Source organism: Rhodococcus sp. G6(2025), from assembly GCF_058628105.1.
This window is the reverse complement of sequence record NZ_CP179750.1, coordinates 5,072,652-5,129,766: the sequence shown is the minus strand read 5'-3', so window position 1 is coordinate 5,129,766 and position 57,115 is coordinate 5,072,652. Positions and strand designations below refer to the sequence as shown.

Below are 57,115 nucleotides of genomic sequence, written 5' to 3'. Positions count from 1 at the left end.
GTCGAGGAGTCGGCGGCGTCCACCGCGGAGGCCGCGTCGAAGCTGACCGCCGCCCGCGTCAAGGCGGCGGTCAAGCTCGCCAAGGCCGTCAGTTCCGAACTCGCTGGTCTGGCGATGGGCCGGGCCGCTCTCGAGGTGTCCGTCCGGCCCCGGATCGCCGGACCTCAGGACACGGCACCGCTCACCGTCGACGGGACGGAACTGCACGCGGGTTCGTCCGGCGTCGACGAAGTGGAATTCCGGCTGTCGGCGCACAGCGGCGCACAGTCGCTGCCCATCAGCAAGAGCGCGTCCGGCGGTGAACTCTCGCGCGTGATGCTGGCACTCGAGGTGGTGCTCGCCGGTTCCGACTCGGGCGCGACGATGGTGTTCGACGAGGTCGACGCCGGCGTCGGCGGTCGGGCCGCAGTCGAGATCGGCCGGCGACTGGCCCGGCTCGCCCGGACACACCAGGTCATCGTCGTGACGCACCTGCCGCAGGTCGCGGCGTTCGCGGACACCCACCTGGTGGTCGACAAGGTCGACGACGCGGACGGCGTCGTCAGCAGTGGTGTGCACACGCTCACCGACGACGAACGGGTTGTCGAACTGGCGCGCATGCTCGCCGGACTCGACGACACCGAGACCGGTCGCGCCCACGCGGAGGAGCTCTTGGCCACCGCCAACGCCGAGCGTTCCGCCTGACCGGTCCTGCGGACCGCCCGCACCCGTGGTAATGGTGTGACTGATGTGGTAAACGGTTCGGCGCGCCTCCACAGGTCGGTCCGGCTTCCGGTCCATCATCGAACTCATGAAGATGCCGGCACTGCTGTCACGTAACACCGAAACTTTGCCTGGGGTCAGCGGCATCGCCAGGGTGGATCGCAACACGGCCAAGTTGCTGCGACGCGTCGGACCCGGTGACATCGTCGTTCTCGACGAGCTCGACCTCGATCGCGGGACCGCGGACGCCCTGGTGAAGGCCGGCGTTCTCGCAGTGATCAACGCGTCGCCCTCCATCTCGGGGCGCTATCCCAACCTCGGACCGGAGGTGATCGTCGCCAACGGGATCCTCCTGGTGGATTCGGCAGGCACCGAGATCTTCAAGAGCATCAAGGACGGCAGCAAGGTCCGGGTGAACGGGGGAGGTGTCTACTCCGGGGAACGGCGCATCGCGAAGGGCGACGAACAGACCGAGGCGGAGATCTCCGACCGGATGATCGAGGCGAAGACCGGTCTGGTCGACCACCTCGAGGCGTTCTCCGGCAACACCATCGAGTTCATCCGCACCGAAAGTCCGCTGCTGATCGACGGAGTCGGCGTCCCCGACGTCGACGTCGACATGAAGGAACGGCACGTCGTGATCGTGTCCGACGGCCCGGACCACGCGTCCGACCTGAAGAACCTCAAGCCGTTCATCAAGGAGTACTCGCCGATCCTCATCGGCGTCGGGGCAGGCGCCGACGTCCTGAAGTCGGCGGGCTATCGCCCCGACCTCATCGTCGGCGACCCCGAGGACATCACCAGCGCCACGTTGAAGTCGGGCGCCGAGGTGGTGCTCCCCGCCGACCAGGACGGTCACGCCCCCGGTCTGTCACGAATCCAGGACCTCGGCATCGGAGCGATGACGTTCCCCGCCTCCGGGTCCCCGTCCGACCTGGCGCTGCTGCTGGCCGATCATCACGGCGCGTCGCTGATCGTCACGGTCGGGAGCACCGTCTCCCTCGACGAATTCTTCGACCGCGGCCGCCGCGACAGCAACCCGTCCGCGTTCATGACCCGGCTGAAGGTCGGGCCGAAACTGGTGGACGCGAAGGCCGTGGCGACCCTGTACCGGAGCCGCGTGTCGGGCGGCGCGATCGCGCTGCTCGTACTGGCCGCACTGGTTGCGGTGATCGTGGCCCTGGTGGTGTCGAACATCGGTGGTGAGGCACTGGACTGGGCCGTCGCGACATGGAACAGCTTCGCGTTGTGGGTCCAGGGGTTCTTCAAGTGATTTCTCTGCGTCACCATGCCATTTCCATTGCGGCGATCTTCCTCGCTCTGGCAATAGGCGTGGTGATGGGTTCCGGCCTGTTGTCGAGCGGTCTCGTCTCGGGGCTGCGCGACGACAAGGCCGACCTGCAGACCGACGTGGAGAAGGCGAACGAACGCAACAACCAGCTGACCGAGCAGCTGAACTCGGCGGACGGCTTCGATTCCGCCGTGGGCGGCCGCGTGGTGGCCGACACTCTGGCGCAACGCACCGTGATGGTCGTGACGACCCCGGATGCCGACCCCGCCGACCTCGACGGGGTCAACCGCATGATCGCTCAGGCAGGTGGGTCGGTGACCGGCCGGGTGTCGTTGACCGATTCGTTCGTGGACGCGACGGGCGGTGACCGGCTCCGGACGGTCGTCAACAATGTGATCCCTGCGGGTGTCACGTTGAAGACCGGGGCCGTCGACCAGGGCAGCCTCGCAGGCGACCTGCTCGGTTCGGTCCTCATGCTGGGTAAGGAGACGGGCCAGCCGCAGAGTTCCGCACAGGAGATGGCGCTCGCTCTCGAGACCCTCCGCGGTGCGGGATTTGTCAGCTACGACGACGGTGCGGTCCAACCGGCACAGGTCGCGGTGGTGCTGACCGGCGACCGCGACGTGGAGGACGGTGTCAGCGGCAACCGCGGTGCGGTGGTGGCCCGGTTCGCGGGCGCGCTGGATTCGCGCGGTGCCGGGGCGGTTCTCGCCGGGCGTCCGGCGTCGGCGCAGGGCAACGGTGCGGTCGCCGTCGCGCGGGCCGACGCGGCCCTCTCCGCGGCGCTCACGACGATCGACAACATCGACCGGGAAGCGGGCAAGATCACCGTTCCGCTCGCGCTGCAGGAGCAACTGAACGGCGGCGCCGGCCGGTACGGCACCGGGCCCGGCACGACCGGAGTCACCGTCGGGGCCACCCCGGCGTAGCGCGCGTCACATCGGGGCGGGCAATCGCGGCGCGTTGTTTCCGGGACGTACGACAAGGTGTTACCGTGAAGTCCCGTGGGTCGGCAGGCCCCAGCATTGCTCGAACAGACCAAGCCCTGCACAGTCGTCACGGGAGCCCCTTTGCCACAGTCACGCACTCATTCGCGTACCGCTACCAAGCACATCTTCGTGAGCGGCGGCGTCGCCTCCTCACTCGGCAAGGGCCTCACAGCCTCGAGCCTCGGGCAACTGCTCACCGCGCGGGGAATGCGCGTGACCATGCAGAAACTGGATCCGTATCTCAACGTCGATCCGGGCACGATGAACCCGTTCCAGCACGGTGAGGTCTTCGTCACCGAAGACGGCGCCGAGACCGACCTCGACGTCGGCCACTACGAGCGCTTCCTCGACCGCGACCTGTCCGGTCAGGCGAATGTCACCACCGGCCAGGTGTATTCGACGGTCATCGCCAAGGAGCGGCGCGGTGAATACCTCGGCGACACCGTCCAGGTCATCCCGCACATCACGGACGAGATCAAGAGCCGGATCCTCGCCATGAGCGGACCGGACCTCCAGGGACACCAGCCCGACGTCGTCATCACCGAGATCGGTGGCACCGTCGGTGACATCGAGTCGCAGCCGTTCCTCGAGGCCGCCCGTCAGGTGCGCCACGACGTCGGTCGCGACAACGTCTTCTTCCTCCACGTCTCCCTGGTTCCGTACCTGGCGCCGTCGGGTGAGCTCAAGACGAAGCCCACCCAGCACTCGGTCGCGGCCCTGCGGAACATCGGTATCCAGCCCGACGCGCTGATCCTGCGCTGCGACCGCGAGGTACCCCCCGCGCTGAAGAACAAGATCGCGCTCATGTGTGACGTCGACGTCGACGGCTGCATCTCGACCCCCGACGCGCCCTCGATCTACGACATCCCGAAGGTGCTGCACAGCGAGGGCCTCGACGCCTACGTGGTGCGTCAGCTGGGTCTGCCGTTCCGCGACGTGGACTGGACCGTGTGGGGCAACCTGCTCGAGCGCGTCCACCAGCCGCGCGAGACCGTGCGGATCGCCCTGGTCGGAAAATACGTCGACCTGCCGGACGCCTACCTGTCCGTCACCGAGGCGCTGCGCGCCGGCGGGTTCGCGAACCGCTCGAAGGTGGAAATTTCCTGGGTGCCGTCCGACGCGTGTGAGACGGAGGCGGGCGCTCAGGCCGCCCTCGGCGACGTCGACGGCGTGCTGATTCCCGGCGGCTTCGGAATCCGCGGTATCGAGGGCAAGCTCGGCGCGATCCGGTACGCCCGTCACCGGAAGATCCCGCTGCTCGGACTGTGCCTCGGCCTGCAGTGCGTCGTGATCGAGGCTGCGCGCAGCGTGGGCCTCGACGACGCCAACTCCGCCGAGTTCGAGCCCGAGACCACGCACCCCGTGATCTCCACGATGGCCGACCAGGAAGACGTCATCGCCGGCGAGGCGGATCTCGGCGGCACGATGCGCCTCGGCGCGTACCCCGCCGTCCTCACGAAGGGGTCCGTGGTGGCCCGCGCGTACGGCAGCGAAGAGGTGTCGGAACGTCACCGTCACCGCTACGAGGTCAACAACGCGTACCGCGACCGGATCGCGAAGAGCGGACTCCGGTTCAGCGGAACCTCGCCCGACGGTCACCTCGTCGAGTTCGTCGAGTACCCGGCCGACCAGCACCCGTTCTTCGTCGCGACGCAGGCGCACCCCGAGCTGAAGAGCCGTCCGACGCGTCCGCACCCGCTGTTCGCGGCGTTCGTCGACGCGGCGCTCAAGCACAAGCTCGAAGAGCGGCTTCCCGTCGACGTGCACGGTGAGGAGCGGGCCGCCGCCGTCGCTACCGATGACGAACTCGCCGACTCCGCCGACCGCGACGAGGTCGCGTCCGTCGACAGCGCGGGATAGGGCGAGACCGACCATGACCGACACCGGCCGGCACGAATTCGAGACTCTCGACTCGCGCGCCGTCTACAGCGGCGCGATCCTCGCCCTGCGCGTGGATCACGTCGCGATGCCGGACGGCCGGACCGCCGAACGTGAGGTCGTCGAGCACCACGGCGCCGTCGCCGTCGTGGTGCTCGACGACGAGGACCGGGTGGTCCTGATCCACCAGTACCGGCACCCGGTGGGGCGCCGGTTGTGGGAGATCCCGGCGGGCCTGCTGGACGAGCCGGGGGAGGACCCGGTCGACGCGGCCGGGCGCGAGCTGGCGGAGGAGACCGGACTCGGGGCCCGTCGCTGGTCCGTTCTCGTGGATGTCGTTCTCTCACCCGGGTTCACGGACGAGTCGGTGCGTGTGTTCCTCGCCGAGGACCTGTACGAGGTGGACCGGCCCGACCCGGAGGACGAGGAAGCCGACCTCGAGATCGAGCGGATTCCGCTCGACGAGGTCGTGTCGATGGTGCTGAACGGGACCATCGTCAACGCCACGGCCGTGGCCGGAGTGATGGCACTCGCCGCTGCCCGGTCCCGCCCGGGCGGTGTCGGCGAACTCCGCGACGTGACCGTGCCCTGGGTCGATCGCCCCGACAGGTTCAGCGAGAGGAAACGCTCGCGCGCCGGCGGGGACGAGGCCGCGCGGGCATGACATGGTGATTGCGCGGCAGGTGGATTCGTACCTCGACCACATGGCTGTCGAGCGCGGAGCCGCCCGCAACACCCTCGGCTCGTATCGCCGCGACCTCGAGCGGTACACGCAGTTCCTCGCCGACCGGGAGGTCACCGACATCGGCCGGATCCGCGAACAGGATGTCAGCGACTTCGTGATCGCGCTGCGCACCGGCGATCCGAATCGTGAACTGCCGCCGCTGGCCGCGAGCTCGGCGGCCCGCGCCCTGATCGCGGTGCGCGGATTCCACCGGTTCGCCGCGGCCGAGGGGATGACCGCAGTGGACGTCGCCCGGGACGTGCGGCCACCGTCGCCGGCGAAACGGCTCCCCAAATCGCTGCCGGTCAACGAGGTGCTGGCGCTGCTGGAGGCGGTCGGCGGCAGCGGACCCGCCGACGGTCCGCGGGCGGTCCGCGACCGCGCGCTCCTCGAACTGCTGTATTCGACGGGCGCCCGCATCTCCGAAGCCGTGGGCCTGGACGTCGACGACGTCGACACCGAGACCCGGTCGGTGCTGCTGCGGGGCAAGGGCGGCAAGCAGCGGGTGGTGCCGGTGGGCCGGCCCGCCGTCGAATCCCTCGACGCCTACCTGATCCGGGGCCGGCCGGCGCTGGCATCACGCGGAACACCCGCGCTGTTCCTCAATGTCCGCGGCGGACGCCTGTCCCGCCAGAGCGCATGGAAGGTGCTGCAGACCGCGGCGGACGCGGCGGGCATCTCGTCGGCGGTGTCACCGCACACGCTCCGTCACTCGTTCGCGACGCATCTGCTCGACGGCGGCGCCGACGTCCGCGTCGTCCAGGAGCTGCTGGGGCATGCCTCGGTGACGACCACCCAGATATATACGCTGGTGACAGTGGGTGCGCTGCGCGAGGTGTGGGCCGGAGCGCACCCCCGGGCGAGGTGACGGAAAGCGTGTCGAGGGGAAATTTCACGGTACGAGGCGGTAGCGTTCGTATAACGATGTGGGATCGGCAGCGATCATCGAGAGAACAGGGGATCATCGGACCGTGGTGACACCGCAGCCGCCAGCGGCGGAGTCAGAGCACTCGCAACAGGAGGGCGACATGTTCGACGTGCGGCAATCCGAACCCGCAGCCTTGTTCGAGGACGCTGCCGTGGTCGTGGAGGAGGAGCTCGGGCCCACGGGACGGCCGACACGTGCGGTGCCGGAACCCGCCCCGCTGCCCTCGCACGGCCCGGCCAAGATCATCGCGATGTGCAACCAGAAGGGTGGCGTCGGCAAGACGACGTCGACGATCAACCTGGGGGCGTCGCTCGCCGAATTCGGCCGACGTGTCCTGCTCGTCGACCTCGATCCCCAGGGGGCGCTGTCCGCGGGGCTCGGCGTCGCGCATCACGACCTCGAACTGACCGTCCACAACCTGCTCGTCGAACCCCGCGTCGCGATCGACGACGTCCTGATGCGGACACGCGTCGAGGGCCTCGACCTCCTGCCGAGCAACATCGACCTGTCGGCGGCGGAGATCCAGCTCGTCACCGAGGTCGGGCGGGAACAGACGCTCGGACGGGTGCTGCATCCGGTGCTCGACCGGTACGACTACGTCCTGATCGACTGCCAGCCGTCCCTCGGTCTGCTCACCGTCAACGCGTTGGCCTGCGCGGACTCGGTGATCATTCCGATGGAGTGCGAGTACTTCAGCCTGCGCGGCCTGGCGCTGCTCAACGACACGGTCGAGAAGGTCCACGACCGGCTCAACCCGCGGCTCGAACTCGCCGGCATCGTCGTGACGATGTTCGACTCGCGGACCCTGCACGCGCGTGAAGTGATGGCCCGTGTGGTGGAGGTGTTCGGGGACCTCGTGTACGACACCGTGATCAACCGCACCGTGCGCTTCCCCGAGACCTCGGTCGCCGGGGAACCGATCACCACCTGGGCGCCGAAATCGACCGGCGCCGAGGCGTACCGTGCTCTGGCTCGCGAGGTCATTCACCGGTCCGGCCGGTAAGTGGTGAATACGCAAGACATTTCGGCTCCACCGCAGACCGAGGACCCGCCGGCCCAGGTAACGCAGGCCGAGGATCAGCAGGCGCCCGCGGTCAAGCCCGGCTTCCGGGTGACGCTGCGGAATTTCGAGGGACCGTTCGACCTGCTCCTGACCCTGATCAACCAGCGACAGCTGGATGTGACGGAGGTCGCGCTGCACCAGGTGACGGACGACTTCATCGCCTACACCCGCTCGCTGGGCACGGAGATGGGTCTCGATCAGACCACGGAATTCCTGGTGGTCGCGGCGACGCTGCTCGACCTGAAGGCGGCGCGTCTACTCCCGGCGGGGCAGGTGGAGGACGCCGAGGACCTCGCGCTCCTCGAGGCGCGCGACCTGCTGTTCGCCCGGCTGCTGCAGTACCGCGCGTACAAGCAGGTGGCGCAACTCTTCGGTGAGCTCGAGGCGGCCGCGTTGCGCCGGTACCCGCGTTCGGCGGCACTGGAGGACCAGTTCACGAAATTGCTGCCGGAAGTGTTGCTCGGGGTCGACCCGCAGCGGTTCGCGGAGATCGCCGCGACCGTGTTCACACCCCGCCCGAAGCCCACCGTGGGACTCGACCATCTGCACGACATGCACGCGGTGTCGGTGCCCGAACAGGCGGCGCGGATGCTGGAACTGCTCCGCGAACGGGGAGCCGGGGAGTGGGCGACGTTCGGCGACCTGGTCGCGGAGTGCGAGGTGACCACCCTGATCGTGGCAAGATTCCTCGCGCTGCTCGAGCTGTATCGCGAGCAGTCGGTGTTGTTCGAACAGCCCGAGCCGCTCGGGGAATTGCTGGTGAGCTGGACCGGGGAAGGCGCACACGCCCCGGTGACCGAGGAGGATTACGGATGAGTTCGGCCCCGTTCGACGAGTCGGACGACCTGGGCGCCGTCGACGCAGAACTCGAGCTGTCGGACACCGAACTCGAAGCTGTTCTCGAGTCGCTGCTGCTGATCGTCGACTCTCCCGCCGGAGCCGAACAGCTCGCCTCCGCGACCGGCGCTTCTGTGAATCGCATCACGGACGTGCTGAACCGCATGTCCGCCGAGCTCACCGCCCGTGGCAGTGGGATGGACCTCCGATATGCCGGTGACGGTTGGCGTCTCTATACGCGCACCGCGTACGCGCCCTACGTGGAACGACTCCTACTCGACGGTGCGCGGTCCAAACTGACCAGGGCGGCGTTGGAAACTCTGGCCGTGGTGGCATACCGTCAACCGTTGACCCGCGCACGGATCAGTGCGGTGCGCGGCGTCAACGTGGATGGTGTGGTGCGCACACTTCTCGCTCGCGGATTGATTGCCGAAGCCGGCGTCGATCCCGATACCAACGCCACGCAGTATTCGACGACGGAGCTCTTCCTGGAACGGCTCGGCTTGGCGTCTCTCGCCGATCTTCCCGCCTTGGCTCCGCTGTTGCCGGACGTGGATCTGATAGATGACATCAGTGACAGTCTGGAATCTGATCCACGATTTGCGAGAATGAATAAAGCTACGGCTTCCACAGCAGAGTTGGACACCGGGCTGGACACCGAAGACTGACAGGGATAGTACAAAAGTGAAGAAACCCGCTCGCCGAGATGGCACACCGGATCGCAACAACAAGAAGCAGCGCCCCACCAGGTCGGAGGCCGGGGGTCGCTCGGACAGGTCGGAAGCCGGAGGGCGACCGAGCCGCTCCGAGACCGATCGGCGTCCGTCCAGGTCGGACGCCGTCAAGGGGAAGTCGGGCAGGCCCGACGCCGCGGCCGCGAAGAACAAACGCGGCAAGCCCAAGTCGGCCAAGCCGCAGCGCGCCCAGGCCCACGCGCCCAAGATCAGCAATGCCAAGCCGGCCCGGCACCAGTACGCCGACGCCGCCGATCGGCCCGTCGGCCCGCCGCAGGGCGACGGCATGCGACTGCAGAAGGTCCTCGCCCAGGCCGGCGTCGCGTCGCGCCGTGCAGCCGAGGAACTGATCTCACAGGGTCGCGTCGAGGTAGACGGCCGCATCGTCATCGAACAGGGCCTGCGCATCGACCCCGAGAACGCGGTGGTGCGCGTGGACGGCGTCCGGGTCGTCGTGCAGAAGGACCTGGTCCACCTCGCGCTGAACAAGCCCCGCGGCTGGCAGTCGACGATGTCGGACGACCTGGGTCGCCCGTGCGTCGGCGACATCGTCTCCGAGCGGGTCGCCGCAGGTCAGCGGTTGTTCCACGTCGGTCGCCTGGACGCGGACACCGAGGGGCTGCTGCTCCTCACCAACGACGGTGACCTGGCGCATCGGCTCATGCACCCGTCCTTCGAGGTATCGAAGACATACCTGGCGACCGTGTCGGGTGCCCTCGAACGCGGCGTCGGAAAGAAGCTCAAGGAGGGTGTCGAACTCGACGACGGACCGGCGAAGGTCGACACGTTCACGCTCCTCGACATCAACGAGGGCAAGTCGCTCGTCCGTGTCACCCTGCACGAAGGCCGCAAGCACATCGTGCGGCGCCTGTTCGACGCCGTGGGACACCCCGTCATCCGGCTCGTCCGGACGGACATCGGCGCCGTCGCTCTCGGCGACCAGCGTCCCGGCACACTCCGCGTACTCGGTCGAGGCGAGGTCGGCGGTCTCTACGGGGCGGTGGGCCTGTGAGTACCTCGAAGCTGGTCGTCGCGATGGACGGCCCCTCCGGAACCGGGAAGTCGAGCGTCTCGCGGATGCTGGCGCAGCGCCTCGACGCCCGCTACCTCGACACCGGCGCCATGTACCGCATCGCGACGCTGCATGCGCTGCGCAAGGGCGTGGACCTCACCGATCCCGCCGCGATCGCCGACGCGACCGCCGGTCTGCCGTGGTCGATCGGCACCGACCCGGCGGGTGAGCAGGTCCTGCTCGACGGGGAGGACGTGGGGGAGGAGATCCGCGGCGACGCGGTGACCAAGGCCGTCTCGGCTGTCTCCGCCGTACCGGCCGTGCGTGAACTGCTCGTCGCGGCGCAGCGTCGTCTCGCGGGCGAGGCAGAACGGATCGTCGTCGAGGGCCGGGACATCGGCACCGTCGTGATCCCGGACGCCGACGTGAAGATCTACCTCACCGCCTCGGCGGAAGCCCGGGCACAGCGCAGGAATGCGCAGAATCTCGCGGAGGGGCGAGGCGACGACTACGCGGCCGTGCTGGCCGACGTGCAGCGTCGTGACCACCTCGACTCCACGCGCGCCGTGTCGCCACTGCGGCCGGCCGACGATTCCGTGCTTGTCGACACCAGCGAACTCGGAATCGACGACGTGATCGGCAGGTTGCTGCTGGTGGTAAGCGAAAGAACTGGAGCAGGGCAGTGACCGAACAATTCACCACCGAGTTCGCAGGCGACGGCACCTGGAGTGAGGAATCCGACTGGGAGGTCCTCGACCTCGAAGACGGCGGCGACGGAGAGTCCCACGTCCCGGTTCCCACCCTCGCAGTGGTCGGGCGCCCGAACGTCGGCAAGTCGACGCTCGTCAACCGGATCATCGGCCGACGCGAAGCCGTGGTCGAGGACATTCCCGGTGTCACCCGGGACCGCGTCTCCTACGAGGCGAACTGGAGTGGCCGCCGCTTCATGGTGCAGGACACCGGCGGCTGGGAACCCGACGCCAAGGGTCTGCAGCAGTCGGTGGCCCGCCAGGCGGAACTGGCGATGCAGACCGCGGACGCGATCCTCCTCGTCGTGGACGCCGTGGTCGGCGCCACCGCAACGGACGAGGCCGTGGCCAAGGTGCTGCGCCGGTCCAAGACCCCGGTTCTGCTGGTTGCCAACAAGGTGGACGACGGCCGCACCGAATCCGAGGTGGCCGCACTGTGGTCGCTCGGTCTCGGACAGCCGCACTCGGTGAGCGCGACCCACGGCCGCGGCACCGGCGATCTCCTCGACGAGGTGCTCGCCGCGCTCCCGGAGACCCCGCGTGAAGGCATCCCCGGCGGCGGGCCGCGACGCGTGGCTCTGGTCGGGAAGCCGAACGTCGGAAAGTCGAGCCTGCTGAACAAGCTGTCGGGCGACGAGCGTTCGGTGGTCCACAACGTCGCGGGCACCACCGTCGATCCGGTCGACTCGATCGTGGAGCTCGGCGGCAGGCCGTGGCGTTTCGTCGACACCGCCGGTCTGCGCAAGCGGGTCAGCCACGCCAGCGGCGCCGAGTTCTACGCGTCGCTGCGGACGAAGAGCGCCATCGAGGCCGCCGAGGTCGCGATTCTGCTGATCGACGCATCCGAGCCGATCTCGGAGCAGGACCTGCGCGTGCTGAGCATGGTGGCGGACGCCGGCCGGGCCCTCGTCATCGCGTTCAACAAGTGGGATCTCGTCGACGAGGACCGGCGCCTCCAGCTCGACCGAGAGGTCGACCGGGACCTGGTGCGGGTGCCGTGGGCGCAGCGCGTCAACATCTCGGCGCAGACGGGGCGCGCGGTGCAGAAGCTCGTCCCCGCCCTGGACACCGCACTGGAGTCCTGGGACAAGCGCATTCCCACGGGCCGGCTCAACACCTGGCTCAAGGAAGTCATTGCCGCCACTCCGCCGCCGATGCGTGGTGGCCGGCTGCCTCGCGTAATGTTCGCCACGCAGGCCGGAACACGCCCGCCGACGTTCGTGCTGTTCACGACCGGGTTCCTCGAGGCGGGCTACCGCCGGTTCCTGGAGCGGCGTCTGCGCGAGGAGTTCAATTTCGACGGCAGCCCCGTCCGCATCTCGGTGCGGGTGCGGGAAAAGCGTGAGCGGCGAAACCGCTGATCCGACAGAATGCGCTCTGACCAGGCGATTAGCGTTACGGACTGCCCCTGATGTAATCTCATCGAGCACCTGAACGAGGGTGTGGACGGGCTGTGGCGCAGCTTGGTAGCGCACTTGACTGGGGGTCAAGTGGTCGCAGGTTCAAATCCTGTCAGCCCGACCAGATGATCAGAAAAGGCGGTTTCCCGGAAACGGGAAGCCGCCTTTTCTGTGTCTCCGGCCCGCTACTCAATCGGTGACGATGACCGGGTCGCCGATCTTCGCGTTGTCGTAGAACCACCGGGCGTTCTCGGTGCTGAGATTGATGCAGCCGTGGCTGACGTTCTCGAAGCCCTGAGAGTTCACCGACCACGGTGCGGCGTGCACGAAGATCCCACCCCACGTGATGCGGGTGGCGTACTCGACGTAGAGGCGGTAGCCCTCCTCGTCATCGATCGGGACGCCGTACGTCGACGAATCCATGATCATGTCGCGGAATTGTTCGATGACGGGGAACGTCCCGAGCGGTGTCTCGTATCCGGGTTTGCCCATGGACGCCGGCATGGTCTGCACGACCTGATCGTTGATGCTGACCGTGAACTGGTGGGTCGTCGTGTTTGCGACCGCGACGAGTGCGTCACCCACCTGGAACTGCGACCTCGCGCCCGCGGTCTCGACGGTCACCCGGGTGTGGGCCGGCCAGAAGTGCGCCGGCGTCCACTGCACGGTGCGGTCGTCGATCCAGGAGAACTGCCCGGGCACCGCTGTCGACGGGGTGATCCGGACACCACGCTCGGCGAGCGCGCGATCGGGCACCGGCGACGTGAACCGGACGACGACAGGATGCGCGATGCCGACGACCTGCCCGCTCGCGGGGGAGAGTGTCGGCGCGACGACCTTCCCGGTGACTGCCGGGGCGTGCGCCGACGCGGTGGCGCTCACCCCGCACACGGCCAGTGCCGCGAGTACCGAGACGAGAAACAGACGTCCGACCTGCTGCGCTTTCCACATGCCGTCCAGCCCTTCAGAGACTGTGAGCGTCATTTCAGTTAACCACGGCGATATCGGACAGCGGAACCAGGGAAGCTGGATGCATTGCGCGCATCAGAGGGACACGGACGACGCGCCGTCGTCACATCGGCCGCGTTTCGCCGGTCACACAGTTGACGGACCGAGACCGAGGGTATGTGACCGATGAACGAGAACGACGTGCTGGCGCAGCAGTTCGAGGCCCATCGCACGCACCTGCGTGCAGTGGCCTACCGGATGCTCGGCTCGATCGGCGAAGCCGAGGACGCCGTGCAGGAATCCTGGCTGCGACTGAGCCGCACCGACGCCGACACCGTCGAGAACCTGGGCGGCTGGCTGACCACGGTGGTGGCGCGGGTGTGTCTGAACATGCTGCAGTCACGCAGGACACGGCGGGAAGATCCCCTGGACGCGGCGGTGCCCGACCCGATCGTGACCCGGGCGGACGGCGGCGACCCCGAACACGAGGCAGTGCTGGCCGATTCGGTGGGTCTTGCACTGCTCGTCGTTCTCGGCACGCTCGCCCCCGCGGAGCGACTGGCGTTCGTGCTGCACGACATGTTCGCGGTGCCCTTCGAGGACATCGCCCCGATCGTGGAGCGAACCCCCGCGGCCGCCCGGCAACTGGCCAGTCGCGCACGCCGGCGTCTGCAGGGAGCCCCGGTTCCCGACACCGATCCGGTCCGTCAGCGTGCGGTCGTCGACGCGTTCCTGGCGGCCGCGAGGAGCGGCGACTTCGACGCGCTCGTGGCGGTGCTCGACCCGGATGTCGTGCTCCGCGCCGATACCGGAGCATTGCCTGCAGGCGCCTCCACGATGGTGCGCGGCTCGGAGACCGTCGCGGGCCGGGTCCTGGGGTTCGCCCGGTTGGCTCGGTTCGCGCATCCGGCGCTCGTCAACGGTGCCGCCGGAGTGGTCGCGATCGCCGACGGGCAGCTGCTGTCGGTCATGGGCGTCACGATCCGGCGCGGGAAGATCGTCGAGATCGACATCCTCGCCGACCGTGAGCGCCTCGCCGGGCTCGTCGTCGAGAACCTCGACTGACGAGCCCGCCGGGGTCAGTTCGTGCGGTGTTCGCCGTCTCCGTGTGCGTTGCCGGTGCGCAGGCCGATCACGGCCGCGGCGACGAGGAAAATGCTGCCGGTCAGCAGTGCTCGCTGGAAGCCGAGGGTGAGTGCCTCGGGCACAGGCGAATTCGCCTCGAGCAGATGCTGGGAATGCGAGGTGGCGATCGCGGCGAAGATCGCGAGACCGAGTGCGCTGCCGACCTGCTGGGAGGCGTTCAGCAACGCTGCCGCGAGCCCTGCCTCGCCGGCAGGCACACCGGCGTTGGCTGCGGTCGTGACGCCGACGAAGACGGCGCCGAGACCGAACGACACGATCATCAGTCCGGGCAGCAGATCGCTGAGATAGGAGCCGTCGACGGGGATCCGGGACAGCAGGTACAGGCCGGCCGAGGCCACCAGCGCTCCCACGACGACGACGGGACGGGTTCCGGTCCGGGTCAGCAACTGGGAGCACACCCCGGCGGCGACCCCGACCCCCAGGCAGAGCGGGAGGTAGGCCGCACCGGTCTGGATGGGGGAGTAGCCGAGAACGTTCTGCATGTAGAGGGTGAGGAAGAAGAACATCGCGATGAGACCCGCAAAGGCGATCAGTCCTGTGACATTCGCGGCGGCAAGGCCCCTGACGCGGAAGATCGACAGCGGCAGTAGGGGGTGCGGGCTGCGCTGCTCGTTGATCACGAACGCCACGATCAGCACGAACGCACCGGCGAACCCGGCGATCGTGCGAGCGCTGCCCCATCCCTGGTCGGGTGCCTCCACCAGGGCGTAGACGAGCAACAGCATCCCGCCGGTGCCGAGCACACTGCCGGCGACGTCGAAGTTCGCGAACCGGGCGCGGCGCCGGTCGCCGGGAATGAGCGCGAAGACCGCCGGAAGCACGAGCGCGCACGCGACAGGGTTGACGAACAGCACCCATCGCCAGCCCGGTCCCTCGGTGAGCACGCCGCCGAGAAAGACACCGACGGCGGAAGCGAGACCGCCCACCCCGGCCCAGACGCCGAGTGCGGTGTGCCGTTCGGGGCCCTCCTCGAATGTCGTCGTCAGAATCGACAGCGCGGCCGGAAGCATCAGTGCCGCACCGACACCCTGCGCGAGTCGTGCGCCGATCAGGACCTCCGCGCTTCCGGCGAAACCGCCGATCAGCGATGACAGCCCGATCACGACGGTGCCGGTGACGAGCACGCGACGGCGACCGAGCAGGTCGGCCAGGCGGCCGCCGAGCAGCATGAAACCGCCGTAGGTGAGGAGGTAGGCGCTCGGGACCCATTGCAGTTCCTGAACCGAGATGTCCAGGTCGCTGCGCATGTCGGGCAGGGCGATGTTGACGATGGATGCGTCGACGAAGTCGAGAAATGCCACGGCGCACAACAGCGTCAGCGTGAGTGTGCCGCGGGCGGTGGAGAGAAACGGGCGTGCCGGGGTCGATCGCCCGACCCGGGAGGTGTCGCTGACCGAGATGTCCATGTCGAAGTCTTCCTGTGCGCAGGGTCCTTGCGGGGAGACGCCGCGTTGCGCGCCGTCACTTCTATGACCGTCGGCCCGGTGGCGATGTGACCGCGCCGCGGCTACGTCGCGAGTAACGTCGGAACCCGGCAGGTCACGGAAACGGGAGGCTGGCATGGCTGGACGGTTCGAAGGCACTGTTGTGATCGATCGCCCCATCGAGGAAGTGTTCGAGTACCTCGCCGCCGGGGTCAACGACCGGGACTTCAGTCCCCGGGTGCAGGAGATCGTGAAGAAGACGGACGGTCCGCCCGGTGTCGGCACCCTCTTCGTCAGCACCGTCAAGGACGCCGGGATGACCACGAAGCGGGAGTTCGAGATCACCGAATTCGAGGCGCCACAGAAGATTCGCTGGGCGGAGCGTTCGAAGAATACCGTCACCGCGAAAGAGGGTGGTTACGACCTCGAACCCTCGGGGGCAGGCACCAAGGTGACGATCTTCAACGTGCTGGAGGGCCACGGAATCGGAAAGCTGATCGCACCTCTCGCGCTTCGGGCGGCCCGGAAGGACGCACCCGATTTCGCGCAGCGAATCAAGGCCGCAGCCGAGAAGTGACCGGCCCTACCGTGCCGGAATGACGAGCGCCAGTACCTGATCGACGTTGTCCGCGAGGCTGTCCGCCGCCGTGTCGTCCCCCGACAGATACTTCGCGAGGCTCTGCTGGAACAGTCCGTCGAAGACCGCATACATGGTGGCCGGGGCGACGGTGATCGTGCGCCCCGCCAACTCCGCGTACCGGGACACGATGCGCCAGATCATGTTTTCGAGGCTCTTGTCGATCGCGGCGACGTCTGCGCGGAACGATTCCTCGAACAGCGACTGCGAGCGGAGGTCGTACCAGAGGCGATGCATGGTGGCCTCGTCGCGGAGCGAAGCCACCAGCACCCGGCCGAATCCCGCCTTCAACTCCTCGGGAGTCTGCGCCGTGGCGACCACCCCGTCGTATCGCGTGACGCACCGGGCCTTGTAGTGCCGCACGCAGTGCGTGATCAGATCGACCTTGTCGCTGAAGTAGTAGTGCAGGACGCCGTGGGAGAACTCGGAGTTCTGGGCGATCTCCCGGAGACTGGTGCGGGCGTAGCCGAGTTCAGAGAGGGTCTGCAACGCGGCCTCGGCGAGCTGATCCCGGCGCTCGGCGAACTTGTCGACCTGGCGGCGCGAGACCCGATCGGCGTTCTTCTCGGCGACGGGTGTCACGGCATTCTTCCTGTTCGGCTCGCACGGTCCGGCACGGTGAGCATCAGTCTAGCCCGCGTTCCTTGACGACTGTGTAACAAAAACTTGACAGTTGTCAAGAGAATTCTTGACAGTCGTCCAAAGTCGAATACTCTGTGATCCACACCACATCGCGGACTCGATCTCGTGACGTGGTTTCCGCGAATCGTCCCGTACGAAGGCAGGTCGGAATGAGCGTCAGTGATCTTGCAGGACGGAAAGCGCTGGTCACCGGTGGTGCGAAGGGGTTGGGCGCCGGTATGGCTGCCGCCCTCGCCGACGCCGGTGCGGCGGTCGTGATCGGCGACGTCCTCGAGGAGGAAGGGTGCGCGACTGCCGATTCCGTCGCGAAGTCCGGCGTCGACACCGGATTCGTGAAACTCGACGTCACCGACGACGGCAATTGGGAGCGCGCCGTCGCTGCCACCGTGGAGCAACTCGGCGGACTCGACCTCCTCGTCAACAACGCGGGCATCGAGATCTCGTCACTCGTGGTCGACATCGACCCCGCCGACATCCGCCGGATGTGCGAGGTCAACATTCTCGGTGTCGCGCTCGGTCTGAAGCACGGTCTGCGCGCGATGCGCCCCGGAGGCGCAGCGGGATCGGGCGGGGCGATCGTCAACGTCTCCTCGGTCGCCGCGACCATCCCGTTCCCGGGCATCGCCGGCTACTCCGCCACCAAGTCGGCCGTCGACCGGCTGACCCGGGTCGCGGCCCAGGAGGCAGGCAAACTCGGGTACGGCGTCCGCGTGAACTGCGTGTACCCCGGGCTGGTCGCCACGGAGATGGGACTCGGGCTGGCCGCCGACATGGAGCGGCTCGGACTGTGGCCCAGCGCCGACGCCGCGGTCGCCGACGTGATCGGCCTGACGCCTCTCGGGCGTCTCGGCGAGGTCGCGGACATCGCCGACACCGTCGTCTTCCTGGCCTCCGACGCCGCTCGCTTCGTCACCGGAATCGGCCTGCCGGTCGACGGTGGCATGGGCATGTAACCGATCTTCCGAACTTTTCTCACATACCGAAAGGCATCTCATGACCGACAAGAAGCCCGTCATCGTCTACGGAGTCTCCGGATACACCGGGCGCCTCGTGTGTGAATACCTGCGCGAGTTCAACATTCCGTTCGTCGCCGCGGGCCGGGACAAGAAGCGGATCCAGGAAGTGCTCGACCGGATTCCCGGCCTGGACACCGTCGACCACGAGGTGGTCGAGGTCGAGCACACCGTCCCGGCCCTGACGGAATTGTTCAGTGGCGCACGGGTTGTCAGCAACATGGTCGGCCCGTTCATCAAGCACGGTGCCGTCGTCGTCGAGGCGGCTCTCGCCGCGGGCTGTCACTACACCGACACGACCGGTGAGCAGGACTGGGTTCTGGACGTGCAGGCGAAGTTCGGCGACAAGTTCGCGGAGAAGGGTCTGCTGCTGTCACCCGGTGTCGCGCAGATGTACACCACCGGTGAGATCGCCGCGAACATCGCGCTGGAGACGCCGGGATTGGACACCCTCGACATCCTGGTGTTGTGGAAGGGCTTTCCCACCTATGCGTCCACGCAGACGATCTTCACGATCCTCAAAGCCGACTGGTACTACCTGGAACAGAACCGGTACGCGAAGTGGGACCCAGGTACCACGTTCGAGGTCGTGGTGCCGGGGCAGCACCAGATGGCCCTCGCGCTGCCGTGGGGCGGCACCTGCCATCCCGTGTGGTTCAAGGACGATCCACGGGTGGCGAACGTGAAGGCGGCAGGCGGCGTGTTCGACCGTTCCGTGATGGAGGGTGTCGTCGCGACGCAGAAGATGGTCGAGGAGCAGATCAAGACCCTTCCCGCGGACGAGCAGGACGCGGCGCTCGCGGAGATCGCCGGCTCCGTGCAGGCGGGAATGCCGCCGCGGGAGAACCCACGGGTCAACACGTCGCTCGACTCCGTGTACGCGTCGGGGCCGCTGGGGCGGGCGCACTGTGTCATCCACGGCAACTGCAACTACAAGCAGACGGGTCTCCTGCAGGCGTACGCCGCGTACTCCCTGTTGCAGCAGCCTCCGAAGCGGACGGGTCTCGCGTCGGCGTGCCAGGCGTTCGGGCATCGCGAACTCCTGGGAGTCCTGCGGAGCTTCGGCCTCGTGATGGAGCCGGTTCTCACCGTGCAGAGCTGATCGTCCCGGCCGCGACCTCGAGGAGAACCGCACCATGCGTTTGACCGACTACCTCGACAAGGGTGCTTCGCTCGGTCCGTCGTCGCCGTGCCTGACGATGGGTGACCGGACGCTGTCGTACGCCGATGTACAGGACCTGAGCCGGCGCGTCGCGGCCGCGCTGGCCCGGTCGGGGATCGCCGCCGGTGACAAGGTGGCCGTCCTGTCCGGCAACGATCCGACCGCGTTCTCGTGCGTCTTCGGGATCAGCCGGGCGGGGGCGGTGTGGTGCCCGATCAACCCGCGGAACGAGGCGGCGGAGAATCGGGACCTGCTCGCCCTCTTCGACTGTCGCTGCTTGATCTTCCAGAAGGCGTTCGCGCCCTTGGTCGATCGGATCCGTCGGCAGTTGCCGCTGCTGACGACGCTCGTGTGTCTCGACGGCGACGAGGAGTACGCCCACCCGTTCGACGACTGGCTGGGTACCGAACGTCTCGACGTCGAGCCGGTCGACGATCTCGCACTGATCGTCGGCACCGGCGGGACGACGGGGAGGCCGAAGGGGGTGATGCTCACCGGCCGGAACATCGAGACAATGTCTGCGCTGACCCTGATGAGCTACCCGTTCGACGGCAGACCGGTCTACCTCGCCCTCGCGCCTTTGACGCACGCGGCCGGTGTCCTGTGTTTTCCAATTCTCGCCCTCGGCGGACAGGTGGTCATCATGCCCACGCCCGACCTGGGGCAGTTCCTCGCGCACATCGACCGGGACCGCGTCACCCACACCTTCCTTCCGCCGACCCTGATCTACATGCTGCTGGACCACGCCGACCTGGAGGCGACGGACCTGAGTTCGCTGCAATGCTTCTGGTATGGCGCGGCACCGATCTCGCCGACCCGGCTCGAAGAAGCGCTGACCCGGATCGGGCCCGTGATGGCCCAGCTGTTCGGGCAGAGCGAGGCGCCGATGATGATCGCGACGATGGCGCCGAAAGACCATTTCCACGCCGACGGCTCGGTCGCGACAGCCCGGCTGAGCTCCGCAGGCAGGCCCTCCCCGCTGGTCACCGTCGCCATCATGGACGGGCAGGGGGCCCTGCTGCCTGCCGGTGAGCGAGGCGAAGTGGTCGTGCGCAGCTCGCTCGTCATGACGGGGTACTACAAGAATCTTGTTGCGACGCAGGAGGCGTCGGCGCACGGCTGGCATCACACGGGCGACATCGGGTACCTCGACGACGACAACTTTCTGTACATCGTCGACCGGTCCAAGGACATGATCATCACCGGCGGATTCAACGTCTATTCCGTCGAGGTGGAACAGGCGCTCATGGCGTACCCCGGAATCCAGGACTGCGGGGTGATCGGGCTCCCCGACGAGAAATGGGGTGAACGTGTCGTCGCCGTCGTCCAGTCCCGAGCCGGAACACCGATCGAGGCCGACGCACTCACGGCGTTCGTGAAAGCGCGCATCGGCAGCGTGAAGACCCCGAAGGAAATCCTGGTCTGGCCCGATCTGCCTCGTTCCACACTGGGGAAGGTGCTCAAGAACGAGATCCGGCAGCAATTGCTCGGCTGACGGCCGGCGCGGGGTTCGAAACGCGGGGGATCGGAGCGTGGGTTTCGCCGCGACTGGCGATACTGTCGGGTGATGGTGAATGGGCACGCACTGAGCAGGGAACGGCTCGCCGACGCGCTGGCACGGTTCGAACCACGGATCGTGGACCCGACGAATCGGCGGTCCGCGGCGGTCGTGATCGCCGTGATGAACGATGGCGCCGACGGTCAGGCCGTTCCGCTGACCATGCGCCCGAGCAAGATGCGTGCGCATCCGGGGCAGTTCGCGTTGCCCGGCGGCGGAGTGGATCCGGGGGAGACCGGCGAGGACGCCGCCCGCGCGAGCTGCACGAGGAACTCGGCCTCGACGTGGAGCCGTCCGCGGTGCTCGGCAGGCTCGACGACTACGTCACCCGCTCCGGGTACGTCATCACCCCGTTCGTCGTGTGGTCGGACCAGCCGATCACGTCGCTCGTCCCCAACCGCGAGGAAGTGGCGGAAGTGTTCTCGGTGGGCGTTCCCGAGATCGACGCGGAGCCGCGGTTCGTCGAGATCCCCGAATCGTCGAAACCGGTGATCCAATGGCCGTTCCGCCGTCACCTCGTGCATGCCCCCACCGGCGCGGTCGTGTACCAGTTCCGGGAGGTCGCGCTGCACGGGAGACACACGCGCATCGACGGATTCGACCAGCCGGTGTTCGCCTGGCGTTAGCGAGACCATATCGACTGGCGGACACGACTAATCTCACAGTTCGTGACCCTCTTCGAGTCTCTCGCCCGCAAGCTCGACCGCACCGGTGTCGACCCCGTCGTCTGGCACGCCCCGCCGCCGCCGACGCTCACGGGAGTGCTCGCTCCCAACAGGGTGCTCGACGACGCGCACCGCTGGACGCTCCCCGCCGGAGAAGGCCCGGAGGACGTCGCCGTCGATCACGACGGCCGGGTGGTCACCGGAGGCAACGACGGCCGGATCTGGCGGTTCGACAGCCACGGACACGCCACCGAACTCGCGAACACCCACGGGCGCCCCCTCGGGGTCGAGGTCCTCGACGACGGCAGGTTCCTGATCTGCGACGCCGAGCGCGGTGTGCTGCGGGTCGACGACAAGGGACGCGTCGACGTGCTCGCCGACGCCGCGGCCGGGCGCCCACTCGTGGCGTGCAACAACTCGGCGGTCGGCCGGGACGGCATCGTGTACTTCACCGACTCCTCGGCGCACTTCACGATCGCCGACCACCGCTACGACCTTCTCGAGCACCGCGGGACCGGCCGTCTGCTGCGTCTGGACCCGCGGACGGGGGAGACCGACCTCCTCGCCGAGGGACTGCAGTTCGCCAACGGTGTGGGACTGGCCTCGGACGAATCTTTCGTCCTCGTCGCCGAGACCGGCTCGTACCAGATCTCCCGCGTCGACCTGACCGGCCCGTCGCAGGGTGCGGCGTCGGTGTGGGCCGCGAATCTGCCCGGCATACCGGACAACATGACGTCCCAGACACGGGACGGCCTGTTCTGGGTGGCGCTCTACAGCCCGCGGATGCGCTTGCTCGACCTGCTCGCGCCCTATCCCACGCTGCGCATCGTCGCGGCGAATCTGCCGGAGGCCGTGCAGCCGAATCCGGAGCACGCCGGCTGGGTGATCGCCCTCGATCACCGCGGCGAGATCGTGCACAGCCTGCGCGGAGGCAAGGGCAGCTATTCCCCCGTCACAGGTGTGCGGGAGCACGACGGGTGGCTGTACCTGGGAAGTCTGACCGCGGACGCCGTCGCGCGCGTCCCGGCCCCACCGCGACCGGACGTTGCGCGGGGCGAGTGACACGGCCGGACGGACGGGACGATCGACTGAACACCATCCCGGTTGTGGAAGAGTGGCGAGAGCGGTGCGACGAGCGCCCGAAAACAGGTCCGCACTCGACGCTGGGGAGATTTTGGTGAATTCGGTGGACCGGGACACTGTGCGGTCGGACCGGATCGTGACCGTCCCGAACCTCCTGAGCGTGGTTCGACTCCTCGGCGTGCCGCTGTTCGTGTACCTGCTGCTCGTCACCCACTCCGACGGGTGGGCACTCGCGATCCTCATGATCAGCGGCTTCACCGACTGGCTCGACGGCAAGCTGGCGCGGATCCTCGACCAGTCGTCGAAGCTGGGTGCGCTGCTCGACCCCTTCGTCGATCGCCTCTACGTCGTCACGACGCTGGTGACGTTCGTCCTGCGCGGGTTCATCCCGTGGTGGGTCGCGGCGATCCTGATCGGCCGCGACGCCGTTCTCGCGCTGACGCTGATCATCTACCGACGGCGCGGTCTGCCGCCCCCCGACGTGATGTACCTCGGCAAGGGTGCCACCTTCCTGCTGATGTTCGCGCTGCCGATGACCCTCGCGGCGCACGGTGACTGGAGCATCGCGACCGTGGCGCAGCCGCTCGGCGCGGCGCTCCTGATCTGGGGCACGGTGCTCTACGTGTGGACCGGGCTGCTCTACACCGTGAACGCGCTGACCGTCGCGCGCACCGTTCCCGTGCGAGGACCGGGCGGCGACGAACACGAGGTCCAGTGATGAAACGGACAGATTCCGGAATCCGCAGGAATCCGGTGCCGTCCCTGCTGCAGTCCCTGATGAACGATCATCTGGACCCCGGGTACGAGGGTGCGGCCGAGGATCGTGAACAGGGACATTCACGGCAGACACGGGTCGGTCAGCAGGTGTGGATCGCGATCGGCGCGCTGCTCGTCGGGCTCGTGCTGTCGGTCGCCTACCGCCAGGCCACCGAACGCATCCCCGGCACCGAGCAGGTGCGGTCCGAACTCCTGAGCAAGGTGCAGGACGCAGAGGATCGGGCGGGCGCCCTCGCCGCCACCCGGGACACGCTGTCGACACAGACCGACGACGCGCGCGCCACCGCGCTGGCCGGCGACGCCCGAGGCGCGGCACTGCTCGACGAGCTTCGCGGCCTCGAGGGGGATGCCGGAGTCGAGGCCGTGCACGGTCCCGGCCTGACCGTGACGTTGACGGACCCCGCAGCCAAGCCCAACCTCTCCGACTCGTCCCAGCGCAGTGTCGGGGGGAAGGCCGTGGTGCTCGACCGCGACCTCCAGTCGGTCGTCAATTCGCTGTGGGCGAGCGGCGCCGAGGCCATCGCGGTCGGCGACGTGCGGATCGGCCCGTCGGTGACGATCCGCCAGGCGGGTGGCGCGATGCTCGTGGACAACCAGCCGGTGTTCTCGCCGTACGTGGTCTCCGCGATCGGCCCGCAGGGACCGATGCAGACCGGATTCGTGGTGAGCGACGCCTATCTGCGGATGTCCAGCGTGGCGCAGCTGTACGGCATCGGCTTCGCGGTGGCGGAGGCCGACGATCTCCACTTGCCCGCCGCCCCGGCGCGGGAAGTGCGGGCAGCCCGGGAAGTGGGAACACGATGACAACGGCGGAGTCGAATGGAGGAGTCACACGAATGAAGGCAGCACTGAAGGGCGGATCCGCGATCTACGGGGTGCTCGCCCTGATCGTGGGTATCGTGCTGGGCGTGGTGTTCAGCCCGCAAGTGCCCGACGCCGTGCAGCCCTACCTGCCCATCGCCGTCGTCGCCGCGCTCGACGCGGTGTTCGGCGGACTGCGCGCGTACCTCGACGAGATCTTCGACTCGAAGGTGTTCGTCGTCTCGTTCGTGTTCAACGTCCTGGTGGCCGCCCTGATCGTGTGGCTCGGTGACCAACTCGGTGTCGGAACCCAGCTGTCCACCGCGATCGTCGTCGTGCTGGGCATCCGCATCTTCGGCAACGCGGCCGCCCTCCGGCGACGTCTGTTCGGGGCGTGAGCGCGGCGTGAGCGGACACGAGGGCAGACACGAACTGCACGGGAACGAACCGGCGACGTCGCAGCGATCGCACGTCGTCTTCGCGCTGCTGGCCGCGCTCCTGCTCGGCGGGCTGGGAATCGCGATCGTCACGCAGGTGAAGAACACCGGGTCCGGTGACACCCTCGACTCGGCGAGCCCGGCCGATCTCCTGGTCGTCCTGGACACGCTGAACCAGCGGGAGGCTGCCCTGCGGCAGGAGATCGCATCGCTGGAACAGACCTTGGCAACGTTGCAACAGAGCGGCAGTTCCGGAGCGGCGCTCGACGAGGCGCAGGCCCGGTTGACGGCGCTGTCGATCCAGGTCGGCAGCGCACCGGCCACCGGTCCCGGGGTGACGATGCGCATCACCGACCCCAACAAGGGAGTCGGCTCCGAGGTCCTGCTCGACCTCGTGCAGGAATTGCGTGCCGCCGGTGCCGAAGCCGTCCAGATCCAGGGTGCGGACGGCCCGCCCATCCGGATCGGCGTCGACTCCTGGGTGTCCGGTTCGGCCGGCGGCGTGTCGGTGGACGGCCGGAAGGTGAACGCCCCCTACGGCGTGGTCGCCATCGGTGATCCGCCGACTCTGGCGGCGGCCCTGAACATTCCCGGCGGGGTGGTCGACACGGTCGCGCGCAGCGGCGGACAGCTGACGATCGAACAATCGCAGCAGGTCACGATCGCCGCCTTGCGGGAGGCGAAACCTCGCCAATACGCTCAGCCCGGAAATTGATCTTCGCATCCGCCCGCGGATTGCCATCGAAAGGAAGCCACTGTGAGTGAGCTCGAAATTCCCGCCGATCGTCGGTACACCGCCGAACACGAGTGGGTCGAGCGGACGGGGCCCACGACGGTACGCGTCGGCATCACCGATTTCGCGCAGTCCCAGCTCGGCGACGTCGTGTTCGTCCAGCTTCCGGCGGTCGACGAGGCCGTGACGGCGGGCGAATCGTTCGGCGAGGTGGAATCCACCAAGAGCGTCTCCGACATCTTCGCCCCGCTGACGGCGAAAGTCGTTGCCGCCAATGCCGATCTGGACGGCAACCCGGAACTCGTGAACTCCGCGCCCTACGGGCAGGGGTGGCTGGTGGACCTCGGTGTCGACGACGAGGCGACCCTCGACGCGGCACTGGCCGAAATGCTGGACGCCGCCGGCTATGCAGACATCACGGCAGGATAATTTCCCGAGAACACGCGAGGCGGTAATCGGATGGTTTCGGAAGGTGCCGACAGCCCGGAAACCGGGTTGCCGGAAAAATCCGCTGTCGGAATACCGGTTCGTAATGTGCTGGCGGCCTGTCTCACTACACGCACCGGCGTGCGCAGGGTACGGTCGATGTTGAACGCATGTGCCGTGTCGGGGCGCAGGTCCGTAGTTTGAATGTGATCGTGGGAGTTTGCACAGAAGTTAATGTGCACGGGAACCGAATTATGTAGTACCGAGTGGCATTGCGTAGTCCAGCGAATCTTGCTGGATGATCGAACTAGGAGGAGAAACGGTGAGCGAGAACGGCAACGACGCGGTCTATGGGGAGACGCCGGCGGAAACCACGTCGGTCTTCCGCGCGGACTTTCTCAATGAGCTCGACAACTCCTCGGCAACCCAGGCTCCGGAAGCTCCGGTGTCGGGTGTGGAGGGACTGCCCGCAGGCTCTGCTCTGCTCGTCGTCAAGCGTGGACCGAACGCAGGGTCGCGCTTCCTGCTCGACCAGCCGACGACGTCCGCGGGACGGCATCCCGACAGCGACATCTTCCTCGACGACGTGACCGTCAGCCGTCGTCATGCGGAGTTCCGTCAGGAGGACGACGAGTTCCAGGTGGTCGACGTCGGCAGCCTCAACGGCACCTACGTCAACCGGGAGCCGGTCGACTCGGCTGTCCTGGCGAACGGTGACGAGGTCCAGATCGGCAAGTTCCGACTGGTCTTCCTGACCGGACCCCGGACCGCTGCCGGTGGCTCGCAGATCGGTGAGACGTCAGCTGGTGCGGGTAGCCAATGACCGCGGTGCGGCAGCAGCAGGCGCAATCGGGGATGTCGATCGGCTCCGTGCTGGATCGACTCCGCCCCGATTTTCCTGATGTGACGATCTCGAAGATCCGATTCCTCGAAGCCGAGGGTCTCATCAGCCCCCAGCGCACTCCCTCGGGGTATCGGCGATTCTCGATCGCCGACTGTGAACGACTGCGCTACGTCCTCACTGCGCAGCGCGATCAGTATCTGCCGCTGAAGGTCATCAAGGAGCAGCTCGAGGCCATCGACAGAGGTGTGGCCACGGTCGGCGCAGGCGATTCTTCGCCGCGCCGGCCGCGCGCGCTCACGGTGGCCCCGGGCGAGGTGTCCCCGGAGGAGTTCCTCACCGACCGCGAGGTGCGGATCAGCCGCGACGATCTGATCGCCCGGGCAGGGATCGACGAGAAGTTCCTCGGCGAACTGACCCGCGGAGGCCTGGTCGTTCCCGGGCCGGCGGGATTCTTCGACGAGGACGCGGTGACACTGGCGCGCACCGCGAGGGCGATGTCCGAGTTCGGACTCGAGGTGCGGCACCTGAGGGCGTTCAAGCTGGCGGCCGACCGCGAGGCCGGGCTGGTCGCGCAGATCGCCGGGCCTGTCGCCAAGGGCCGCGACGCCGGCGCCCGTGATCGCGCCGAGGAGATGGTGCGCGAACTGGCCGCCCTGTCTCTGACGTTGCACACCTGCCTGGTGAAGTCGGCAGTCCGGGGTGCGCTCGATCGGTGAGGTGAACTCGCCGACCGTCCCCACTTCCCAACGACGCTGCGCTCGAACGGCTGTACGGTCGAAGAGCAGACACGAATCGAATAGAATCCTGGTACGGCATTGTGTGCCGCGGACGGACCATTGCAGGGTGGAGGCAGACGCGATGAGCGAAATGCACGTGATCGGAGTTCGTGTCGAGCAACCCCAAAGTCAACCTGTTCTGCTGTTGCGTGAAACCGACGGCGAGCGGTACCTGCCCATCTGGATCGGCCAGACCGAGGCCACCGCGATCGCACTCGAACAGCAGGGCGTCGAGCCTGCGCGTCCGCTGACCCACGATCTCATCAAGAACCTGATCGAAGCCTTCGGTCGCACCCTGAAGGAAGTTCGCATCGTGGACCTGCGCGAGGGCACGTTCTATGCCGACCTCGTGTTCGACCAGAACACCCGCGTCTCGGCCCGCCCGTCCGACTCCATCGCCATCGCACTGCGAATCGGGGTGCCGATCTTCGCCGAGGAAGCGGTACTCACGGAGGCCGGTCTGGTTATGCCCGACGAGCGCGAGGACGAGGTCGAGAAGTTCAAGGAATTCCTCGAGTCCGTGTCGCCGGACGATTTCAAGGCAACCGACGGCTAGTTTGCGCCGTCGGAAAAGCCTCGGGCGCGGAGTAACGGTTGAGGTTCCTCCGGCGCGTTGCGTTGACCCCGTCTCTTCGGAGTCATAGCGTTCAGTGCAGTGATTTTCTGCCCTGCAGATTGTATCGGGCGTACGCTGAGTAGGTTCAGGGTACGGACTTGCTCGATGTCACTGGTGGCGCTTGCGCCGCTCGATGTGCTGTGGCTGTGCCGCGGGCACTGGCGACGCGCGTCACAGGCGCACTGATCGTCGGGTTCAGTGCAACATGCGAGAGGGAGTAGTCAGTGGGAGATCGGCCGCAGGAGAATGCGCTGAATCTTGCGCCCGGCGACAACGTTGCCGAGTCCGAATTCAGCTCCGAGGAGATCCAACCGGGCCTCTTCCCGGACGATTCCGTGCCCGACGACCTCGTCGGATACCGCGTCCCCATCGCCTGCCAGATCGCGGGAATCACCTACCGGCAGCTCGATTACTGGGCTCGCACGTCGCTCGTCGTGCCGTCCATTCGTGGCGCAGCAGGTTCGGGCAGCCAACGGCTGTACTCGTTCAAAGACATCCTCGTCCTCAAGATCGTCAAGCGTCTGCTCGACACCGGAATATCCTTGCAGAACATCCGAGTGGCCGTCGACCACCTCCGTAAGCGCGGAGTGCGGGACTTGGCCAAGATCACACTTTTCTCGGATGGGACCACGGTCTACGAGTGCACGTCCCCCGAAGAGGTCGTCGATCTGCTCCAGGGCGGGCAGGGTGTCTTCGGTATCGCGGTGAGCGGTGCGATGCGCGAACTGACCGGCACCATCGCCGATTTCCCGGCCGAGCGCGCCGATGGCGGCGAGAGCGAACAGAGCCCCGAGGACGAACTGGCGTCGCGGCGCAAGAACCGCGCGAGCCGCAAGACGGGCTAGCCCGCATCCATCGGAGCGCGGCGCTGCCTGCGCCGCCATCTGCAGCCGTGACATAGACTGGCGGTGCGTCGACGCCGTGCGGGAGAGTTCCGGGCACCGCAAGCACAGAAACATCGTGTGTGCGGGAGTTCGGGCGCCGAAGGAGCAACACCTCCCCGTCAATCTCTCAGGCAGACAGGACCGTGCGGGCTCCGACGTCTCTGGAAAGCGGTGGGAGCACCCACCCGCCCACGGGGAAAGGGCCGTCTTCACACCCGAACGACGGTACCGAATCTCTCAGGCGCTCGATTCGAGCAGGCGACAGAGGGGGAGGGACGTTCCGCTACGCGGGGCGTGTCCTGATCCTCCGAACTGCTTGGGAGTTGTCGTGATCGACGCTGGAAGCCGTACATTCGCCGATCGTCATGTCGGCCCGAACGCTGCGGAACTCGCGCACATTCTCGAACTGGTCGGAGCCGATTCGCTCGACGACCTCGCGTCGAAGGCCGTCCCCGCCGTCATCCTGGACGGGGTGACGGGCGGCATCGCCGACGGCCTCGACGCGCTGCCTGCACCGGTGTCCGAGCACGAAGCGCTCGCCGAACTGTCCGCACTCGCCGCGCAGAACACCGTGGCGACGTCCATGATCGGTCTCGGCTACTACGACACCCTCACCCCGCCGGTGCTGATCCGGAACATCATCGAGAACCCGGCCTGGTACACGGCCTACACGCCGTACCAGCCCGAGATCAGCCAGGGCCGCCTCGAAGCGCTCCTCAACTTCCAGACGATGGTCGCCGACCTGACCGGCATGGAGGTCGCCAACTCGTCGATGCTCGACGAAGCCACCGCCGCCGCCGAGGCGATGACGCTGCTGCGCCGGGCGAGCAAGAGCAAGTCCCCGCGGTTCGTCGTCGACGCCGACCTGTTCCCGCAGACGCTGGCCGTCGTCGAGACCCGGGCCGAGCCGCTCGGCATCGAGATCGTGGTGGCCGACCTGTCCGCCGGCCTTCCGGACGGTGACTTCTTCGGCGTCCTCGCGCAGATGCCTGGCGGGTCCGGCCGCATCGTCGACTACACCGACGTGATCGCCGCCGCCCACGAGCGCGGCGCACTGGTCGCGGTCGGGGCGGATCTGCTGGCACTCACGCTCCTCACCCCGCCCGGCGAGATCGGGGCCGACGCCTGCTTCGGCACCACCCAGCGGTTCGGTGTCCCCATGGGCTTCGGTGGCCCGCACGCCGGTTACCTCGCCGTGCACACCAAGCATGCACGTCAGCTCCCCGGCCGTCTGGTGGGCGTCTCCGTCGATGCCGACGGTGACAAGGCGTACCGGCTGGCGCTGCAGACCCGCGAGCAGCACATTCGCCGCGAGAAGGCGACGTCGAATATCTGCACCGCTCAGGTGCTGCTGGCGATTCTGGCGGCCATGTACGCCAGCTACCACGGCGCCGAGGGACTGAAGGCGATCGCCCTGCGCGTGGCGAACACGGCGCACTCCCTGGCCGCCGCGCTCCGCAGGACCGGGGCTGTCGTCGTCCACGAGCACTTCTTCGACACGATCCTCGTTCGAGTCGCCGGCCGAGCCGCGGACGTGGTGGCGAAGGCGAAGGACGCCGGCATCAACCTGCGGTTCGTCGACGCGGATCACGTCGCCATCGCGTGTGACGAGGCCACCACTGCCGACGACGTCGCCCAGGTGCTGGCGGCGTTCGGCGGCGAAGGCGCCGTGACCGAGGAAGCGGGCACGTCCGTCCCCGACGCGCAGCTCCGCGGATCCGACTACTTGCAGCACGAGGCGTTCACCCGGTATCGCACCGAGACGGCGATGCTGCGCTACCTGCGGGCGTTGTCCGACAAGGACATCGCACTCGACCGCAGCATGATCCCCCTCGGTTCGTGCACGATGAAGCTCAATGCCACCGCCGAGATGGAAGCGATCACCTGGCCCGCGTTCGCCGGACTGCACCCGTTCGCGCCGACCGGGGACACACCGGGAATCCTCCGCATCATCAAGGACCTCGAGAACTGGCTCGTGGCCGTCACCGGCTACGACGCGGTCAGCCTGCAGCCGAATGCCGGTAGCCAGGGCGAGTACGCGGGGCTGCTCGCGATCCGTAACTACCACCTCAGCCGCGGAGACGACCACCGCGACACCTGCCTCATCCCGTCGAGCGCCCACGGCACCAACGCCGCATCCGCGGTCATGGCCGGGATGCGCGTCGAGGTCGTCGCCTGCCGCCCGAACGGTGACGTGGATCTGGACGACCTGCGGGCGAAGATCGCCGACCATGCCGAGCGCCTCGCGGCGATCATGATCACCTACCCGTCCACACACGGTGTGTACGAGCACGAGATCGCCGACATCTGCGCCGCCGTCCACGACGCCGGCGGCCAGGTGTACGTCGACGGCGCCAACCTCAACGCCCTGGTCGGCCTGGCCCGTCCCGGCCGGTTCGGCGGCGACGTGAGCCACCTCAACCTGCACAAGACGTTCTGCATCCCGCACGGTGGCGGTGGCCCCGGCGTCGGTCCGATCGGTGTGCGGTCCCACCTCACGCCGTTCCTGCCCGGACATCCGCTCGCACCGGAACTCGGCACAGCCGGACCGATCTCCGCGGCCCCCTACGGCAGTGCGTCGATCCTCCCGATCACGTGGGCGTACATCCGGATGATGGGCGCCGTCGGGCTGCGCCGCGCAAGCCTGACCGCCATCGCCTCGGCCAACTACATCGCGCGCCGCCTGGACGAGTACTTCCCGGTCCTCTACACCGGCGAGGGGGGAATGGTGGCACACGAGTGCATCCTCGACCTCCGGCCGATCACCAAGGACACCGGTGTGACCGTGGACGACGTCGCAAAGCGCCTCGCCGACTACGGTTTCCACGCACCGACGATGAGCTTCCCGGTGGCGGGCACCCTGATGGTGGAGCCCACCGAGAGCGAGAACCTCGAAGAGATCGACGCCTTCTGCGAGGCGATGATCGCGATCCGCGCCGAGATCGACCGCGTGGGCGCGGGGGAGTGGCCGGTGGACGACAACCCGCTGCGCGGTGCCCCGCATACGTCCGGTTGCCTGGTCGCGGAGTGGAACCACCCCTACACCCGTGAGACAGCGGTGTTCCCCCGAGGCAAGGCACGGCCGAAGGTGTGGCCGGCGGTGCGGCGCATCGACGGTGCACACGGCGACCGCAATCTCGTGTGCTCCTGCCCGCCGATCTCCGCATTCGAAGACGCCTGACACAGCCGATGCCCGTCCCGCTCACGCGGGGCGGGCATCGCTCGCTCAGTCCTCGCGCACCAGCTCGAGGATCGTGATCTCCGGTGGGGCGCCCACCCGCACGGGCGGACCCCACGTGCCCACACCGCGGGTCGTGTAGAGGACGGTGTTTCCGATGCGGTCCAGTCCCGTCACCGACGGCTGCTGCAGCGGCACCAGATAACGCAGCGGCCACATCTGCCCGCCGTGCGTGTGCCCCGACAGTTGCAGGTCGACACCGAGGTCGGACGCTTCCAGTGCCTGCCGCGGTTCGTGCGCGAGCAGCACGACGAACGTCGACGGGTCGCGTCCGGCGAGCGCGGCCGGAAGGTCGGGTTCGTACGGGGCCGGCGAGGAATAGTCGTGGATGCCCGCGACGTCGAGGGTGGCGCCGCCCCGGGTGATCGTCGCGCGCTCGTTGCGCAGCGTCCGGATGCCCAGCCGGTCCCACACATCCAGCCAGCGACCACCGTCGTCGGCGTAGAACTCGTGATTGCCGCTGACACCGAACACCCCGAGCGGGGCCTCGAGGTCGCCGAGCGGTTGCAGATCGGGCGACACCTTGGCGACGGTCCCGTCGACCAGATCGCCCGCGATCGCGACGAGATCCGGCTGCTGCGCGTTCACCAGGTCGACGACCCGCCGGGTGAAATCCACTCCCCGCGCCGGGCCGACGTGAAGGTCGGACACGAGCGCCACACGCACACCGTCGAACTCGGCGGGCAGACGCTTCAGCGGCACCCGAACCCGCACGATCCGTGGCCGGGCGGCCTCCGACACCCCGTAGCCGGCGGCGCCGACGGCACCCACCACCACGACGGCGGTGGCGATGCGCAGGCTTCGCCGCCGCGACAGATCGACCTGTTCGTCGTTCCCGGTGCCGCGCAGGCGGCCGAACAGCCGCGTCAGCAGCGACGCCAACGCGACCAGGAGAAGCCCGAGCACCAGATAGAACATAGCGCCGAGCCACACCCAGCCCACCCATCCCGGGGGACGCGCCCATCCCGGATCGAAGGCTTCGCCGCTGCCGACGCCGATGACCGCGAGAACCCACAGGACCACGAGGGTCACGTCGACGACCACCGACCAGGGCCGGCCCAGCCCGGTGGCCCGCACGAGTCGCCGATGGAGCCACCATGTGACGAGTGCGAGGAAGACCGCGAAGACCAGGAGCCTCGTCACGACAGCAACTTGCTGATCGCGGTCGGCAGTGCCGCTCCGTCCGAGGACGCGACCTTCTCCAGCGACCCGCCGGTGCGATCGGCCAACGCCTGCAACGTGTTGAGGTCGGAGTTCTCGCCGATCGTCACCACGTCGATGCGCACCGGCTTCGACGTGCTCGAGGCCGCAGCGATGGCGGACAGCAGATCCGCGCGGGCAACGGAGTCGTCGTTGGCCCCGTCGGTGACGAGCAGCACCGAGTTGGTGCGGCCCGGCGTGTATCCGTCCACCGCGCTCTTGTAGGCCGCTTCGAGCGACGTGTACGTCGAAGACCCGGTGGCGGGTGTCGCCTTGGCGAGCCGGGCGTCGAGTGCCTGCCTGCGGGTGCCCTCCGTGAAACCGCCCGCCGAGAGGGGACCGGTCGCGACCACGGTCGTGTACGGCCGCGACCCGTCGAGCGTCGTGCTGTACTCCCACAGCCCGAGGTTCGACGAGTCCGGAGAACGGTCGACGTGGGCTGTGAGCGCTGCCGTCGTGTTCGCGAGGCGCGTCGCCGTCCCCTCGCGCTCTCCCATCGAGCTGGAAACGTCGAGCAGGACGGTGGAGGTGCGGGGGGTGATCGGATTCCGGATCACCTGCATCAGCTCGGCCGCAGCGGCCGCATCGGCGGGAACGAGGGTGGATTCGAAACCGGGAAAGGCCAGCGCGGTGTCGTCGGGCCGGGCGAGTCCCTCGACTCGGAACCCGGCGTCGGCCAGGACCTGTGCCTGTTCGGGTCGACGGACGAACTCCGCGAACTGCGCGGCGGCGCGGCTCTGTGTCTCGTCGACGGACGGGCCTGCCAGAACGGCCGCGGGGTGATCTGCCACGGGTGTCGGGCCTTTCGGCATCGATGTGGTGATGTCGGCTCCGGGTGCGTCGCGCAGGGCCTGGTAGACCTGCTGTTCGGTGGCCGCGACCGCGTGGATGCCGGAGGTGGCGGGATCGCCCTGCTCGGCCAGCGCGGTGAGCGCCTCCCGCGTCGTCGCGGGCTTCGTCTCCGACGACGCCTCGTAGCCGAGCGCCAGACCGGTGAGTGCCGACGTGACGGGAGCAGAACGAGCCTGCTCCTCCGTCACCGGACCCGTGGGGCTTCCCGCGACCGCGGCTGCAACCGCTTCGACTGCCATCTCCGTGCTCTCGGCGCCGGGGCCGACGGGGAGCGCCATCCCCAGGCTGCCCCAGCCCGGCAGGCCGAGAGTCGCGAGGGAATCGCGGCCGGTCTGCAGCGACGGCAAGTCCTTCCAGTCGATCGCCGGCGTGCCCGGCGAGTTCGCGAACGCCGTCCGGACCGCGAGCACGACGGGGCTGGTCGCCACGGGACGCGCTTCGCCGCTGATGACGCCGGTCGCCGAAACCTGCTTGACGGAATGCGAGCTCGACGGAATCCACAGAGCGGGGCGAGGCCCGAGCGCCGCTGCGTCCCACGGGCCGTCCGGCCCCGCGGACAAGGCGTCGCGCACGGTGTCGGACGCGACGGCGGTGACCGTCACCGACACGCACTGATCGCGGATCACCGGGGCAGTCTCCGTGAAATGGTCGGCGAGAGTCTGGAGCTGGGGTGCGATGTCGGGATCCGCCACGACCGCGAGCACGGATTCGCCTTCGACGCAGGCGCCCGCGGCAGCCACGCCCTGATCGGTGATCCGGTCACGCAACTGGAACCAGCCCACGACACCTGCCGCGATCACGACGACGAGACCGAGCACGATCAAAGGCCCCCTGCTGATACCCCTGGCGCGCGATTCGCCGCGATGCTGCCCCACGTGCTTTCCAGCCCCTGTCCGACGAGTTCGACGTTGACCCTCGCAGTGTAGTGATGCGCAGGATCAACCCGACCTGACACGTGAGTGGCAAAGCGTGCGCGAGCACGCTTTGCCACTCACGTGGGGGGCGACCGGTCAGGCGTTGGCTGCTTTGTATTCGCGGCGGCGGCGGTGCAGGATCGGTTCGGTGTAGCCCGACGGCTGCTTGGTGCCGTCGAGGATCAGTTCCTTCGCGGCCTGGAAGGCGATGTTGGTGTCGAAGTCGGGGGCCAGCGGCCGGTAGGTGGGGTCGTTCTGGTTCTGCCGGTCCACGACCGGGGCCATCCGTTGCAGCGACTGCACGACCTGGTCGGCGGTGACCACTGCGTGCCGGATCCAGTTCGCCAGCAGCTGGGACGAGATGCGGAGGGTGGCGCGGTCTTCCATCAGGGCGACGTCGTGGATGTCGGGGACCTTGGAGCAGCCGACGCCGGCGTCGATCCAGCGGACCACGTAGCCGAGGATGGACTGGCAGTTGTTGTCGAGCTCTTCCTGCTTCTCGGCCTCGGACCAGTCGGTGTTCGGGGCGAGGGGGATGGTGAGGATCTCGTCGAGGGTGGCCCGCCGGGTGCCCGTCAGCTGGTTTTGGACGGCGACGACGTCGACCTGGTGGTAGTGGGTGGCGTGCAGGGTGGCCCCGGTCGGGGACGGCACCCATGCGGTGTTCGCGCCGGCCTTGGGGTGGCCGATCTTCTGCTCGAGCATCTCGGCCATCAGCTCGGTCATCGCCCACATGCCCTTGCCGATCTGCGCCCGCCCCTGCAACCCGCAGGCCAGACCGGTGTCGACGTTCCAGTCCTCGTAGGCGGTGATCCAGGTCTGCTTCTTCATCTCGGCCTTGCGGATCATCGGCCCGGCCTCCATCGAGGTGTGGATCTCGTCGCCGGTGCGGTCGAGGAACCCGGTGTTGATGAACACCACCCGCTCCGACGCCTCCCGGATGCAGGCGGCGAGGTTGACGGTGGTGCGGCGTTCCTCGTCCATGATGCCGACCTTGAGGGTGTTGGCGGGCAGCCCCAACACCTGCTCGACGCGGCCGAACAGTTCGGTGGTGAACGCGACCTCGTCGGGGCCGTGCTGCTTGGGTTTGACGATGTAGATCGACCCGGTGCGGGAGTTGACCAACGGCCCCGTCTGATCGCCCGTGCTGAGTCCGTGGACGGCGCACAGGGAGGTGATCAGGGCGTCGAGGATGCCCTCGGGGATTTCGGTGCCGTCGCCGTGCAGGATCGCCGGGGTGGTCATCAAATGCCCGACGTTGCGGACGAACAGCAGCGACCGCCCGTGCAGGGTGAGCTCGGACCCGTCCGCGGCGGTGTAGGTGCGGTCGCCGTTGAGGCGGCGGGTGAAACTTTTGCCGCCCTTGGTCATCTCCTCGGTCAGGTCGCCGCGGTTCAGGCCCAGCCAGTTGCGGTAGCCGATCACCTTGTCGTCGGCGTCGACGGCGGCGACGGAGTCCTCGAAGTCCATGATGGTGGTGACCGCGGACTCGAGCACCACATCCTTGACCCCGGCCGCGTCGGTGGACCCGATCGGGGAGGTGGGGTCGATCTGGATTTCCGCGTGCAACCCGTGATTGCGCAGCAGCACACTGGTCGGGGCGGCCGGGTCGCCGAGGTAGCCGACGAACTTGCCCGGCTCCGCGAGCCCGGTGATCGTGCCGTCGGCGAGCTGCACGGTCAGGGCGGTGCCGTCGACGGTGTAGCGGGCGGCGTCGGCGTGCGACCCGGTCGTCAGGGGGGCGGCGGTGTCGAGGAAGGTGCGGGCCCAGGCGATGACCTTGTCGCCGCGGACCTTGTTGTAGGAGCTCCCGGCCTCCGCGCCGCCGTCGTCGGGGATGGCGTTGGTGCCGTACAGGGCGTCGTACAACGACCCCCACCTCGCGTTGGAGGCGTTCAGCGCGAAGCGGGCGTTGAGGACCGGGACCACCAGCTGCGGGCCGGCGGTGGCGGTGATCTCGGTGTCCACGTTCGCCGTGGACACCTCGAACGGGGCCGGTTCGGGCACCAGGTACCCGATCTCGGTCAGGAACGCCTTGTACTCGGCCGGGTCGATCACGGTACCGGCCCGGTCGCGGTGCCAGCCGTCGATCCGGGCCTGCAGGTCGTCGCGGGTGGCGAGCAGGGCCTTGTTCTTCGGCGCCAGCTCGTCGATCACCTTGGCCGCACCCGACCAGAACCCGTCGGCGTCCACCCCGGTCCCCGGCAGCGCCTCCTCGTTCACGAAGTCGTAGAGCACCTTCGCGACCTGCAGACCGCCGACCTCAACACGCTCAGTCATGAAATGCCTCACTGTTCCGCACTTGGAGCACCGGACGGGTGCCATGAACCGCAGCCAATGTTACCCGCTGGTAAGGATGCGGTGTGGCAGATGCTCGGCGGAGGATCGCCCCGAGGTGAGGGCGGGAAGTGAGGTCAGGCCTTCTCGCCGGTGGACGGCTCCAGAGACGGGGCCTCCGACTCGATGGGCGTGTCGTTCTCGGCGTCGATCCGGTGCAGATCGCCTGCGGCCTCTGCCGCGCTGAGACGCGAACGACGCCAGGCGACGACCAGCAGTCCGGCCCACACCGCAACGAGAGCGAGGTACCCGAGGGTGGCGGCGACGCCGGTGACGTCGAACGTCTTGAACAGCTTCTGCGCGTTGGTGATGATGATGATGCCGCCGACACCGGTTCCCAGAAGGGTCGCGGGCACCCGGCTGACGAGCCAGGCGGCGAGCGGGGCGGCGATGATGCCGCCGAGAGCCAGCCCCGCGATGATGGGGATGTTGTCGAAGAAGTCGCTGCCGAGACCGAAGATGAATCCGATGCTGGCCGCGGCGGACACCAGGAACTCCGACGCGCTGACCGAACCGATGACGGTGCGCGGTGCGGTCTTGCCGCGAGAGAGCAGCGTGCTGGTGGTGATCGGCCCCCAGCCGCCGCCGCCGCTCGCGTCGATGAATCCACCGAACAGGCCGAGCGGTGACAGGAACTTCGCCGTGTGCGGCGACGTCCGGGCGTCGTTGACGGCGGGAGGGCGGATCGAGAAGCGGAGCAGGACGTACACACCGATCGCCAGCAGGATCGTCGATGTCACGGGGACGGCGGCGGCCGTCGACAACTGGGACAGCACCGTCGCACCGAGGAACGCGCCGATGGCGCCGGGGACACCCAGGCGCAGTACGAGGGCCCAGTCGATGTTGCGGAACCGCCAGTGCGACGCGCCGGAGGCGAGCGTGGTGCCGACCTCGGCGAAATGCACTGCTGCGCTGGCGTGTGCCGGTCCGACGCCGCTGAACACGAGCAGGGTGGTCGCAGTCACGCCGAAGGCCATGCCGAGAGCGCCGTCGACCAGCTGGGCACCCACGCCGACCAGCGTGAAAATCAAGAGCTTGAACATCGAGACTCCGACCGAGAGAGCGAACCGTCAGGGCAGCAAAGACCAGCGAGCAGGCTGGTCAGCAACATCCCTGGTCGAAGGCATGGCCTCGGCGGGAGGGCCAGAAGGGCATGAGGGCGAGCGAGGCCGCGGGGCCTGCCTGCGCGCTCGTGCCGTTCACTCGGACTCCCACATCTCTCGTCGCGTGCGCAGCCGTCCGCGCACAAGGCTCGACACTAGCTGGAGGGGTGGGCGCGTGTCATCTTCACACGCGCCCAACCGCTCACAGTTTTCGCGCAGAGATCTCGAAGCCCGCGTCGCGCAGCCGTGTCACCAGGACGTCGCCGAGTGCCGTCGCGGGGGTGAGGACGCCGGCCGAATCCGGCAGTGCATCGCCGCCGAGGACGAGGCTCAGCGCGGATTCGCCGAGCATCACCGCGGTGGCGCTGTATCCGGGGTCGCCCTTCGCCTTCACCCGCGACGTGTAGCGCGCGCCCGTGGTGGTGGTCGTGTACACGTCGATGGTGAAGTGGCCCTTGCGCTGCGCCTCTTCGCTGGGGCCGTCGCCCGGTGAGGGCAGAACGCGGTCGAGGACGTACCGGGTGGGCGGGAGGGCCATTCCGACGATCAACCCGCCGAGGCCGGCCGCCACCGCACCCGCGATCACCGGTGTGATCGGGGAGCTTCCGACGTTCATGACCTCGCGGTACTTGAATTCGCGACCGTAGGCCCAGTCGCGGAGCGCGTTACTGCGCCGCACGACCCGGGTGTTGTAGGGGCCCATGAAGAAGGGGGCCTTCCACCCCTTCAGGCCGGGTGCGATGTCCTTGCCGTTGACCACGCTCATGTCGGACTGCTTGCCGAGGTCCGGTTCCTTCGAGCGGTCGGGGCTCAGCGAGTACGGCGAAGCCGCGAGATGCCGCGACGCCGGATTCTTCTTCGACACGTCCACCTGTGTGCGAAGCGAATCGATCGTGCCGCCGCTGACGCCGCCGCGCACAGATGTGACCACCAGGGTGGTGTCGGTGAGTTCGCCGGCGCCGTCCTCCCGGACCTTCTCGTGCAGGACGTGCACCCCGAGGTCGGACGGAATCGAGTCGAACCCGCAGGAGTGGACGATCCGGGCGCCGGTCTCGCGGGCCCGATCGTGGTTCGCGTCGATGCTCTCGCGGGCGAACAGCACCTCTCCGGTGAGGTCGACGTAGTCGGTGCCCGCCTCGGCGCAGGCCGACGCGAGGGCGTGTCCGTACTTGGCGTACGGCCCGACCGTCGTCGCGACCACCTGGGTGCGTCCCGCCAGGGCTGCGAGCGACGGGGCGTCGTCAGAGTTCGCGACGATGAGGGGCCACTGCGCCGCGCGCGGACCGAGCGAGGACCGCACCGCTTCGAGTTTGGCGGCTGTCCGCCCCGCGAGCGCGATCCGCACGCCGTCCGGGGCGTGCTGTGCGAGATAGTTGGCGAGAAGTGTGCCGACGAAGCCGGTGGCCCCGTAGACGACGAGATCCAATTCACGTGCGCTGTCTGTCATGGCACGACCCTACTCGGCGGTAGGGAAGCGGCAGCTCAGACTCCGGTACCGGGGTGGGTGGGTGTGAGGGGTATCCGGGTGCGGAGCCGCAGGACGACGTAGCCGACCCACGAGGTGACGACGCCGAGCGCGACGAGAGTTTGGATCGCTCCCGCGGCGGATTCCGGGTAGACGACCCCGGTGAGGTAGTGGGAGATGAACCCGGACGAGGGGAGTGGGTCCTGCCCGGCGCGGACCCGGGCCCAGCTCTCCACATGTGTCAGCGGACAGTCGATGCCGACGAGGAGGCCGGTGAATCCCCAGGCCACCGCGGCGAGGTGGAGGGCGATGGTGCGCGGCCAGTGCCAGGCGAGAAACCCGCCGCACACGACGTAGAGGATGAAGATCAGGTGCGCGACGGCAGTGGCGTCGGCGACGACCTCGAAGAAGACGTTCCCCATCGATGCACCCCTGACATCCGAAGTTCCCCCTACGCCATCGTAGGCGTCGTCCGGCCGGGTCCGCCGGGTAACGGGCTCAGGCGGTGCCGCGCACGTCTTCCTTGACCACCAGGATCGGAATGTCGACCTCGAGGAGGACGCGCTGCAGCCACCGTTCCAGGAGGAACTTGCCGATCGGGGACATGCGCCGGGTACCCACGACGAGCAGATCCGCACCGCTGCTGTCGACCAGCGCGCACAGTGCGCTCACCTGATCTCCGTCGTGTTCGTTGGTGCGCAGTTCCCACGACGACTCGCCGACCCCGCCGCCCTCGAGCGTCGCCTGGATCTCGGCGCGCAAGGCGGACCGGTCGGACTCGGCGTCCTGCCCGGGGTCGTCGTCGAGGACGTGGAGGACGAGCAGCTGTTCCCGTCGTTGCACAGCCTCGCGGGCGGCGTGGACGATGGCCGCCCGGCCTTCCGGGCTGTCTCGGTGGACAACGGCTATCGCCATGAAGCGCCTCCATTTGCAGGTATCGGTACGACCCCTATTATCCCCGTGCCGGAGAGTGCTCCGGCTGTGTCGATGCTCTCGTAGGCGGATCCGAGCTGTGTTCGATCACCAGGATGAGGGCTCGTAGTCCTTCAGGAAGCAGCCGTGCAGATCGACGCCCTGCTCGCCCTGGACGATCGGGTCGTAGACGCGGGCGGCGCCGTCGACGAGGTCGAGGGGGGCGTGGAAACCCTCGTCGGCCAGGCGCATCTTGGTGTAATGCGGCCGCTCGTCGGTGATCCACCCGGTGTCCACCGCGGTCATGAGGATGCCGTCCTCGAGCATCTCCTTGGCGCTGGTGCGGGTGAGCATGTTCAGCGCGGCCTTCGCCATGTTGGTGTGCGGATGCCCCGGACCCTTGTAGGCGCGGCTGAACTGGCCCTCCATCGCGGAGACGTTCACCACGTACTTGCGGCGGGCGCCTGCCGCCGCCATCGCGGGGCGCAGCCGGGACACGAGGATGAACGGGGCGACCGAGTTGCACAATTGCACCTCGAGCAGCTCGATCGGGTCGACTTCCTCGACCGTCTGGACCCAGCTGTTCGTGTGCGCGAGGTCGGGCAGGAGTCCGCCGGCGTCGATCGCCAGACCCTGGTCGATGCGATCGGGGGATGCCGACTTCGCGACCAGGGCGAGCGAACTCACCGCGTCGGGGGACAGTGCGGCGCCCGCCATCGCGGACACGTCGGACAGTGAACCGGCGAGTGCCGCCGGGTGGGCGTCGCTCGTCTTGCCGAACGTCAGGACGTCGGGCAGGTCGCCGGAGGGGAGGGCACCGGACTCGGCATCCGCGAGCGCGCTGTAGGCGCCGGGCGAGCGTCGCACCGTCTGCGCGGCGTTGTTGATCAGGATGTCCAGCGGGCCCTGCGCGGCAACGGAGTCGGCCAGCGCGACGACCTGCGCCGGGTCGCGCAGATCGATTCCGACGACGCGCAGCCGGTGGATCCACTCGCTGCTGTCCTCCATCGCCTTGAACCGGCGGATGGCGTCGTTGGGGAAGCGTGTCGTGATCGTCGTGTGGGCTCCGTCGCGGAGCAACCGCAGCGCGATGTACATGCCGATCTTGGCGCGGCCGCCGGTCAGCAGCGCCCGGCGGCCGGTGAGGTCGGCGCGCGCGTCCCGCTTGGCGCGGCTCTTGGCCGCGCAGTCGGGGCACAGCTGGTGGTAGAAGGCGTCGACCCGGGTGTACCGCTGCTTGCAGATGTAGCACGGGCGGGGCCGGATCAGGGTGCCCGCGGACGCCCCGTCGGCGTTCGACGTGAGGGGGATGCCTGCGGTCTCGTCGTCGATCCGATCGGGGGAACCCGTGGCGGTGGCGGCGACGACCTGACGGTCGGCCTCGGAGACGGCGTCGCGGGCCGCGATCCGCCTGCGCTTCTTCAACTTCTTGAAGAGGTGACCGACGGCGCGCTGGACCGTGACGGAATCGGGATCCGCGTCGTCGAGTTCCGCCGCCTGATCGAGAACCTTCAAGCAGATCTCGAGCTCCGACGGATCGATCGTCGTCGTTGTTTCACCCATCGAACTTCGCCCTCTCACGAAGAAGGCCCCGGTTCGATGAACCGGGGCCTTTTCGTCTGTCTCAACTCAGAGTGTCCGAGGGGGGACTTGAACCCCCACGTCCGTTAATAGGACACTAGCACCTCAAGCTAGCGCGTCTGCCATTCCGCCACTCGGACTTGCTTGCCCCCATTTCCTGGGTGCTGCAAAAGATTAACCGATGAACCGCCACGGCCCAAATCGCCCCTCTCACCTGAGCGTTTCCGCTGCCGCGGTGGTAGGAAAGTGGAGTGCCAACTACACAGGAAACCCCAGGCCAGGGTCGCGCCGAAGCCGAAGTCGTGGATCTCGTCAGTTCACTGATCCGCTTCGACACGTCCAACACCGGAGAGCTCGCCACGACGAAGGGCGAACGCGAGTGTGCGGAGTGGGTGGCGGCCCAGCTGCAGGAAGTGGGTTACGAGACCGAGTACGTGGAGTCGGGTGCACCGGGCCGCGGCAACGTGTTCGCGCGGCTGAAGGGATCGAACCCCGACCGCGGCGCCCTCATGCTGCACGGCCACCTCGACGTCGTTCCCGCCGAGCCGGCGGACTGGCGCGTCCACCCGTTCTCCGGAGCCGTCGAGGACGGATACGTGTGGGGTCGCGGCGCCGTCGACATGAAGGACATGGTCGGGATGATCCTGGCGGTGGCCCGCCAGTTCAAGGCCGAGGGAATCGTTCCTCCCCGCGATCTCGTGTTCGCCTTCGTCGCCGACGAAGAGGCCGGTGGCAAGTACGGCTGCCAGTGGCTGGTCGAGAATCGCCCTGACCTGTTCGAGGGTGTGACGGAAGCGGTCGGTGAGGTCGGTGGTTTCTCCCTGACCGTTCCGCGACCGGACGGCACCGACCGCAGGCTCTATCTCGTCGAGACCGCCGAGAAGGGCCTCGGATGGATGCGGCTGACGGCCAAGGGCCGGGCCGGGCACGGTTCGTTCCTGCACACCGACAACGCCGTCACCATCCTGGCGCAGGCAGTCGCCCGGCTGGGTGCGCACACCTTCCCGTTGGTCATCTCCGATTCGGTGGCCGAATTCCTCGCAGCGGCGGGTGAGGAGACCGGACTCGACTTCGACCCGAAGTCGCCCGACCTCGACGGCACCCTCGCGAAACTCGGCACCATCGCCAACATCATCGGCGCCACCCTGCGCGACACCGCGAACCCGACCATGCTCTCGGCCGGCTACAAGGCCAACGTCATCCCGCAGACCGCGGAGGCCGTCGTCGACTGCCGAATCCTGCCCGGCAGGCAGGCCGAGTTCGAGGCGACGGTCGACGAGCTCATCGGACCCGACGTCCAGCGTGAATGGATCACGAAACTCGACTCCTACGAGACGACGTTCGACGGGCATCTGGTCGACGCCATGAACGACGCGATCCTCGCGCACGATCCCGGTGCCCGGACCGTGCCCTACATGCTGTCGGGTGGAACCGACGCCAAGGCGTTCGCGAAGCTCGGCGTCCGGTGCTTCGGGTTCGCTCCGCTGCAGCTGCCCGCCGACCTGGATTTCAGCGCGCTGTTCCACGGTGTCGACGAACGGGTACCGGTCGACGCACTACTGTTCGGTACACGCGTGCTGGAACATTTTCTGCTCCACAGCTGATCCGAGAACCGATACGCGACACGAGAGGAAACGCATGTCACACGACCCGTACGAGGCACTTCCCGACCTGCCGAGTTTCGAGCTGACCTCCACCGACGTCACCGACGGGCAGCCGCTGAACAAGGAACAGGTCAGCGGAATCTTCGGCGCCGGCGGCTACGACAACTCACCGCAGCTGTCGTGGTCGGGATTCCCCGCCGAGACCAAGAGCTTCGCGGTGACGGTGTACGACCCCGACGCGCCGACGGCGTCCGGATTCTGGCACTGGGCTGTCGCCAACATTCCGGCCGACACGACCACGCTGGTGAGCGGTGCAGGCGACGACGACGGAACCGGGCTCCCGAGCGGTGCGATCACGCTGAAGAACGACGCCGGATTGCGTCGCTTCCTCGGCGCGGCACCGCCGGAAGGACACGGTCCGCACCGCTACATCTTCGTGGTCCACGCGCTCGACGTGGAGACCCTCGACGGGGTCACGGCCGATTCGACGCCGGCGTTCCTGGGTTTCAACCTGTTCTCGCATGCGATCGCTCGCGCGAAGATCCAGGGAACGTACGAGCAGTAGCCCGGGAGCTCCGGAAAGACACAGGTGGCCGGCGAATCCTCGGATTCGCCGGCCACCGGTCTGTGTGCGGTCGGTGTCAGCGCACGGCGCCTGCGCCGACCGCATCGGCGACGGAGGAGTAGCCGGCCTCGCGCACCTTCCGGGCCAGCCCCTTGTGGATGCGGCGTGCCCAGAACGGCCCACCGTAGATGAATCCGGTGTAACCCTGCACGAGGGACGCCCCGGCCAGGATCCGGTCCCACGCCTGGTCGACGGTCTCGATGCCGCCGACGGAGATCAGCACCAGGCGATCACCCACCCGCGCGTGCAGGCGGCGGAGGACCTCGAGGGATCGTTCGGCGACCGGAGGTCCCGACAACCCGCCCGCGCCGATCGCCGCCACCGCGTCGTCCGGGGTGTTCAGCCCGTCTCGGCGGATCGTGGTGTTGGTCGCGACGATGCCCGCCAGGCCGAGTTCGAGCGCGAGATCCGCGACCGCGTCGACGTCGTCGTCGGACAGGTCGGGTGCGATCTTCACCAGAACCGGGACGGTCACGCAGTCGAGAACGGCACGCAGGAGAGGTCGGAGAGATTCGACGGCCTGCAGGTCCCGCAGTCCCGGGGTGTTCGGGGAGCTGACGTTGACCACCATGAAATCGGCCAGCGGACCGAGCAGTTGCGCGCTCGCCGTGTAATCGGCCGGGGCGTCCGCGGCGTCGACGATCTTGGTCTTGCCGATGTTCGCGCCGATCGGCACACCGGCCCGACGCTGACGGAGATGATTGGCGGCATTGCCTGCACCGTGATTGTTGAAACCCATCCGGTTGATCAGGGCGCGGTCCGCGGGCAGGCGGAACAGGCGGGGAGCCGGGTTGCCGGGCTGCGCCTGGGCGGTGACGGTGCCCACCTCGGCGAACCCGAAGCCGAGGGGACCCCACGCGTCGACGCCGGTCGCATCCTTGTCGAACCCGGCGGCGAGTCCGAGCGGCGCCGGGAAGTCGAGTCCGAACACGGTGTTCCGCAGTACCGGATCGTCCACGACGAGAACCTTGCCGACGAGCTGGCGCAGCGGCGAGAACCGCGTGACCAGGCGCATCGCGGCGAAGGCCAGGTGATGGATCCGCTCCGGAGGAACGCGGAACATCACCCGTAACAGCAGGTGGTACAAGGAGGTCTCCCTAGATTGCGGGGTCGGGGACATGGTGAGCGGTCTTCCTTCGTTTGAGCAGCACACGGCGGCTTCCGTCGGAGTACAGGCGGACTCGGGACAGCTCCCAGCCACCGAATTCCGCCTGGATGGCCAACCTCATCGAAGCGCTGATGCGGGTGACGTCGGGTGGCAGCCGAAGCGGCACGTACTCGAAGTCCTCGGATTCGATCTCCCACCCGGAGGGGAGTCGACGTGAATGCGATGCCATCTACGAACTCCTCGTCGGGATCTGCTGTAGGCCGTCTCCCGTCGCGGAACCGATCAGGAGGTCACCGTTCACGGTATCCACAGTGACAGAGTTCGGCTGCCGGACGGTGGGATACCGCGCCGTTTCCACGCCGACACCACTCGACAGGTCGAATCCGACCACTTCGTTGGTCTCGGTCAGCGTGACCCACGCGCGGTCGGCAGTGTCGTCGTAGGCGACGGCGTACGGAGCGAGCCCGGCGGGGAACCGCTGACGGAGCATCAGTGTGTCGGTGGTGTAGGCGAGCAGTTCGTCGCCGGTGGTGTCGGTGACGAGGATTCGTCCGTAATGATCGGTCGTGAGTTGAGTCGCGCCTTCCCCGGCGCGCAGCGCGACACCGAGCGCGGCAGCGGGGACGTCGATGGCGGTGACGGACGTCTGACCACGGTCGAGAGCGGTGAGCGAGTCGCCGACGACGGCAAGTCCGTCGACGGACGTGAGACCGCCGATCACCTGTGACTCGTTCGTCTCGGTGTTCACGATGTGAATCTCGCCATTGCCCAGGCCCATCGCCAGCCGCCCGTCGGGCAGTTGGGCGACCGACCGGACGTCGCCGTCGGCGGGGACGAACGTCACCTCACCCGTCCGCAGGTCCAGGCGTCCTACCTGGGTGTTCATGGCGAGTAGCGCCACACCACCGGGGGCGAGGGAGACCTGGGCGACGGTGTCGTCCAGCGGAATCACCCGCGGAGGCGCCGTGAAATCCCCCGCCGGGAACAGCAGGACCTGGTTGCCTTCGCCTCCCAGCACGACGGTCGTGCGGGTCTCGGGGTCGAATGTGGTGGACTCGATCGGCACGCCGACAGGGTGGACGACACCGGCAGGCGTGGTGTTCTGGGCCGGGGACTGCGCGGCACTCGCGGGCGCGATCGTGATCGCCTGATCCTCGTCGGAGTTCGACGAACAGCCCGTGACCAGTAGAAATGCCACTCCGATACACGAGGCGACGACGCGCGCTCCCGGTCTACCCATGTGCTGCTCCTCGGGGTTCTCTCATCGACCTACACCTGTACAACTGCCCACAAGCATCCCTGATCCGCGAAACGCCCACGAAATGCGGTCGGTGCCGAGCGGGTGCCGAGGCGATACCGTGAGAAACATCGACCCCGCGCCCGGCGGTCTCCCGATCGCCGGCCCAGGTCATCGAGGAGAAGACCGTGGAAATACCCGAAACACCGACGTTCACCGTCGAAGACATCTCGGTAGGACCGCACGCACACGGCTTCGGCCGGACCGCAGAAGGTAACTCCTACGCATTCCGGGTGCGCAAGAGCACGATGCACGTCGAGGTCTACCGCGCCGACGTGGAAACCGAGGTCCCGGCTCCGGACGACATCGTCGCGTCGGCGCGGCGCTCGGTCCGGGAGATCGACCTGACCGATGAACGCAGCATCGTCGCCGTCGTGAGAGATGCCGTGTCCGATCCCGATTCCCACGTGGCAGGGCCGGAGGACGGGATCACCGTCCGTGCGGTCCTCAGCCGTCTCGGGGCGGTCATCGACGGGCTGTGAACCCGCGGTTAGCGCCGGTCGCGGCGGGGGAGGACGAGGGTCGCACCGGTCACCGGGTGCTCGATGACCTCGACGGGGTGCCCGTACACCCGGGTCAGCAATTCCTCGGACAGAACGTCGCCGGGCGGGCCGTCGGCGGCGACACGTCCCTGCTCGAGGACCACGATCCGGTCCGCGTATGCGGCGGCGAGCGCGAGGTCGTGGAGGACGACCACCACCGCGGTACCCTGCTCCGCGCGGGAGCGGGCGAGACGCATCACGGTCTCCTGGTGCCCGAGGTCGAGGGCGGCGGTGGGCTCGTCGAGCAGGATCGTCTCGGTGCGCTGCGCCAGCACCCGCGCCAGGGCCACCCGGGCACGTTCGCCACCCGACAGCGCGGTGAACGGCCGGTCGGCGAATGCCACGACGTCGCAGATCCGCATGGCCTCGGCGATCGCGGCGGCGTCGTCGTCGGAGCGGGGGGTGCGCGCCCACGGTGAGCGGCCCATCGTGATCACCTGACGTGCGGTGAACGAGAATCCGACCGTGTTCTGCTGGGGAAGGACCGCCCGGCGCTGGGCCATCTCGAGCGCCGTCCACTCGCCGAGGTCCCGGTCGTCGAGGTGCACGGTTCCCGTGTGCACGTCCTGATCGCCCGACAGCGCCGCGAGGAGGGTCGACTTGCCTGCCCCGTTGGGGCCGACGAGAACGAGGACCTCGCCGATCCGCACGTCCACGGACACGTCGTCGAGCACGGGCCTGCCCCCGCGGGTGACGGCGATGCCGTCCGCCCGCAGCGTCACGGCCCCCGAGGAGCGCGGCGGGGGCACCGGGTCGGTCCGTCGGAACAGGCTCTGCTCGATGGCCTCGCCGACCCGGGTGCGGAGCGGGTGGAATGCCGGACTCATGCCCACCCGCCCTGACTGGCCCGGGTGCGGCGCAACAACCAGAAGAAGAACGGCCCGCCGACCAGGGCCGTCAGCATGCCGAGCGGAAGGTCCGCGTTCGCCACGAGGGACCGGGCGCCCAGGTCGGCGAGGAGCAGCACGAGCGAGCCGCACAGCGCGCTCGCCGGAATCAGGGCCCGGTGGCCCGGCCCGGCGGCGATGCGCATCAGGTGCGGGACCACCAGGCCGACGAACAGGATGATGCCGGTGAAGGCCACGCTGGACGAGACGAGCAGGGCGACGATCAGCACGGCGATCTGACGCAGCCGCTCGACGTCGAGGCCGAGGTGCCGGGCCGCGCTCTCGCCGAGAGACAGCAGGTCGAGTTTCCCGGCGATCATCATCGTGGCGGCGATCCCGGCGACGGTCATCGGCGCCACCACCGCGACGGCGTTCCAGGTGGCCCCGTTGAGGCTGCCCAGTTGCCAGAACACGATCTGATCGCGCGCCGCGGGGGACGCGATGAACGTGAAGAAGGCGATGAGGCCGCCGGCGAACGCGTTGACCGCCACCCCGGTGAGGACGAGGGTGACCACCTCGGTGCGGCCCTCGTGCCGGGCGAGGACGTACACGGCGACGGTGGTGATCAGGCCCGCGACGAATGCGGCCGCGGCCACCGTCCACCCGGCCGCGAACGCGCCGCCGACCACGATGGCGGCGCTGGCGCCGACCGCGGCGCCTGCCGACACCCCGATGACGCCGGGTTCGGCGAGCGGGTTGGCGAACACACCCTGCAGCAGCGCTCCCGCGCATCCGAGCGCCGCCCCGACCAGGATGGCGAGGACCACGCGCGGGAACCGAACCTCCCACAGCGTCACCTCACCACTGGGATGCGCGGGCATCGGCCCGAGATCCAGTCCGATTCGGTGCAGGATGCTGCCGAGAACCTCTCCGGGTCCGGTCGGCACCTGCCCAATGCAGGCCGAGAGGACGGCGGCGACAGCAAGGGCGATCAGCAGACCGCCGAGAACGGCACCGGTTCGAGTGCGTGAGGAAGGCTTACCCGGAGCGTGGAGGTCTTCGACGGTCATGGATTGGCGGTCGGGTAGACGGCGTCGGCCAGCGCGCCGAGAACACGGCCCGTGTTGGGGCCGAAGCTGAGCAGCACCCCGTCCTGCATGTCGACGACGCGCTGGTTCTTGCCCGCCGGAGTCTGCGCCACCCCGGGGATCTTCTCGAGTCCCTCGATGCCGCCGATCGATTCGAGCCCGCCCGTCATCATCAGGAGGACGTCGGGAGCGGCGGCGATCAGAGCCTCGCTGGTGATCGGCGCGAACTGCTGCGTGATGCCCGATGCGGTGCCGGCGTCGACTGCGCCGAGCGCGTCGATCAGCGAGTCGGCGCCCGACCCGGGGCCGCCGATCATGGTGATCGCGGTGCCGCGCAGATAGAGGAACGCGATCTTCAAGGGATCGTCGCCCTGGGGGGCGCGACTCCGGGCGGCGGCGATCTCACTCTCGGTGCGGGCCGCGAGTTCGCGGCCCTGCTCGGGCACGCCGAGCGCATTCGCCACCGCCGTGATCTGATCGGGCACGCCCTCGAGGGTCCGCGTCGGATCGAAGAAGACGATGGGAACACCGGCTGCCCGCAGCTGATCCTGCACGGCCTGCGGTCCGATGCTGGTGTCGGTGAGGATCACCGTCGGCGCCAGGTCGAGGATGGCCTCGGCGTTGAGGGACTGCCCGCCCGGTGTCACCACCGGCACGTCCTGTGCGGCCGGGAACTCGGAGGCGATGTCCCGGCCCACCACGTTGTCGCCGAGTCCGAGTGCGAAGACCGTCTCGGTGAGCGTTCCGTAGCGGTCCGCGGTCACGATCCTGCTCGCGTCCGTGATCGTCACGTCCACCCCGTCGAAACTGCGGACCGTGACGGGCAGCACCGGCGTGGCAGGGGACTCGAGGGGTTCGGGATTCAGGTCGTCGAGGACCGCCGTGCGCGCACCGCCGGTGCCGCCGGCGCTGTCACCGGCGCCGGAAGTGCACGCCGTCACCGCTATCGCCGACACGAGAAGCAGGACGAGAACGGCGAACAGCGACCTGTCCGTGCGGGTCCGGAACACCGATCTCATCGTGCGAGGTACCGGTCGATGTCCGCTTCGAGGGCGGCGAACAGGTCGCCGTTGAGCCGGTAGGCGAGGTTGACCTCGTCGATCACCCGCTGCTGGTCCGCCGGAGTCAGGGGCGCGGCGTCGAGTTTCGCGCGGTAGGTGTCCTTGAACACCTTCGGTTTCGGGATCTCGTCGAAGATGTAGAACTGCAGGCCGTCGGTGGTGTACCCGTAGGCGCGTTCGAGCATGCGCCGGATGATCTGTCCGCCGGACAGGTCTCCCATGTACCGGATGTAGTGGTGCGCAACGAAACCGGCGGGCCACTCGTACGCCACCTCGCGGAGCCGCTCCACGTAACGGGTGGTGGCGGGCAGTGCGGCCACCGTCTCGCGCCACGACGGCCCGCGCAGGAACTCGAGATCCGCTTCCAGCGACGGAACCCGCAGCAGTTCGTCGTGGAGAAACGGCGACGCGACGGGGTTGCCGGTGTGGGTGCGCCCGGCGTCCTCGAGTTCGCAGTAGACGAGGTACGTCTGCGCGAGCAGTTCGGCGTAGCCGTCCGAGGTGAGTTCACCGGCGAGGAGGGCCCCGACGAAGCGGGACTGCTCCGTCTCCCGGTGAGCGGCGTCCGTCCCCGCCTTGATGCGCTCGGCGAAGCCGACGGTTCGGCGATCGGCCGCGTCGGCCTCGTTCAGCGTGGTCATGGACTCTCCTGCAGATCTACGGGCGTCGGCCGGTGGGCACCAGGTTAGCCTGCCCTGCACGTGAACTGCAGGTGCATGTCTGCCTGCTCCTGCACACGCTAGGCGCTGACGTCGTCGAGCGCCGCCGCGATCGCGGCGGGCAACTCCAGTTCCTCGGCGACGAGCACCCCGGTCAGCTGTGCGATGTCCCTCGCCCCGACGACCGCGCTCGCAACACCCGGACGGTCGCGCGCCCACGCGAGCGCGACGGCCAGCGGGGACGTGCCGAGCCCGTCGGCCGCGGTCACGACCGCGTCGACCACCCGGACGGAGGAGTCGCCGAGGTAACTCTGGACGTCCTGCGCGTGCGCGTCGTCGGCACCGCGGGAATCGACGGGGATGCCGTTGCGGTATTTGCCGGTCAGGACTCCGCGGGCGAGCGGCACCGCAGCGAACACACCGATGCCGTGATGTACCGCGGCCGGAACCAGTTCTTCCTCGACTCCCCGGGCGAGCAGCGAGTACTCCACCTGGGTGGCGACGAGCGTGGTGCCGCGGGACGCGCCTGCCGCGGTGGCCAGCTGCCACCCGAGGTAACCCCGCGCCCCGACGTACCGGACCCGGCCGCTCGCCACCGCGAAATCGAGTGTGGCGGCGACCTCGTCGACCGGCGTGAACGGATCCCAGGTGGCGACCTGCCACATGTCCAGGTAGTCGGTGCCGAGTTCGCGCAGAGTGGCGTCGAGCTGGGCGACGAGACCGCGCCGCGAGCAGTCGATTCGTGACGGACCCGACGGGTTGATCCCGGAACTCGAGCTCAGGACGAGTTCCGTTCGCGGCACCACGTCGTCGAGCAGTTCCGCCAGGATCCGCTGCGCCACACCGTCGCCGTACGCGGGCGAGGTGTCGACGAGCGTTCCGCCCGCATCGACGAACGCCGCGATCTGCGCCGCGGCCTCGTCGCCGTCCGTGTCCCGACCCCAGGTGAGCGTGCCCAGGCCGAGTCGTGACACTCGCAACCCGCTTGCTCCGACCGATCTCTGTTCCATAACCGCCTGCGTCTCGTACCGTAGCTGCAACCCCGGCGTCACCCCCGAAGATGCTGGTGCCCCCCGGAACCGGCCACCACAGGTGCAGAGTAGTGGGGTATCGCGGGGCAGGGGGTCCTGCCACGCCGGATTCTGCCGGAGGTCGCCCTCCCCGGTACCGTGGCGCCGGTGAATTACGAACGCGACATGGGAAATTGGCGTCAGAGCGGCACATTCGACCTCGGGACCGGTGAGTGATGGGCGAGGCGATGTCCTGGCTCCAGGCGATTGTCCTCGGTGCGGTCCAGGGATTGACCGAGTTCCTGCCGATCTCCTCGTCCGGCCATCTCCGGATCGTGTCGGAGATCTTCTTCGGTGACGACGCCGGTGCGTCCTTCACCGCCGTCACCCAGCTCGGCACGGAAGCCGCGGTGCTCATCTACTTCGCCCGCGACATCGGACGGATCATCGCCGGATGGTTCCGGGGACTGTTCCATCCCGAGCATCGCAGTGATCTCGATTACCGGATGGGCTGGTATGTGATCATCGGCACGATCCCGGTGGGTGTGCTCGGGTTCCTGTTCAAGGACCAGATCCGCACCGGTGCCCGCAACCTGTGGCTGATCGCCACCATGCTGATCGTGTTCGCGTTGGTCATCGCGGCGGCCGAGTACTACGGGCGGAAGGTGCGTCCCGTCGAGGACCTGCGTGCCAAGGACGGCATCATCATGGGTTCCGCCCAGGCGCTCGCACTGATCCCGGGCGTCTCGCGGTCGGGCGGCACGATCAGCGCAGGCCTCTTCCTCGGACTCACCCGTGAAGCCGCGGCGCGCTACTCCTTCCTCCTCGCGATCCCCGCGGTCGTCGCGTCCGGGCTGTTCAGCCTGCCGGACGCGTTCGAACCGGCCGGTGAGGGTCTCAACGCGAGCGGCCCGCAGCTTCTCGTCGCCACCGCGATCGCGTTCGCCATCGGCTACGCGTCGATCGCGTGGCTGCTCCGTTTCGTCGTCGACCACTCGATGTACTGGTTCGTCGGCTACCGCATCATCCTCGGCGTGATCGTCCTGTCGCTTCTCGCGACCGGCGTCGTGTCGGCCACCTGAGATCGGGCAGCCGGGGAGTGCACGACACTAGGCTGGGCCAATGACAGTTGTGCTGCTGCGCCACGGGCGGTCGACCTCGAACACTGCACACACGCTTGCCGGCCGGTCACCGGGAGTCGAACTCGACGACCGCGGCCGCGAGCAGGCGCAAGCCATCGTGTCCCGGCTCGCCGACGTGGCCATCGAGGAGATCGTGCATTCGCCGCTCGTGCGGTGCGAGCAGACAGTGGAACCGCTCGCCCGGGCCCGGGGCCTGACCCCCGTGGTGGAACATCGGCTGGTCGAGGTCGACTACGGCGAGTGGACCGGTCGCGAGCTGAAGGTCCTGCTCGAGGAACCGCTGTGGAAGATCGTGCAACAGCACGCGTCCGCCGCGGTGTTCCCGGGGGGAGAAGGTCTGGCGCAGGTCCAGGCCCGGGCCGTCGCCGCGGTCCGCGAGCACGACGCACGGCTCGCGGAACTGCACGGCCGCGACGTCGTGTGGGTGGCGTGCTCACACGGCGACGTCATCAAGTCGGTCCTCGCGGACGCCCTCGGCGCGCACCTCGACGGATTCCAGCGGATCGTCGCCGAGCCGGCCTCGATCAGCGTCGTCCGGTACACCTCCACCCGTCCGTACGTGCTGAAGATGAACGACACCGGCGCCGATCTGTCCGGAGTCAACACGCCACCGGTGTCCGGAGACGGCGCCCGCGCCGAAGTATCCGGATCGGTGCCCGGCGGGGAGGTCCGCCTGTGAGGATTAGGCGGACCCCGCCGGTGACGATTAGGCGGACCCCGCCGGTGACGATTAGGCGGACCCCGCCGGTGACGATTGACGGATAATGAACGCAACATGCTGCGAGGAACAGTCCGAGACGGAACAACGAGTGGGCAGCGCCGCAGTAGGGCCCGGCTCCAGCCGAAGGAGGTGCAATGTCACGCGCAATTCACGTATTCCGCACTCCTGACCGATTCATTGCCGGGACGGTGGGTGAGCCCGGCGACAGGTCGTTCTATCTCCAGGCAGTACACGAGGCGCGAGTGATCAGCGTCCTGCTGGAGAAACAGCAGGTCCAGGTACTGGCCGACCGGATGGGGCTCCTCCTCGAGGAAGTGCACCGCCGGTTCGGGACGGAGGTTCCCCCGGAGGGGGCCGAACTCGACGACGCGAGCCCCCTCGTCACCCCGATCGACGCCGAGTTCCGGGTCGGCACGATGGGCCTGGGCTGGGACGCGGACGCCGGAGCCGTCGTGGTGGAACTGCTCGCCGTCAGCGAGACGGAGTTCGACGAGTCCGTCGTTCTCGACGACTCCGAGGACGGACCGGACGCCGTGCGCGTCTTCCTCACCCCGTTGCAGGCGCGGGACTTCTCGTTGCGGTCCGAACGGGTCATCGCCGCCGGACGCGCGCCGTGCCCGCTGTGCGGTGAGCCACTGGCGCCGGAGGGGCACATCTGCATCCGGACCAACGGGTACCGCCGTGGCCAGAGCTTCGGCCTCACCCCGGAGATGGACGAGGAGGACTGACGGGTGCCTGCCGAGGAGTCCGATCCTCTGGAGTCCGGCGAGCTGACCCTCATCGGCCAGATCACCCACGCCAGTAACGCCACCCTGGTGTGCGACGCGGTCGAGGGCGAGACCACCGTCCGCTGCGTGTACAAGCCGGTCCGCGGGGAGCGTCCGTTGTGGGACTTCCCCGACGGCACGCTCGCCGGACGTGAATACGCGTCGTATCTCGTATCCGAGCAGCTCGGGTGGGGTGTGATTCCCCGCACTCTCCTGCGGGACGGTCCGTTCGGCCCGGGGATGGTGCAGCGGTGGGTCGACACCCCCGACCGGCACGCCGACGACACCGGCGGTCTCGACCTGGTCGACATCTGCGCTCCCGACGCCGTTCCCGAGGGGTGGTTCGAAATCCTGCGCGCCACCGACATGGACGGAGAACCGGTCGCGCTCATCCACGCCGACGACCCGCGGCTACAGCGGATGGCGGTCCTCGACGTGCTGATCAACAACGCCGACCGCAAGGGCGGCCACGCACTCGAGGGGCTCGACGGGTCCGTCTACGGCGTCGACCACGGCATCTGCCTGCACACGGAGAACAAGCTGCGGACCGTGTTGTGGGGGTGGGCCGGGACGGAGGTGCCGGGCGCCCTCGTCGTCGACATCGCCGAACTGATCTCCTCGCTCGAGGGCGACTTCGGTACGCGACTGGGTGAGCACATCACGTCCGGCGAGGTCGCCGCGCTGTACGAGCGTGCCGTGGACCTCCTCGCGGCACCGGTGATGCCCCGGCCGAACGGTCACCGGCCGATTCCGTGGCCCGCGTTCTGACGGAACCGTTCGGTGCCCGTGGGGGCGGCGGCTCCCTCCGAGGCGGAAATGCGGGTCCACTAGGCTCGCTCTCATGCAGTCTTGGTCCGAAACCGCTGTCCCGTCCGTTCCAGGCCAGGGGCCTCCGCTGCGGTTGTTCGACACCGCTGACCGGCAGGTACGTCCCGTCACTCCCGGACGCACGGCCACGATGTACGTGTGCGGTATCACCCCCTACGACGCCACCCACCTCGGTCACGCGGCCACGTACCTGACGTTCGATCTGGTGAACCGGATCTGGCGTGACGCCGGGCACGACGTGCACTACGTCCAGAACGTCACCGACGTCGACGACCCGCTGTTCGAGCGCGCCAACCGCGACGGCGAGGACTGGGTCGTCCTCGGCATGCGCGAGACCGCGCTGTTCCGCGAAGACATGGAAGCCCTCCGGGTGCTGCCCCCGCGCGACTACATCGGCGCGGTGGAGTCGATCGGCGAAGTGATCGAGATGGTCGAGAAGTTCGTCGCGTCCGGCGCCGCCTACGTCGTCGACGACCCCGAATTCCCCGACGTGTACTTCCGCGCCAATGCGACCGAGCAGTTCGGGTACGAGTCCGGCTACGACCGCGAGACGATGGACAAGTTCTTCGCCGAGCGCGGCGGCGACCCCGACCGCCCCGGCAAGGAAGATCCCCTCGACGCGCTGGTGTGGCGTGCGGTCCGCCCGGGGGAGCCGTCGTGGCCGTCGCCGTTCGGTCCCGGGCGGCCCGGCTGGCACATCGAGTGTTCGGCCATCGCCCTCAACCGCATCGGCTCGGGTTTCGACGTGCAGGGCGGCGGCAGCGACCTGATCTTCCCGCACCACGAGTACTCCGCGGCGCACGCCGAGTCGGCCACGGGCGACCGTCGCTTCGCCCGCCACTACGTGCACACCGGCATGATCGGACTCGACGGCGAGAAGATGTCGAAGAGCCGCGGCAACCTCGTGTTCGTGTCGAAGCTGCGCGGCGAGGGTGTCGACCCGGCCGCCATCCGCCTCGGACTGCTGTCCGGGCACTACCGGCAGGACCGCCCGTGGACCGAGCAGGTTCTCGCCGACGCCCACACCCGGCTGCAGCTGTGGAAGGACGCCGCCGCACTCGAGTCGGCGCAGTCGGCCACCGACACGATCGCCCGCCTGCGTCAGCATCTCGCGGACGATCTCGACACCCCGAAGGCGCTCGACGCCCTCGACGGCTGGGCCCGTCGCGCTCTCGACAACGGTGGCTCGGACACGAACGCGCCGGGCGAATTCGCCGCCGCCGTGGACGCCCTGCTCGGTGTGCGCCTCCGGCGCCCGTGAGTACTTGTCAACCGCCCGCGGTTAACAAGTACTCACGGGTCAGGCGAACTCGAGGGCACCCTCCGCGGGCGTCGGGACGCGCCTGCGGAGGGGC

Annotated in this window: 55 protein-coding genes, 2 tRNA genes, 2 pseudogenes and 1 riboswitch (2 of these 60 only partly in view); of the genes and pseudogenes, 38 read left to right on the top strand and 21 right to left on the bottom strand. The window is 68.3% G+C overall.

What is annotated here, in order from left to right:
- From recN to ACLIVD_RS23480, 13 genes are all read left to right on the top strand, one after another.
- Positions 1–684: the end of a DNA repair protein RecN gene (gene recN / locus ACLIVD_RS23540; RefSeq protein WP_491930750.1), read on the top strand. The gene continues 1,089 nt to the left of window position 1, outside the view; the window shows 684 of its 1,773 coding nt (coding positions 1,090–1,773); the start codon falls outside the window, past its left edge; the stop codon is at positions 682–684.
- A 106-nt stretch (positions 685–790) separates the two neighbouring features.
- Positions 791–1,975 (top strand): putative cytokinetic ring protein SteA, encoded by a 1,185-nt coding sequence (gene steA, locus ACLIVD_RS23535; protein WP_283335179.1) that lies wholly within the window; start codon positions 791–793, stop codon positions 1,973–1,975.
- Entirely contained in the window at positions 1,972–2,922 is a 951-nt protein-coding gene (locus ACLIVD_RS23530) for a copper transporter (protein ID WP_280784906.1), read from the top strand. Before steA ends, ACLIVD_RS23530 begins: the two co-directional genes overlap by 4 nt.
- 141 nt (positions 2,923–3,063) lie before the next feature.
- Positions 3,064–4,842, top strand: a complete 1,779-nt coding sequence (gene pyrG / locus ACLIVD_RS23525; protein WP_025432832.1) for a CTP synthase — start codon at positions 3,064–3,066, stop codon at positions 4,840–4,842.
- A 13-nt stretch (positions 4,843–4,855) separates the two neighbouring features.
- A complete protein-coding gene (locus tag ACLIVD_RS23520; protein WP_105422606.1) occupies positions 4,856–5,524 on the top strand; it encodes an NUDIX domain-containing protein in 669 nt (222 codons plus the stop codon).
- A gap of 1 nt (position 5,525) precedes the next feature.
- Complete coding sequence (xerD, locus tag ACLIVD_RS23515; protein WP_491930749.1) at positions 5,526–6,452, top strand: site-specific tyrosine recombinase XerD; 927 nt, start codon at positions 5,526–5,528, stop codon at positions 6,450–6,452.
- Between the two features lie 58 nt (positions 6,453–6,510).
- A complete protein-coding gene (locus ACLIVD_RS23510; protein WP_016880789.1) occupies positions 6,511–7,515 on the top strand; it encodes a ParA family protein in 1,005 nt (334 codons plus the stop codon).
- Positions 7,516–8,391, top strand: a complete 876-nt coding sequence (locus ACLIVD_RS23505) for a segregation and condensation protein A (protein WP_491930748.1) — start codon at positions 7,516–7,518, stop codon at positions 8,389–8,391. It abuts the gene before it with no gap.
- Entirely contained in the window at positions 8,388–9,080 is a 693-nt protein-coding gene (gene scpB, locus ACLIVD_RS23500; protein WP_280784902.1) for an SMC-Scp complex subunit ScpB, read from the top strand. The genes ACLIVD_RS23505 and scpB overlap by 4 nt, the downstream gene beginning before the upstream one ends.
- Before the next feature lie 16 nt (positions 9,081–9,096).
- The gene (locus ACLIVD_RS23495; protein ID WP_491930747.1) at positions 9,097–10,158 is read left to right on the top strand and encodes a pseudouridine synthase; all 1,062 of its coding nucleotides are present in this window, start codon (positions 9,097–9,099) and stop codon (positions 10,156–10,158) included.
- Positions 10,155–10,844, top strand: a complete 690-nt coding sequence (gene cmk / locus ACLIVD_RS23490) for a (d)CMP kinase (protein WP_009473592.1) — start codon at positions 10,155–10,157, stop codon at positions 10,842–10,844. The genes ACLIVD_RS23495 and cmk overlap by 4 nt, the downstream gene beginning before the upstream one ends.
- Complete coding sequence (gene der / locus ACLIVD_RS23485; protein WP_011594125.1) at positions 10,841–12,268, top strand: ribosome biogenesis GTPase Der; 1,428 nt, start codon at positions 10,841–10,843, stop codon at positions 12,266–12,268. Before cmk ends, der begins: the two co-directional genes overlap by 4 nt.
- An 86-nt stretch (positions 12,269–12,354) precedes the next feature.
- Positions 12,355–12,431: transfer RNA gene (locus tag ACLIVD_RS23480), tRNA-Pro, on the top strand.
- A gap of 65 nt (positions 12,432–12,496) precedes the next feature.
- Here the strand turns inward: ACLIVD_RS23480 and ACLIVD_RS23475 are convergent.
- A complete protein-coding gene (locus ACLIVD_RS23475) occupies positions 12,497–13,258 on the bottom strand; it encodes a L,D-transpeptidase (RefSeq protein ID WP_491932919.1) in 762 nt (253 codons plus the stop codon).
- A gap of 183 nt (positions 13,259–13,441) precedes the next feature.
- Here ACLIVD_RS23475 and ACLIVD_RS23470 point away from each other — a divergent pair, with 183 nt between their 5' ends.
- Complete coding sequence (locus ACLIVD_RS23470) at positions 13,442–14,320, top strand: sigma-70 family RNA polymerase sigma factor (RefSeq protein ID WP_491930746.1); 879 nt, start codon at positions 13,442–13,444, stop codon at positions 14,318–14,320.
- Between the two features lie 266 nt (positions 14,321–14,586).
- Here ACLIVD_RS23470 and ACLIVD_RS23465 read toward each other — a convergent pair.
- A pseudogene (locus ACLIVD_RS23465) lies at positions 14,587–15,807 on the bottom strand (MFS transporter); the annotation flags it as partial.
- 154 nt (positions 15,808–15,961) lie between these two features.
- Between ACLIVD_RS23465 and ACLIVD_RS23460 the strand changes: the two are divergent.
- Positions 15,962–16,402, top strand: a complete 441-nt coding sequence (locus ACLIVD_RS23460) for an SRPBCC family protein (protein ID WP_283335172.1) — start codon at positions 15,962–15,964, stop codon at positions 16,400–16,402.
- Positions 16,403–16,408: 6 nt separating this feature from the next.
- Here the strand turns inward: ACLIVD_RS23460 and ACLIVD_RS23455 are convergent, their stop codons facing one another.
- Complete coding sequence (locus ACLIVD_RS23455; RefSeq protein WP_280784895.1) at positions 16,409–17,044, bottom strand: TetR/AcrR family transcriptional regulator; 636 nt, start codon at positions 17,042–17,044, stop codon at positions 16,409–16,411.
- 209 nt (positions 17,045–17,253) lie between these two features.
- Between ACLIVD_RS23455 and ACLIVD_RS23450 the strand changes: the two genes are divergently transcribed.
- From ACLIVD_RS23450 to gcvP, 15 genes and pseudogenes are all read left to right on the top strand, one after another.
- The gene (locus tag ACLIVD_RS23450; protein WP_491930745.1) at positions 17,254–18,057 is read left to right on the top strand and encodes an SDR family NAD(P)-dependent oxidoreductase; all 804 of its coding nucleotides are present in this window, start codon (positions 17,254–17,256) and stop codon (positions 18,055–18,057) included.
- A 40-nt stretch (positions 18,058–18,097) separates the two neighbouring features.
- Positions 18,098–19,219, top strand: coding sequence for a DUF5938 domain-containing protein (locus ACLIVD_RS23445; RefSeq protein ID WP_280784894.1), 1,122 nt, complete (start codon positions 18,098–18,100; stop codon positions 19,217–19,219).
- 34 nt (positions 19,220–19,253) lie between these two features.
- Positions 19,254–20,774 carry an AMP-binding protein gene (locus ACLIVD_RS23440; RefSeq protein ID WP_283335171.1) on the top strand — a complete coding sequence of 507 codons (1,521 nt, stop codon included), beginning with the start codon at positions 19,254–19,256 and terminating at the stop codon, positions 20,772–20,774.
- A gap of 72 nt (positions 20,775–20,846) precedes the next feature.
- Positions 20,847–21,463 (top strand): annotated as a pseudogene (locus tag ACLIVD_RS23435) (NUDIX hydrolase).
- Positions 21,464–21,505: 42 nt separating this feature from the next.
- A complete protein-coding gene (locus ACLIVD_RS23430; RefSeq protein ID WP_283335170.1) occupies positions 21,506–22,564 on the top strand; it encodes an SMP-30/gluconolactonase/LRE family protein in 1,059 nt (352 codons plus the stop codon).
- A 115-nt stretch (positions 22,565–22,679) separates the two neighbouring features.
- Positions 22,680–23,303 carry a CDP-alcohol phosphatidyltransferase family protein gene (locus tag ACLIVD_RS23425; RefSeq protein ID WP_280784892.1) on the top strand — a complete coding sequence of 208 codons (624 nt, stop codon included), beginning with the start codon at positions 22,680–22,682 and terminating at the stop codon, positions 23,301–23,303.
- On the top strand, positions 23,303–24,166 hold the full coding sequence (locus ACLIVD_RS23420; protein ID WP_283335169.1) for a DUF881 domain-containing protein: 864 nt from the start codon (positions 23,303–23,305) through the stop codon (positions 24,164–24,166). The genes ACLIVD_RS23425 and ACLIVD_RS23420 overlap by 1 nt, the downstream gene beginning before the upstream one ends.
- 32 nt (positions 24,167–24,198) lie before the next feature.
- Positions 24,199–24,561, top strand: coding sequence for a small basic family protein (locus ACLIVD_RS23415; RefSeq protein ID WP_005264197.1), 363 nt, complete (start codon positions 24,199–24,201; stop codon positions 24,559–24,561).
- 7 nt (positions 24,562–24,568) lie between these two features.
- Positions 24,569–25,315, top strand: a complete 747-nt coding sequence (locus ACLIVD_RS23410; protein WP_105422640.1) for a DUF881 domain-containing protein — start codon at positions 24,569–24,571, stop codon at positions 25,313–25,315.
- Positions 25,316–25,357: 42 nt separating this feature from the next.
- On the top strand, positions 25,358–25,762 hold the full coding sequence (gcvH, locus tag ACLIVD_RS23405; protein ID WP_005562897.1) for a glycine cleavage system protein GcvH: 405 nt from the start codon (positions 25,358–25,360) through the stop codon (positions 25,760–25,762).
- A gap of 319 nt (positions 25,763–26,081) precedes the next feature.
- Positions 26,082–26,582, top strand: a complete 501-nt coding sequence (garA, locus tag ACLIVD_RS23400) for a glycogen accumulation regulator GarA (RefSeq protein WP_280784890.1) — start codon at positions 26,082–26,084, stop codon at positions 26,580–26,582.
- On the top strand, positions 26,579–27,319 hold the full coding sequence (gene ftsR / locus ACLIVD_RS23395; RefSeq protein WP_105422644.1) for a transcriptional regulator FtsR: 741 nt from the start codon (positions 26,579–26,581) through the stop codon (positions 27,317–27,319). Before garA ends, ftsR begins: the two co-directional genes overlap by 4 nt.
- A gap of 142 nt (positions 27,320–27,461) precedes the next feature.
- On the top strand, positions 27,462–27,935 hold the full coding sequence (locus ACLIVD_RS23390) for a bifunctional nuclease family protein (protein WP_105422646.1): 474 nt from the start codon (positions 27,462–27,464) through the stop codon (positions 27,933–27,935).
- Positions 27,936–28,219: 284 nt separating this feature from the next.
- Positions 28,220–28,840, top strand: coding sequence for a MerR family transcriptional regulator (locus tag ACLIVD_RS23385; protein ID WP_037229402.1), 621 nt, complete (start codon positions 28,220–28,222; stop codon positions 28,838–28,840).
- A gap of 69 nt (positions 28,841–28,909) precedes the next feature.
- A riboswitch (glycine riboswitch) is annotated at positions 28,910–29,033 on the top strand.
- A gap of 174 nt (positions 29,034–29,207) precedes the next feature.
- Positions 29,208–32,060 (top strand): aminomethyl-transferring glycine dehydrogenase, encoded by a 2,853-nt coding sequence (gene gcvP, locus ACLIVD_RS23380; RefSeq protein ID WP_283335167.1) that lies wholly within the window; start codon positions 29,208–29,210, stop codon positions 32,058–32,060.
- Between the two features lie 45 nt (positions 32,061–32,105).
- Here the strand turns inward: gcvP and ACLIVD_RS23375 are convergent, their stop codons facing one another.
- From ACLIVD_RS23375 to ACLIVD_RS23335, 9 genes are all read right to left on the bottom strand, one after another.
- Positions 32,106–33,260 (bottom strand): metallophosphoesterase, encoded by a 1,155-nt coding sequence (locus ACLIVD_RS23375; protein ID WP_491930744.1) that lies wholly within the window; start codon positions 33,258–33,260, stop codon positions 32,106–32,108.
- Complete coding sequence (locus tag ACLIVD_RS23370) at positions 33,257–34,987, bottom strand: substrate-binding domain-containing protein (protein WP_491932918.1); 1,731 nt, start codon at positions 34,985–34,987, stop codon at positions 33,257–33,259. Before ACLIVD_RS23370 ends, ACLIVD_RS23375 begins: the two co-directional genes overlap by 4 nt.
- Positions 34,988–35,179: 192 nt before the next feature.
- The gene (locus tag ACLIVD_RS23365) at positions 35,180–37,363 is read right to left on the bottom strand and encodes a malate synthase G (RefSeq protein WP_491930743.1); all 2,184 of its coding nucleotides are present in this window, start codon (positions 37,361–37,363) and stop codon (positions 35,180–35,182) included.
- A gap of 134 nt (positions 37,364–37,497) precedes the next feature.
- Positions 37,498–38,463, bottom strand: coding sequence for a sulfite exporter TauE/SafE family protein (locus tag ACLIVD_RS23360; protein WP_037229417.1), 966 nt, complete (start codon positions 38,461–38,463; stop codon positions 37,498–37,500).
- A 262-nt stretch (positions 38,464–38,725) separates the two neighbouring features.
- Positions 38,726–39,970, bottom strand: coding sequence for a saccharopine dehydrogenase family protein (locus ACLIVD_RS23355; protein WP_317570569.1), 1,245 nt, complete (start codon positions 39,968–39,970; stop codon positions 38,726–38,728).
- 35 nt (positions 39,971–40,005) lie between these two features.
- Positions 40,006–40,410 carry a DUF2784 domain-containing protein gene (locus tag ACLIVD_RS23350; protein WP_280780026.1) on the bottom strand — a complete coding sequence of 135 codons (405 nt, stop codon included), beginning with the start codon at positions 40,408–40,410 and terminating at the stop codon, positions 40,006–40,008.
- Between the two features lie 76 nt (positions 40,411–40,486).
- The gene (locus tag ACLIVD_RS23345) at positions 40,487–40,903 is read right to left on the bottom strand and encodes a universal stress protein (protein ID WP_317570571.1); all 417 of its coding nucleotides are present in this window, start codon (positions 40,901–40,903) and stop codon (positions 40,487–40,489) included.
- A 105-nt stretch (positions 40,904–41,008) separates the two neighbouring features.
- The gene (locus ACLIVD_RS23340; RefSeq protein ID WP_317570572.1) at positions 41,009–42,463 is read right to left on the bottom strand and encodes an SDR family NAD(P)-dependent oxidoreductase; all 1,455 of its coding nucleotides are present in this window, start codon (positions 42,461–42,463) and stop codon (positions 41,009–41,011) included.
- 72 nt (positions 42,464–42,535) lie between these two features.
- Positions 42,536–42,621: transfer RNA gene (locus tag ACLIVD_RS23335), tRNA-Leu, on the bottom strand.
- A 111-nt stretch (positions 42,622–42,732) separates the two neighbouring features.
- Here ACLIVD_RS23335 and ACLIVD_RS23330 point away from each other — a divergent pair.
- Positions 42,733–44,085 (top strand): M20/M25/M40 family metallo-hydrolase, encoded by a 1,353-nt coding sequence (locus ACLIVD_RS23330; RefSeq protein ID WP_105416290.1) that lies wholly within the window; start codon positions 42,733–42,735, stop codon positions 44,083–44,085.
- Between the two features lie 34 nt (positions 44,086–44,119).
- Positions 44,120–44,650 carry a YbhB/YbcL family Raf kinase inhibitor-like protein gene (locus ACLIVD_RS23325; RefSeq protein ID WP_005243092.1) on the top strand — a complete coding sequence of 177 codons (531 nt, stop codon included), beginning with the start codon at positions 44,120–44,122 and terminating at the stop codon, positions 44,648–44,650.
- Between the two features lie 76 nt (positions 44,651–44,726).
- Here ACLIVD_RS23325 and ACLIVD_RS23320 read toward each other — a convergent pair whose 3' ends face one another.
- The 3 genes from ACLIVD_RS23320 to ACLIVD_RS23310 are packed head-to-tail and all read right to left on the bottom strand — an operon-like array spanning position 44,727 to position 47,058.
- The gene (locus tag ACLIVD_RS23320) at positions 44,727–45,797 is read right to left on the bottom strand and encodes a quinone-dependent dihydroorotate dehydrogenase (protein ID WP_491930742.1); all 1,071 of its coding nucleotides are present in this window, start codon (positions 45,795–45,797) and stop codon (positions 44,727–44,729) included.
- Positions 45,798–45,807: 10 nt separating this feature from the next.
- Positions 45,808–46,047 (bottom strand): DUF5703 family protein, encoded by a 240-nt coding sequence (locus tag ACLIVD_RS23315; RefSeq protein WP_005243088.1) that lies wholly within the window; start codon positions 46,045–46,047, stop codon positions 45,808–45,810.
- A complete protein-coding gene (locus ACLIVD_RS23310) occupies positions 46,048–47,058 on the bottom strand; it encodes an NHL repeat-containing protein (protein ID WP_283335158.1) in 1,011 nt (336 codons plus the stop codon).
- Positions 47,059–47,243: 185 nt separating this feature from the next.
- On the opposite strand from ACLIVD_RS23310, the gene ACLIVD_RS23305 reads away from it, so the two are divergent.
- Positions 47,244–47,597, top strand: a complete 354-nt coding sequence (locus ACLIVD_RS23305; protein ID WP_005243085.1) for a hypothetical protein — start codon at positions 47,244–47,246, stop codon at positions 47,595–47,597.
- 8 nt (positions 47,598–47,605) lie between these two features.
- On the opposite strand, the gene ACLIVD_RS23300 is transcribed toward ACLIVD_RS23305, so the two are convergent.
- The 5 genes from ACLIVD_RS23300 to ACLIVD_RS23280 all read right to left on the bottom strand — a co-directional run bounded on the left by ACLIVD_RS23300 (position 47,606) and on the right by ACLIVD_RS23280 (position 52,302).
- Positions 47,606–48,484: a heme ABC transporter ATP-binding protein gene (locus tag ACLIVD_RS23300; protein WP_280780031.1), complete on the bottom strand. Its 879-nt coding sequence runs from the start codon at positions 48,482–48,484 to the stop codon at positions 47,606–47,608.
- Complete coding sequence (locus ACLIVD_RS23295; protein ID WP_491930741.1) at positions 48,481–49,554, bottom strand: FecCD family ABC transporter permease; 1,074 nt, start codon at positions 49,552–49,554, stop codon at positions 48,481–48,483. Before ACLIVD_RS23295 ends, ACLIVD_RS23300 begins: the two co-directional genes overlap by 4 nt.
- Positions 49,551–50,591, bottom strand: coding sequence for a heme/hemin ABC transporter substrate-binding protein (locus ACLIVD_RS23290; RefSeq protein ID WP_491930740.1), 1,041 nt, complete (start codon positions 50,589–50,591; stop codon positions 49,551–49,553). Before ACLIVD_RS23290 ends, ACLIVD_RS23295 begins: the two co-directional genes overlap by 4 nt.
- Complete coding sequence (locus ACLIVD_RS23285) at positions 50,588–51,274, bottom strand: biliverdin-producing heme oxygenase (protein ID WP_317570576.1); 687 nt, start codon at positions 51,272–51,274, stop codon at positions 50,588–50,590. Before ACLIVD_RS23285 ends, ACLIVD_RS23290 begins: the two co-directional genes overlap by 4 nt.
- Before the next feature lie 98 nt (positions 51,275–51,372).
- Positions 51,373–52,302 (bottom strand): aldo/keto reductase, encoded by a 930-nt coding sequence (locus ACLIVD_RS23280; RefSeq protein WP_280780035.1) that lies wholly within the window; start codon positions 52,300–52,302, stop codon positions 51,373–51,375.
- A gap of 236 nt (positions 52,303–52,538) precedes the next feature.
- Here ACLIVD_RS23280 and ACLIVD_RS23275 point away from each other — a divergent pair, with 236 nt between their 5' ends.
- The 5 genes from ACLIVD_RS23275 to mshC all read left to right on the top strand — a co-directional run bounded on the left by ACLIVD_RS23275 (position 52,539) and on the right by mshC (position 57,021).
- Positions 52,539–53,384, top strand: coding sequence for an undecaprenyl-diphosphate phosphatase (locus ACLIVD_RS23275; protein WP_043788485.1), 846 nt, complete (start codon positions 52,539–52,541; stop codon positions 53,382–53,384).
- A gap of 40 nt (positions 53,385–53,424) precedes the next feature.
- Positions 53,425–54,123, top strand: a complete 699-nt coding sequence (locus ACLIVD_RS23270) for a histidine phosphatase family protein (RefSeq protein WP_011594100.1) — start codon at positions 53,425–53,427, stop codon at positions 54,121–54,123.
- Between the two features lie 176 nt (positions 54,124–54,299).
- On the top strand, positions 54,300–54,893 hold the full coding sequence (locus ACLIVD_RS23265) for a DUF3090 domain-containing protein (RefSeq protein ID WP_005243068.1): 594 nt from the start codon (positions 54,300–54,302) through the stop codon (positions 54,891–54,893).
- A gap of 3 nt (positions 54,894–54,896) precedes the next feature.
- Entirely contained in the window at positions 54,897–55,700 is an 804-nt protein-coding gene (locus tag ACLIVD_RS23260) for an SCO1664 family protein (protein ID WP_317570578.1), read from the top strand.
- Between the two features lie 73 nt (positions 55,701–55,773).
- Positions 55,774–57,021, top strand: a complete 1,248-nt coding sequence (gene mshC, locus ACLIVD_RS23255) for a cysteine--1-D-myo-inosityl 2-amino-2-deoxy-alpha-D-glucopyranoside ligase (RefSeq protein WP_283354452.1) — start codon at positions 55,774–55,776, stop codon at positions 57,019–57,021.
- Positions 57,022–57,060: 39 nt separating this feature from the next.
- Here mshC and ACLIVD_RS23250 read toward each other — a convergent pair whose 3' ends face one another.
- Positions 57,061–57,115 carry the final stretch of a TIGR02680 family protein gene (locus tag ACLIVD_RS23250; protein ID WP_491930739.1) on the bottom strand. Its footprint extends 4,103 nt past the window's final position, so 55 of the gene's 4,158 nt are visible here — the last part of the coding sequence; its start codon lies off the right edge, out of view; the stop codon is at positions 57,061–57,063.

Excerpts from the sequence above, each read along its gene's own strand:
- steA (WP_283335179.1), top strand. The coding sequence starts at position 791 with ATGAAGATGCCGGCACTGCTGTCACGTAACACCGAAACTTTGCCTGGG.
- ACLIVD_RS23520 (WP_105422606.1), top strand. The coding sequence starts at position 4,856 with ATGACCGACACCGGCCGGCACGAATTCGAGACTCTCGACTCGCGCGCC.
- xerD (WP_491930749.1), top strand. The coding sequence starts at position 5,526 with ATGGTGATTGCGCGGCAGGTGGATTCGTACCTCGACCACATGGCTGTC.
- scpB (WP_280784902.1), top strand. The coding sequence starts at position 8,388 with ATGAGTTCGGCCCCGTTCGACGAGTCGGACGACCTGGGCGCCGTCGAC.
- ACLIVD_RS23475 (WP_491932919.1), bottom strand. The coding sequence starts at position 13,258 with ATGTGGAAAGCGCAGCAGGTCGGACGTCTGTTTCTCGTCTCGGTACTC.
- ACLIVD_RS23470 (WP_491930746.1), top strand. The coding sequence starts at position 13,442 with ATGAACGAGAACGACGTGCTGGCGCAGCAGTTCGAGGCCCATCGCACG.
- ACLIVD_RS23460 (WP_283335172.1), top strand. The coding sequence starts at position 15,962 with ATGGCTGGACGGTTCGAAGGCACTGTTGTGATCGATCGCCCCATCGAG.
- ACLIVD_RS23450 (WP_491930745.1), top strand. The coding sequence starts at position 17,254 with ATGAGCGTCAGTGATCTTGCAGGACGGAAAGCGCTGGTCACCGGTGGT.
- ACLIVD_RS23445 (WP_280784894.1), top strand. The coding sequence starts at position 18,098 with ATGACCGACAAGAAGCCCGTCATCGTCTACGGAGTCTCCGGATACACC.
- ACLIVD_RS23440 (WP_283335171.1), top strand. The coding sequence starts at position 19,254 with ATGCGTTTGACCGACTACCTCGACAAGGGTGCTTCGCTCGGTCCGTCG.
- ACLIVD_RS23420 (WP_283335169.1), top strand. The coding sequence starts at position 23,303 with ATGAAACGGACAGATTCCGGAATCCGCAGGAATCCGGTGCCGTCCCTG.
- ACLIVD_RS23415 (WP_005264197.1), top strand. The coding sequence starts at position 24,199 with ATGAAGGCAGCACTGAAGGGCGGATCCGCGATCTACGGGGTGCTCGCC.
- ftsR (WP_105422644.1), top strand. The coding sequence starts at position 26,579 with ATGACCGCGGTGCGGCAGCAGCAGGCGCAATCGGGGATGTCGATCGGC.
- ACLIVD_RS23390 (WP_105422646.1), top strand. The coding sequence starts at position 27,462 with ATGAGCGAAATGCACGTGATCGGAGTTCGTGTCGAGCAACCCCAAAGT.
- ACLIVD_RS23365 (WP_491930743.1), bottom strand. The coding sequence starts at position 37,363 with ATGACTGAGCGTGTTGAGGTCGGCGGTCTGCAGGTCGCGAAGGTGCTC.
- ACLIVD_RS23360 (WP_037229417.1), bottom strand. The coding sequence starts at position 38,463 with ATGTTCAAGCTCTTGATTTTCACGCTGGTCGGCGTGGGTGCCCAGCTG.
- ACLIVD_RS23355 (WP_317570569.1), bottom strand. The coding sequence starts at position 39,970 with ATGACAGACAGCGCACGTGAATTGGATCTCGTCGTCTACGGGGCCACC.
- ACLIVD_RS23350 (WP_280780026.1), bottom strand. The coding sequence starts at position 40,410 with ATGGGGAACGTCTTCTTCGAGGTCGTCGCCGACGCCACTGCCGTCGCG.
- ACLIVD_RS23345 (WP_317570571.1), bottom strand. The coding sequence starts at position 40,903 with ATGGCGATAGCCGTTGTCCACCGAGACAGCCCGGAAGGCCGGGCGGCC.
- ACLIVD_RS23340 (WP_317570572.1), bottom strand. The coding sequence starts at position 42,463 with ATGGGTGAAACAACGACGACGATCGATCCGTCGGAGCTCGAGATCTGC.
- ACLIVD_RS23325 (WP_005243092.1), top strand. The coding sequence starts at position 44,120 with ATGTCACACGACCCGTACGAGGCACTTCCCGACCTGCCGAGTTTCGAG.
- ACLIVD_RS23315 (WP_005243088.1), bottom strand. The coding sequence starts at position 46,047 with ATGGCATCGCATTCACGTCGACTCCCCTCCGGGTGGGAGATCGAATCC.
- ACLIVD_RS23310 (WP_283335158.1), bottom strand. The coding sequence starts at position 47,058 with ATGGGTAGACCGGGAGCGCGCGTCGTCGCCTCGTGTATCGGAGTGGCA.
- ACLIVD_RS23300 (WP_280780031.1), bottom strand. The coding sequence starts at position 48,484 with ATGAGTCCGGCATTCCACCCGCTCCGCACCCGGGTCGGCGAGGCCATC.
- ACLIVD_RS23295 (WP_491930741.1), bottom strand. The coding sequence starts at position 49,554 with ATGACCGTCGAAGACCTCCACGCTCCGGGTAAGCCTTCCTCACGCACT.
- ACLIVD_RS23290 (WP_491930740.1), bottom strand. The coding sequence starts at position 50,591 with ATGAGATCGGTGTTCCGGACCCGCACGGACAGGTCGCTGTTCGCCGTT.
- ACLIVD_RS23285 (WP_317570576.1), bottom strand. The coding sequence starts at position 51,274 with ATGACCACGCTGAACGAGGCCGACGCGGCCGATCGCCGAACCGTCGGC.
- ACLIVD_RS23280 (WP_280780035.1), bottom strand. The coding sequence starts at position 52,302 with ATGGAACAGAGATCGGTCGGAGCAAGCGGGTTGCGAGTGTCACGACTC.
- ACLIVD_RS23275 (WP_043788485.1), top strand. The coding sequence starts at position 52,539 with ATGGGCGAGGCGATGTCCTGGCTCCAGGCGATTGTCCTCGGTGCGGTC.
- ACLIVD_RS23270 (WP_011594100.1), top strand. The coding sequence starts at position 53,425 with ATGACAGTTGTGCTGCTGCGCCACGGGCGGTCGACCTCGAACACTGCA.
- ACLIVD_RS23265 (WP_005243068.1), top strand. The coding sequence starts at position 54,300 with ATGTCACGCGCAATTCACGTATTCCGCACTCCTGACCGATTCATTGCC.
- mshC (WP_283354452.1), top strand. The coding sequence starts at position 55,774 with ATGCAGTCTTGGTCCGAAACCGCTGTCCCGTCCGTTCCAGGCCAGGGG.